General features: G+C 73.3%; 39 protein-coding genes and 1 rRNA gene (2 of these 40 running past the window's edge). 31 read left to right on the forward strand and 9 right to left on the reverse strand.

Annotation, left to right across the window (positions count from 1 at the left end; all coding sequences use genetic code 11):
* A protein-coding gene (locus MMF93_RS18595; RefSeq protein ID WP_242753032.1) for an SAM-dependent methyltransferase crosses the window boundary here: on the reverse strand, window positions 1–963 show its 5' portion. Its footprint begins 48 nt before the window's first position; 963 of the gene's 1,011 nt are visible here — the first part of the coding sequence; its start codon is at window positions 961–963; the stop codon falls past the left edge of the window.
* A gap of 115 nt (window positions 964–1,078) precedes the next feature.
* Between MMF93_RS18595 and MMF93_RS18600 the strand changes: the two genes are divergently transcribed.
* Both MMF93_RS18600 and MMF93_RS18605 read left to right on the forward strand, forming a co-directional pair.
* On the forward strand, window positions 1,079–2,311 hold the full coding sequence (locus MMF93_RS18600) for a sensor histidine kinase (protein ID WP_242753033.1): 1,233 nt from the start codon (window positions 1,079–1,081) through the stop codon (window positions 2,309–2,311).
* Between the two features lie 104 nt (window positions 2,312–2,415).
* Window positions 2,416–3,093: a response regulator gene (locus MMF93_RS18605; RefSeq protein ID WP_242753034.1), complete on the forward strand. Its 678-nt coding sequence runs from the start codon at window positions 2,416–2,418 to the stop codon at window positions 3,091–3,093.
* 36 nt (window positions 3,094–3,129) lie between these two features.
* Here the strand turns inward: MMF93_RS18605 and MMF93_RS18610 are convergent, their stop codons facing one another.
* Complete coding sequence (locus MMF93_RS18610) at window positions 3,130–4,251, reverse strand: DUF5937 family protein (RefSeq protein WP_242753035.1); 1,122 nt, start codon at window positions 4,249–4,251, stop codon at window positions 3,130–3,132.
* Window positions 4,252–4,384: 133 nt separating this feature from the next.
* Here MMF93_RS18610 and MMF93_RS18615 point away from each other — a divergent pair, with 133 nt between their 5' ends.
* From MMF93_RS18615 to MMF93_RS18670, 12 genes are all read left to right on the forward strand, one after another.
* Window positions 4,385–4,633, forward strand: coding sequence for a hypothetical protein (locus MMF93_RS18615; protein ID WP_242753036.1), 249 nt, complete (start codon window positions 4,385–4,387; stop codon window positions 4,631–4,633).
* Between the two features lie 164 nt (window positions 4,634–4,797).
* On the forward strand, window positions 4,798–5,823 hold the full coding sequence (locus tag MMF93_RS18620; protein ID WP_242757649.1) for a Rossmann-like and DUF2520 domain-containing protein: 1,026 nt from the start codon (window positions 4,798–4,800) through the stop codon (window positions 5,821–5,823).
* The gene (gene panC, locus MMF93_RS18625; protein ID WP_242753038.1) at window positions 5,820–6,776 is read left to right on the forward strand and encodes a pantoate--beta-alanine ligase; all 957 of its coding nucleotides are present in this window, start codon (window positions 5,820–5,822) and stop codon (window positions 6,774–6,776) included. Before MMF93_RS18620 ends, panC begins: the two co-directional genes overlap by 4 nt.
* Window positions 6,773–8,593, forward strand: coding sequence for an L-aspartate oxidase (locus tag MMF93_RS18630; protein WP_242753040.1), 1,821 nt, complete (start codon window positions 6,773–6,775; stop codon window positions 8,591–8,593). The genes panC and MMF93_RS18630 overlap by 4 nt, the downstream gene beginning before the upstream one ends.
* The gene (gene nadC / locus MMF93_RS18635; RefSeq protein ID WP_242753041.1) at window positions 8,590–9,666 is read left to right on the forward strand and encodes a carboxylating nicotinate-nucleotide diphosphorylase; all 1,077 of its coding nucleotides are present in this window, start codon (window positions 8,590–8,592) and stop codon (window positions 9,664–9,666) included. Before MMF93_RS18630 ends, nadC begins: the two co-directional genes overlap by 4 nt.
* Window positions 9,666–10,463 (forward strand): type III pantothenate kinase, encoded by a 798-nt coding sequence (locus tag MMF93_RS18640; RefSeq protein ID WP_114022018.1) that lies wholly within the window; start codon window positions 9,666–9,668, stop codon window positions 10,461–10,463. Before nadC ends, MMF93_RS18640 begins: the two co-directional genes overlap by 1 nt.
* Before the next feature lie 133 nt (window positions 10,464–10,596).
* Window positions 10,597–12,555, forward strand: a complete 1,959-nt coding sequence (locus tag MMF93_RS18645; RefSeq protein WP_242753042.1) for a hypothetical protein — start codon at window positions 10,597–10,599, stop codon at window positions 12,553–12,555.
* 148 nt (window positions 12,556–12,703) lie between these two features.
* Window positions 12,704–12,874 carry a hypothetical protein gene (locus tag MMF93_RS18650; RefSeq protein ID WP_242753043.1) on the forward strand — a complete coding sequence of 57 codons (171 nt, stop codon included), beginning with the start codon at window positions 12,704–12,706 and terminating at the stop codon, window positions 12,872–12,874.
* 126 nt (window positions 12,875–13,000) lie between these two features.
* The gene (locus MMF93_RS18655; RefSeq protein WP_242753044.1) at window positions 13,001–13,411 is read left to right on the forward strand and encodes a BlaI/MecI/CopY family transcriptional regulator; all 411 of its coding nucleotides are present in this window, start codon (window positions 13,001–13,003) and stop codon (window positions 13,409–13,411) included.
* Between the two features lie 9 nt (window positions 13,412–13,420).
* The gene (locus MMF93_RS18660) at window positions 13,421–13,945 is read left to right on the forward strand and encodes an amino-acid N-acetyltransferase (protein WP_242753045.1); all 525 of its coding nucleotides are present in this window, start codon (window positions 13,421–13,423) and stop codon (window positions 13,943–13,945) included.
* 161 nt (window positions 13,946–14,106) lie between these two features.
* Window positions 14,107–14,445, forward strand: a complete 339-nt coding sequence (locus tag MMF93_RS18665) for a histone-like nucleoid-structuring protein Lsr2 (protein ID WP_242753046.1) — start codon at window positions 14,107–14,109, stop codon at window positions 14,443–14,445.
* A gap of 676 nt (window positions 14,446–15,121) precedes the next feature.
* Window positions 15,122–17,647 carry an ATP-dependent Clp protease ATP-binding subunit gene (locus MMF93_RS18670; RefSeq protein WP_114022015.1) on the forward strand — a complete coding sequence of 842 codons (2,526 nt, stop codon included), beginning with the start codon at window positions 15,122–15,124 and terminating at the stop codon, window positions 17,645–17,647.
* 78 nt (window positions 17,648–17,725) lie between these two features.
* Here MMF93_RS18670 and MMF93_RS18675 read toward each other — a convergent pair whose 3' ends face one another.
* Window positions 17,726–20,308, reverse strand: a complete 2,583-nt coding sequence (locus MMF93_RS18675; protein WP_242753048.1) for an NACHT domain-containing protein — start codon at window positions 20,306–20,308, stop codon at window positions 17,726–17,728.
* Window positions 20,309–20,744: 436 nt separating this feature from the next.
* Here MMF93_RS18675 and MMF93_RS18680 point away from each other — a divergent pair, with 436 nt between their 5' ends.
* Window positions 20,745–21,467, forward strand: a complete 723-nt coding sequence (locus MMF93_RS18680; RefSeq protein ID WP_242753050.1) for a M23 family metallopeptidase — start codon at window positions 20,745–20,747, stop codon at window positions 21,465–21,467.
* 80 nt (window positions 21,468–21,547) lie between these two features.
* Here the strand turns inward: MMF93_RS18680 and MMF93_RS18685 are convergent, their stop codons facing one another.
* Entirely contained in the window at window positions 21,548–22,117 is a 570-nt protein-coding gene (locus MMF93_RS18685) for a TetR/AcrR family transcriptional regulator (RefSeq protein ID WP_242753052.1), read from the reverse strand.
* A gap of 110 nt (window positions 22,118–22,227) precedes the next feature.
* Between MMF93_RS18685 and MMF93_RS18690 the strand changes: the two genes are divergently transcribed.
* Window positions 22,228–23,979 (forward strand): MDR family MFS transporter, encoded by a 1,752-nt coding sequence (locus MMF93_RS18690; protein WP_242753054.1) that lies wholly within the window; start codon window positions 22,228–22,230, stop codon window positions 23,977–23,979.
* 209 nt (window positions 23,980–24,188) lie between these two features.
* Here the strand turns inward: MMF93_RS18690 and MMF93_RS18695 are convergent, their stop codons facing one another.
* Complete coding sequence (locus MMF93_RS18695) at window positions 24,189–25,160, reverse strand: HhH-GPD family protein (protein WP_242753062.1); 972 nt, start codon at window positions 25,158–25,160, stop codon at window positions 24,189–24,191.
* Window positions 25,161–25,385: 225 nt separating this feature from the next.
* Here MMF93_RS18695 and MMF93_RS18700 point away from each other — a divergent pair, with 225 nt between their 5' ends.
* Window positions 25,386–26,267, forward strand: coding sequence for a hypothetical protein (locus MMF93_RS18700; protein WP_242753064.1), 882 nt, complete (start codon window positions 25,386–25,388; stop codon window positions 26,265–26,267).
* A 136-nt stretch (window positions 26,268–26,403) separates the two neighbouring features.
* On the opposite strand, the gene disA is transcribed toward MMF93_RS18700, so the two are convergent.
* A complete protein-coding gene (gene disA / locus MMF93_RS18705) occupies window positions 26,404–27,525 on the reverse strand; it encodes a DNA integrity scanning diadenylate cyclase DisA (protein ID WP_114019003.1) in 1,122 nt (373 codons plus the stop codon).
* A 358-nt stretch (window positions 27,526–27,883) separates the two neighbouring features.
* Window positions 27,884–29,287 (reverse strand): DNA repair protein RadA, encoded by a 1,404-nt coding sequence (gene radA / locus MMF93_RS18710; RefSeq protein ID WP_242753073.1) that lies wholly within the window; start codon window positions 29,285–29,287, stop codon window positions 27,884–27,886.
* Between the two features lie 290 nt (window positions 29,288–29,577).
* On the opposite strand from radA, the gene MMF93_RS18715 reads away from it, so the two are divergent.
* Window positions 29,578–31,128, forward strand: a complete 1,551-nt coding sequence (locus MMF93_RS18715) for an RNA polymerase sigma factor (RefSeq protein WP_242753075.1) — start codon at window positions 29,578–29,580, stop codon at window positions 31,126–31,128.
* Between the two features lie 97 nt (window positions 31,129–31,225).
* Here MMF93_RS18715 and MMF93_RS18720 read toward each other — a convergent pair whose 3' ends face one another.
* Complete coding sequence (locus MMF93_RS18720) at window positions 31,226–32,158, reverse strand: DUF3109 family protein (RefSeq protein ID WP_242753076.1); 933 nt, start codon at window positions 32,156–32,158, stop codon at window positions 31,226–31,228.
* A gap of 86 nt (window positions 32,159–32,244) precedes the next feature.
* Between MMF93_RS18720 and MMF93_RS18725 the strand changes: the two genes are divergently transcribed.
* The 11 genes from MMF93_RS18725 (at window position 32,245) to proC (ending at window position 43,392) form a co-directional block, all read left to right on the forward strand.
* Window positions 32,245–33,177: a Ppx/GppA family phosphatase gene (locus tag MMF93_RS18725; RefSeq protein WP_242753077.1), complete on the forward strand. Its 933-nt coding sequence runs from the start codon at window positions 32,245–32,247 to the stop codon at window positions 33,175–33,177.
* A 135-nt stretch (window positions 33,178–33,312) separates the two neighbouring features.
* Window positions 33,313–34,212, forward strand: coding sequence for a sugar phosphate isomerase/epimerase family protein (locus MMF93_RS18730; RefSeq protein WP_242753078.1), 900 nt, complete (start codon window positions 33,313–33,315; stop codon window positions 34,210–34,212).
* Window positions 34,209–34,967, forward strand: coding sequence for a TetR/AcrR family transcriptional regulator (locus MMF93_RS18735; protein WP_341483285.1), 759 nt, complete (start codon window positions 34,209–34,211; stop codon window positions 34,965–34,967). The genes MMF93_RS18730 and MMF93_RS18735 overlap by 4 nt, the downstream gene beginning before the upstream one ends.
* Window positions 34,968–35,050: 83 nt before the next feature.
* On the forward strand, window positions 35,051–36,904 hold the full coding sequence (gene ilvD / locus MMF93_RS18740; protein WP_242753079.1) for a dihydroxy-acid dehydratase: 1,854 nt from the start codon (window positions 35,051–35,053) through the stop codon (window positions 36,902–36,904).
* Window positions 36,905–37,024: 120 nt separating this feature from the next.
* Window positions 37,025–37,525 carry a hypothetical protein gene (locus MMF93_RS18745; RefSeq protein WP_242753080.1) on the forward strand — a complete coding sequence of 167 codons (501 nt, stop codon included), beginning with the start codon at window positions 37,025–37,027 and terminating at the stop codon, window positions 37,523–37,525.
* 173 nt (window positions 37,526–37,698) lie between these two features.
* Entirely contained in the window at window positions 37,699–38,097 is a 399-nt protein-coding gene (locus tag MMF93_RS18750; RefSeq protein ID WP_274709480.1) for an ArsR/SmtB family transcription factor, read from the forward strand.
* Entirely contained in the window at window positions 38,094–38,387 is a 294-nt protein-coding gene (locus MMF93_RS18755; RefSeq protein ID WP_242753081.1) for a YwqI/YxiC family protein, read from the forward strand. The genes MMF93_RS18750 and MMF93_RS18755 overlap by 4 nt, the downstream gene beginning before the upstream one ends.
* 119 nt (window positions 38,388–38,506) lie before the next feature.
* On the forward strand, window positions 38,507–40,666 hold the full coding sequence (locus tag MMF93_RS18760) for an MMPL family transporter (protein WP_242753082.1): 2,160 nt from the start codon (window positions 38,507–38,509) through the stop codon (window positions 40,664–40,666).
* Window positions 40,667–40,805: 139 nt separating this feature from the next.
* Window positions 40,806–41,633 (forward strand): ABC transporter ATP-binding protein, encoded by an 828-nt coding sequence (locus MMF93_RS18765; protein ID WP_242753083.1) that lies wholly within the window; start codon window positions 40,806–40,808, stop codon window positions 41,631–41,633.
* 18 nt (window positions 41,634–41,651) lie between these two features.
* Window positions 41,652–42,389: an ABC transporter permease gene (locus tag MMF93_RS18770; protein WP_242753085.1), complete on the forward strand. Its 738-nt coding sequence runs from the start codon at window positions 41,652–41,654 to the stop codon at window positions 42,387–42,389.
* Window positions 42,390–42,588: 199 nt separating this feature from the next.
* A complete protein-coding gene (gene proC / locus MMF93_RS18775; protein ID WP_114021997.1) occupies window positions 42,589–43,392 on the forward strand; it encodes a pyrroline-5-carboxylate reductase in 804 nt (267 codons plus the stop codon).
* Window positions 43,393–43,563: 171 nt separating this feature from the next.
* Here proC and MMF93_RS18780 read toward each other — a convergent pair whose 3' ends face one another.
* Window positions 43,564–44,178, reverse strand: coding sequence for a DedA family protein (locus MMF93_RS18780; protein WP_242753087.1), 615 nt, complete (start codon window positions 44,176–44,178; stop codon window positions 43,564–43,566).
* Window positions 44,179–44,288: 110 nt separating this feature from the next.
* On the opposite strand from MMF93_RS18780, the gene MMF93_RS18785 reads away from it, so the two are divergent.
* Both MMF93_RS18785 and MMF93_RS18790 read left to right on the forward strand, forming a co-directional pair.
* A complete protein-coding gene (locus tag MMF93_RS18785) occupies window positions 44,289–46,043 on the forward strand; it encodes a sensor histidine kinase (RefSeq protein WP_242753100.1) in 1,755 nt (584 codons plus the stop codon).
* Window positions 46,044–46,581: 538 nt separating this feature from the next.
* Window positions 46,582–46,668 (forward strand): 16S ribosomal RNA (locus MMF93_RS18790); it runs 1,442 nt beyond the window's last position.

Consider the following 46,668-nt stretch of genomic DNA (forward strand, 5'->3'; position numbering starts at 1 on the left):
GCCGCCGAGCCCGCCCGCGTCCAGCAGCTCGGCGGCCTCGCAGGACGCGCTCAGCCCGCGCACGTAGGCGGCGGGGTCGGAGCGGGCCAGGGCGAGGTCCGGGCGGCGGCCCGTGATGCCCAGTGCGCCGAGCGCGGCGCGCTGGTCGAGCAGCCTGGTGGTGCCGGGCGCGCTCGCGGCGACCGCGTCGAGGGCCACGTGGGAGGTCACATCGCGGCTGCCGTCCGGTACGGGCAGGCAGCCGCGGCCCTCGCGGTACCCGGCGAGGGTGCCGAACGGGGGGCGGGTCGCGCGGGTGTGCCCGTAGTCGACGGCGACGGCCACGCCGCGGCGCACGCTGCCGGCGGCGCGCGCCCAGGCGGCGTCGCGCGGGTGGCCGATCTCGGCGCGGGCGCCTTCGTCCGCCTGGTCCAGCGGCCACCACCGCTCCAGCCACCGGGCGTCGGCGCCGGTGACGGGCGGCCCGTGCCGTTCGGTGCCGTCGGGGGCGACCAGCACCAGCCGGGCGGTCCCCGTGCGGTCGTTCTCGGCGACGTCGACGGGCACGTTGTCCAGCCACTCGTTGGCGAACAGCAGCCCCGTCACCGTGGCGGGGTCCGGCAGGCGCGTACACCAGCGGACGGCCGAATCGAGGCCCTCGGGGCGCGGCCGGTGTTCGACGGCGGTGAGGCGCAGGCGCGCCGGCACCTCCGCGCCGGCGGCCTTCTGCTCGCGCAGTGCGGCCGCCACCCCCGTGAGGAGTTCCCCGGCGCCGGCGCCGACGTCGACCAGGTCGAGGCGCGGCGGGTGCCCCAGGGCCGCGTCCACCCGCAGCAGGAGGCGCGTCACCGCGTGGGCGAAGAGCCCGGAGGCGTGCACGGAGGTGCGGAAGTGAGCGGCGGGCGCCTGACGGGTGTAGAAACCGCCGGGCCCGTACAGGGCGGTGGCGGTGGCCGAGCGCCAGCCGGGCAACGGGGGGAGCATGGGCCTCACCGTATGCGCGGACCGGGATCCTCCACCTTGGGGAGTAGGAGCGCCGCCCACGGATCGGCCGTCCGGTTGACCCCCGCACGTGCCCGGTCTGCATACGCTGGGTGACGTGCATCGGCTCTACGACTTCATCCGCAGGCACCCCACGTGGGTGGACAGCCTCTGGGCTGTCGCGCTGCTGATGCTGTCGTCGCTGTGGATCGTCGCCGGCGTCTCCGCGCCGCCGGAGGCGGAGGGGCTCGCGACCACGCCCCGGCAGCAGATCGCCATGATCCCCATCGCGCTCGCGCTGAGCGCGGTCGTGGCGCTGCGCCGCAGGGCTCCCGAGAAGATGCTGGTGCTGGCCACCGGTACGGGCGTGGCGCAGGTGGTCGTCGACGTCAGCGTGTTCCCCGGAAACTTCGCGTTCCTGGTCATCGTCTTCACCGTCGCCTCCCGGCACGTCCGGTGGGCCTCCAGGTTCGCGCTGGCGGGCGCGCTGCTGGCCCCCACCATCAACACGCTGCGCTGGCCGAGCACGACGGGCGGCCTGGCGAACGACATCTTCGGCACGCTGTTCATGACACTGGCGTTCGTGATGGCCTGGGTGCTCGGCGACTCGCTGCGCACCCGCCGCGCCTACTACCTCCAGCTGGAGGAGCGCGCCCGGCGGCTGGAGAAGGAGCGGGAGGCGCAGGCCAAGGTGGCCGTCGCCGCCGAGCGGGCCCGGATAGCGCGCGAGCTGCACGACGTGGTGGCGCACAACGTGTCCGTGATGGTCGTCCAGGCCGACGGCGGCGCCTACGTGCTGGACAACGCGCCTGACCAGACCCGCATGGCGCTGGAGACCATCTCGGGCACGGGCCGGCAGGCGCTCGCCGAGATGCGCCGCCTGCTGGGGGTGCTGCGCAGCGAGGACGGCGGCAAGCGGGACGGCGGCGAGTACGTGCCGCAGCCCGGTGTGGAGCAGATCGCCGACCTCGTCGAACAGGTGCGCGGCGCGGGCCTGACCGTCGACTTCCGGGTCGAGGGCGTCCCGCACCCGCTCCCCAGCAGCGTCGAGCTGACCGCGTACCGCATCGTGCAGGAGGCGCTGACCAACACCCGCAAGCACGGCGGCCCCGACGTGGGGGCGACCGTGCGGCTCCGGTACACCGACGAGGAGCTGTCCGTCCTCGCGGAGGACGACGGGCGTGGCGCCCAGCGCGAGCTGTACGAGGAGGGCGGCGTGGACGGTCTGGGCCACGGGCTGATCGGCATGCGCGAGCGGGTCGGCATGGTGGGGGGCGCGCTGGAGGCCGGGCCCCGCGCCGGCGGCGGCTTCCGCATCTGTGCGGCCCTCCCCCTCAAGGGCGCCGGCTGACCCTGACCGGGGCGCCGGGGCCTTCCCTCCGACGTCCCCCCCCGGTCCCTCCGCCCCCGTCACCTCCCCCTGTCCCCGCCCTCCCCGACCGAGAAGGACCCCGCATGACGATCCGCGTGATGCTCGTCGACGACCAGGCGCTGCTGCGCACCGGCTTCCGCATGGTGCTCACCGCGCAGCAGGACATGGAGGTCACCGCCGAGGCGGGCGACGGCGCCGAGGCGCTGGCGATCCTGCGCCAGACGCCGGTGGACGTGGTGCTGATGGACGTGCGGATGCCGAACGTCGACGGGGTCGAGGCCACCCGCCGCATCTGCGAGGGCGGCGAGGGCGGGCCCGGCAGCCCGAAGGTGCTGATCCTGACCACGTTCGACCTGGACGAGTACGCGTTCTCCGCGCTCAAGTCGGGGGCCAGCGGCTTCATGCTCAAGGACGTGCCGCCCGGCGACCTGCTGGAGGCCATCCGCGCGGTGCACAGCGGGGACGCGGTGGTGGCGCCCAGCACCACGCGGCGGCTGATCGACCGGTTCTCCTCGGTGCTGCCCGCCACCGCCACCGAGCCGGTCGCCAAGGAGCTGGAACGCCTGACCGAACGCGAGCGGGAGGTGCTCACCCTCATCGCCCAGGGCCTGTCCAACGGCGAGATCGCCGCCCGGCTGGTGCTCTCCGAAGCGACGGTCAAGACCCACGTGGGCCGCATCCTGGCCAAGCTGGGGCTGCGCGACCGTGTCCAGGCGGTCGTCCTGGCGTACGAGACGGGCCTGGTGAGGGCGGGGAGCTGAATCCTCCGGACGTCGGCGGGGCCGCCAGGCCCCGTGTCACCGCAGCACCGTCTCCAGGAAGTCGCTGCCCAGCCGCCCCACGACCTTCAGATCCAGCTGGTACTGCACATACCGGCCGCGCCGCCTGGCCGTGATCAGACCGGCCTTCTTCAGCACCGCCAGGTGCCGGGAGACCTCCGGGGAACTGAGCGCGTACTGGTCGGCGAGTTCGCTCGTGGAGTAGGGCGCCCGGGCCAGGTTCCGGCACAGCCGCATCCGCATCGGATGCGCCAGGGCCTCCATCCGCAACTTGAACTGGTCCACCGACAGCGGCCCCGGCAACTCGGGCGCCGCGACCGGATAGTGCACGACGGGCCGCCACCCGTGCCGGTGCAGCACCACCAGGTGCGGCCACTGGTGGATGGACGGGACGAACGTCACGCCGGGCCCCACCGCGGGGTCCACGGCCGTGGTGCGCGCGCTGGCGAGCTTGTCGGCGTCGATGACGCCGCCCGCCTCGTCGGTCGACAGCGCGGGGGAGACGGCCGCCAGGGTCGCGGCCAGCCCCTTGCGGCGCAGCAGCTCCGTCTTCTCGCGCGCGTCGGCGGTCAGCTGGAGCCGCACCCGCCTCCAGGTGTCGGCGAAGAAGGCCTGGTCGCAGTCCTCGAACAGGCGGCGTATCCAGGACCGCACGGCGGGCGGGTCGTCCAGCAGCCGCTGGGTGAACCGCTGCTGCTGCGGCCCGCGAGCCGCGGCCAGGTCGAGCGCCCGCTCCCGCAGTGCCGCGTCGGCCAGCGGCGAGCGCACCGCGTCGGTTCCGTAGAGCGCACCGCAGGTGAACTCCAGGGCGGCCATGACGTAACTCTCGTCGTCGAGCCGGTCGAGCAGGTCCAGGTCCTGCGCGAGCGTCCCGCCGGGCTGCGCGGAGGCGTCCCGCAGTCCCGCGAAGCCCAGCAGGATGTCGGAGAAGGTGGTCCGCCACAGGAAGTCGGCCTCGCACAGCCGGTCGGCCAGATCCTGCTTGAGCGAGGCGTTGGTGGCGGTCGCCCAGCCGTGCACCCCGGGGTGGTGTCCGGGCTCGGCCAGGGTGTGCAGCGCCGTGCCCAGTTCGGCCAGCGGCGAAGGGGCGAAGACGACACGCTCCAGGGGCAGCCCCGCGATGTGGATGGTGACGCTCATGCCCTCCATCCTGCCTGCCGGGGACGGCCGTTCCCCGCTCGATTGACGGGCCTCGTCAATCGAACGGGTACCGATTGACGAGGCCCGTCAACTCGCGTGCCGGGCCGGGAAACGGCGGCGCACCGTCGGGTCCATGAGCATCAGTGAGCAGTACGCGATGGACACCTGGCGGCTCCAGTCCCGGGGGCAGGCGCCGCCACCGGCACCGGGCACGCACGAGGCGAAGCTCCTGCGGGCCTGGTGGGTGGCGCGCAGGGAGGCGAGGAGGGAACTCGGCCTGACCCGCGCCGCCGAGCGGGCCGCCGAACGGGAGCGCGAGCAGGGCGCGGCGGCGAGCGGGGCCGCACCCCGACCCCTCCGGCGGCGCGCGCGGAGGGCTTAGCATGGCGAGGTCTCGTCCGGTACCGGCCACTGAGCGGACCGGAACGCATACGGAAGGCCTCTTTCGTGAACGCACACCACCCTCACCACCCGCCCCCCGGCGACGGGCCGCAGGGCGCCGGGGCGCCCTCGCGGCCCGCGGCCGGTGGCGGCCCCGAGCCGTCCGTGCCGGCGCGGGCCGAGGACCGCCCGGCACGGCTGTCGGTCGGCGTCGTCGGCGCGGGACGCGTCGGCCCCGCGCTGGCGGCGGCGCTGCGGCTGGCGGGACACCGCCCGGTCGCGGTCTCCGGCGTCTCGGACGCCTCCAGGCGCCGCGCGGCCGAGCTGCTGCCCGGCGTCCCCGTGGTCGGCCCGGACGAGGTGCTGGCCCGCTCCGAACTCGTCCTGCTGACCGTCCCCGACGACGCGCTGCCCGGCCTGGTCGCGGGCCTGGTCAAGACCGGTGCCGTGCGCCCGGGACAGCTGGTGGTCCACACCTCGGGCCGGTACGGCGTCTCCGTCCTGGAGCCCGCGCTGGCCGCCGGAGCGCTGCCGCTGGCACTGCACCCGGTGATGACCTTCACGGGCACGGCGGTGGACGTGCAGCGGCTGGCGGGCTGCTCGTTCGGGGTGACGGCGCCCGAGGAGCTGCGGCTGGCGGCCCAGGCGCTGGTCATCGAGATGGGCGGGGAGCCCGAGTGGGTCGCGGAGGAGGCCAGGCCGCTCTACCACGCGGCCCTCGCCATCGGCGCCAACCACCTGGTCACCCTCGTCAACCAAGCCATGGAGCTGCTGCGCACCTCCGGGGTGCAGGCCCCCGACCGGATGCTGGGGCCGCTGCTGGGCGCCGCCCTCGACAACGCGCTGCGCTCCGGTGACGCCGCACTGACCGGCCCCGTCGCCCGGGGGGACGCCGGCACGGTCGCCGCCCACGTCGCCGAGTTGCGCCGGCACGCACCGCGGACGGTGGCGAGCTACCTCGCGATGGCGCGGGCCACCGCCGACCGCGCACTCGACCACGGCCTGCTCACGGCGGGGCACGCGGGCGATCTGCTGGACGTCCTCGGCGCCGGCACGCACGAGCGGGGCAGCGGCGCGGGCGGCCCCCACGGCACGGGCGGCCCCCACGGCGCGGGCGACCCCCACGGCGCGGGCGGAACGGGCGGCACCGACGAGGGGGACGACGGGAGCGACGGGGAGGCCCGCGCATGACCGCCCACGTCGTCACCACCGCCGCCGAGCTGCGCGGCCTGCGCGGGGACACCGGCGCGGAGCGCGCCGTCGTCATGACGATGGGCGCCCTGCACGAGGGCCACGCCGCGCTGGTGCGAGCGGCCCGCGAGCGCGTGGGACCCGGCGGGCAGGTCGTCGTCACCGTCTTCGTCAACCCGCTCCAGTTCGGCGCGGGCGAGGACCTGGACCGCTACCCGCGCACCCTGGAGGCCGACGTGCTGATCGCCGGCAAGGAGGGCGCGGACGTGGTCTTCGCGCCGCCCGTCGAGGAGGTCTACCCCGGGGGCGAACCCCAGGTGCGCGTCTCGGCGGGTCCGATGGGCGACGTCCTGGAAGGTGCCTCGCGCCCCGGGCACTTCGACGGCATGCTCACCGTCGTCGCCAAACTGCTCCACCTGACCGCGCCAGAGGCGGCCTTCTTCGGCCAGAAGGACGCCCAGCAGCTGGCCCTGGTCCGCCGCATGGCCGAGGACCTCAACTTCCCCACCGCGATCGTCGCCGTTCCCACCGTCCGCGAGGACGACGGGCTCGCCCTCTCCAGCCGCAACCGCTACCTGGGCGAGCCGGAACGCACCCACGCGCTCGCCCTCTCCCGCGCCCTGCGCGCCGGGGAACAGGCGGCCGTCGCCGGACCGGCAGCCGTGCTGCGCGCCGCCCACGACGTGCTGGCCGGACAGGGCCACCCGGTGGAAGACCGTGACGACCGCGACGGCTCCGACGACCGCGACCGCTCCGACGACCGCGACCGCTCCGACGGCTCGGACGACCCCGACGGACTCGACGTCGACTACGTGGCCCTCGTCGACCCGGCGAGCTTCCGGGAGATCACCGACGCCGCCTGGCAGGGGGAAGCCCTCCTCGCCGTCGCGGCCCGCGCGGGCCGCACCCGGCTGATCGACAACGTCCCCCTGCACCTTGGAGCCCCGCGATGACCCGTACCGGCGGGCAGCCCGCAGCCACCCCCGGCATAGCCGGCGGCTCCCTCCCGGCGCCGCCGGCGGGCTGGAGCCTGGAGGCGGACGTGGTCGTCGTCGGCTCGGGCATCGCAGGACTGACCGCCGCACTGCGCTGCGCGGCACGCGGCGCCCGCACGGTCGTCGTCACCAAGGCGCGGCTCGACGCCGGCTCCACCCGCTGGGCCCAGGGCGGCATCGCGGCAGCGCTCGGCGAGGGCGACACCCCGCAGCAGCACCTCGACGACACCCTCGAAGCGGGGGCGGGGCTGTGCGACGAGGCAGCCGTCCGCACCCTCGTCACCGAGGCCCCCGGAGCGATGCGACGGCTCATCGCGTCCGGCGCCCGGTTCGACACCTCTCCCGCGACCGGGCGGATCGCCCTCACCCGGGAGGGCGGCCACCACCGGGACCGCATCGCCCACGCGGGCGGCGACGCCACCGGAGCGGAGGTCTCCCGCGCCCTGGTCGAGGCCGTACGGCAGCAGTCCATCCGCACCGTCGAGAACGCCCTCGTCCTCGACCTCCTCACGGACGCCGAAGGCCGCGCGGCGGGCGTCACCCTGCACGTCATGGGCGAGGGCCGGCACGACGGGGTCGGCGCCGTCCGCGCGCCCGCCGTCGTCCTGGCCACCGGCGGCATGGGCCAGGTCTTCGCGGCCACCACCAACCCCGCGGTCTCCACGGGCGACGGCGTCGCCCTCGCGCTGCGCGCCGGCGCGGAGGTCTCCGACCTGGAGTTCGTCCAGTTCCACCCCACCGTCCTCTACCTCGGCCCCGACGCGGAGGGCCAGCAGCCCCTGATCTCCGAGGCCGTACGGGGCGAGGGCGCCCACCTCGTCGACGCGGCCGGCGTCCGCTTCATGCAGGGCGCCCACCCCCTCGCCGAGCTGGCCCCCCGCGACATCGTCGCCAAGGGCATCACGCGCCGCGCCGCCGCACAGGGCACCGACCACATGTACCTGGACGCCCGCCACTTCGGCGCCGCCATGTGGGAGACGCGCTTCCCCACCATCCTCGCGGCCTGCCGCGCGCACGGCATCGACCCCGTCACCGATCCGGTGCCCGTCGCCCCCGCCGCCCACTACGCCAGCGGCGGCATCCGCACCGACCTGGCAGGACGCACCACCGTCCCCGGCCTCTACGCCTGCGGCGAAGCCGCCTGCACCGGAGTGCACGGCGCCAACCGCCTCGCCTCCAACAGCCTGTTGGAAGGCCTGGTCTTCGCCGAGCAGATCGCGGAGCGGGTCGGCGAGCAGCTCACCGGGCAGCTCGCCGGACAGCTCGGCGAGCCGGCCGGTGCCGCCCCCGGCCCGGCGTCCCGCGAAGCGGAGCCCCCCGGCGCGGCTCCCTCGGCGGCCCCCTCCGCGGGCGCCTCCCCCCGCCAGGCCGTGCTCCTTCCGCCCACCGCCCGCGCCGAGATCCAGCGCATCATGTCCAGCGGCGCGGGCGTCCTGCGCTCCGCGCGCTCCCTCACGGAGGCCGCCGAGCGGCTCGCCGCCCTCACGCCCTCGCCGGACTCCCCGGACGTCCCGGATGCCAAGCCCGCCGAACCGGGCGTCGACACCTGGGAGACGGCCAACCTCCACCTGGTCGCGCAGGTCCTCGTCGCGGCGGCGCTCCGCCGCCAGGAGACCCGGGGCTGCCACTGGCGGGAGGACCACCCGGACCGCGACGACACCACCTGGCGCCGCCACCTGGTCGTCAGCACGCCCCCCGGCGGACGCTTCACCGTCCGCACCACCGACACGACCGCCTTTCCCCCGGTCATGAGCGAGCACAAGGAGCACAAGTGACCGACGACCTCCCCCTCCTCCAGATCGGCAGGGGCCCGGCGGAACAGCCAGAGGAGGCAGGCGGCTGCGGCGACGCCTGCGGCTGCTCGGCCGGTGCCGCCGACGACCCGGGGCTCGACCCGCTGGAGTGCGGCCTCGACCCCGACCTGGCCCAACTCCTCCTCGACGCGGGCCTCGACCCGGTCCAGATCGAGGACATCGCCCACCTCGCTGTCGAGGAGGACCTCGACCGCGGCGTGGACGTCACCAGCGTGGCGACCATCCCCGACGAGGCCGTCGCCACGGGCGACTTCACCGCACGCGAGGCGGGCACCGTCGCGGGGCTCCGCGTCGCCGAGGCCGTCCTGTCCGTCGTGTGCACCGACGAGTTCGAGGTCGAACGCCACGTCCTGGACGGTGACCGGGTGGAGGCAGGGCAGCGGCTGCTCACCGTCCGCACCCGCACCCGCGACCTGCTCACGGCCGAACGCAGCGCCCTCAACCTGCTGTGCCGCCTCTCGGGCATCGCCACCGCGACCCGCGCGTGGGCGGACGCGCTGGAGGGCACGAAGACGGCGGTCCGCGACACCCGCAAGACGACTCCCGGGCTGCGCGCCCTGGAGAAGTACGCGGTGCGCTGCGGCGGCGGCGTCAACCACCGCATGTCCCTCTCGGACGCGGCGCTCATCAAGGACAACCACGTCATCGCGGCCGGCGGCGTCGCGGAGGCGTTCGCGCGCGTGCGGGCCGAGTTCCCCGACGTGCCGATCGAGGTGGAGGTCGACAGCCTCGACCAGATCCCGCCCGTCCTGGACCAGGGCGCCGACCTGCTGCTGCTGGACAACTTCACGCCCGGCATGACGACCGAGGCCGTCACCCTGGTCGCCGGGCGGGCGCGGCTGGAGTCCTCGGGGCGCCTCACGCTCGACAACGCCGCCGAGTACGCCGCGACCGGCGTCGACTTCCTGGCCGTCGGCGCGCTGACGCACTCGTCCCCGATCCTCGACATCGGCCTCGACCTGCGCGCCGAGAGCGGCGCGGGCGACGCCGACGGCGCTGACGAGGCGGCGGACGCCGGTAAGGAGCGGCCCTGATGCTGCTCACCATCGACGTGGGCAACACCCACACCGTGCTGGGCCTCTTCGACGGCGAGGAGATCGTCGAACACTGGCGCATCTCCACCGAGGCGCGCCGCACCGCCGACGAACTGGCCGTGCTGCTCCAGGGCCTGATGGGCATGCACCCCCTCCTCGGCGACGACCTGAGCGACAACGTCGAGGGCATCGCCATCTGTTCGACCGTGCCCTCCGTGCTGCACGAGCTGCGCGAGGTCACCCGGCGCTACTACGGCGACATCCCGGCCGTGCTCGTCGAACCCGGCGTCAAGACGGGCGTGCCGATCCTCATGGACAACCCGAAGGAGGTCGGCGCCGACCGCATCATCAACGCGCTCGCGGCCGTCGAGCTCTACGGCGGCCCGTGCGTCGTCGTCGACTTCGGCACCGCCACCACCTTCGACGCGGTCTCCGCGCGCGGCGAGTACGTGGGCGGCGTGATCGCGCCCGGCATCGAGATCTCCGTCGACGCGCTCGGGATGCGCGGCGCCCAGCTCCGCAAGATCGAGATCGCCCGGCCGCGGAGCGTCATCGGCAAGAACACCGTCGAGGCCATGCAGTCGGGCATCGTCTACGGCTTCGCCGGGCAGGTCGACGGCGTCGTCCACCGCATGGCGTCCGAACTGGCCGACGACCCCGAGGACGTCACCGTCATCGCGACCGGCGGCCTGGCCCCCATGGTCCTGGGCGAGTCCGCGGTCATCGACGAACACGAGCCCTGGCTCACCCTGATCGGACTCCGTCTGGTCTACGAACGGAACGTCGACCGCGGCTGACCGGCCCGACGCGGCGGCGGGGCGGCACGCGCCGCCCCGGCCGCGGGCGGCACGCGCCTCCCCAGCCGCGGGCGCCACGCCCAGAAATCGGGCGATAAGCACATTTAGGGCATAGGGCGCCTATCGTCTCCCCATGCCCACGCCCTACGGTTCCCGAGGCGGCGTGGCGTTCAGCGCCGACGAGCTGCGCGTGCTCGGCGGCGCCCTCGCCACCGCCCTCAAGTCCACACCCGCGCCCGAGGACGCCCGCGCGTACCTGCGGCTCGCCCAGGCCGTGGACGAAGCCGTCCGCGAGGGCAGCAGGCTGCGCTCCTTCCTGCGGGCCGACCTCGCCCGCTACCGCCGGGCCCTGCCCGGCGCCGCCGCCGGCTACCTCGACCAACTGGAGACAGCCCTCGCCTCGGGCCACCGGCCCAGCCGGGACGACCTGGCCGCCCTCCGCGGGCTGTGCGCCCAGCGGGCGGGGGCCGACGAGTCGGCCCGCCGGAGCCGGCTCCTCCACCGCGCCGAGACGCTCGCCACCGCATACGTCCCGCGGGGCCGCCGACCCGCCGATACGGAGCCGGCCGCCGCCATCGGGCCGGCCGCCGGCACCGGGCCGGCTTCCGGCGCCGGGCCGGCTTCCGGTGCCGGGCCGGCTTCCGGTGGTGAGCCGACCGCTGGCGCGGGGCCGACCGCTGGCGCGGGGCCGTCTGTCGGTGGGGATGCGGCCACCGACGTGCGGCCGGTCGCCGACGTGCGGCCGTCTGTCGGCGCGGGAGCGACCGCCGACGGGGACGTGGTCGTCGGCACGGGGCCGACCGCCGGTGGGGAACCGGCCGCCGACGCGCGGCCGATTGCCGACGCGCGACCGGCCGCCCTCGCACGGCCGACCGCCCACGCGCGGCCGACCGCCCACGCGCGGCCGACTGCCGGCGCGGGGCCGACCGGCGGTGAGGATGCGGTCGTCGGCACGGGACCGACCCCCGGCACCCGGCCGGCTTCCGGGGAGGAGCCGGCCGGCGACGCGCAACCGATTGCCGACATGCGGCCGCCCGCCGGCACGGGACCGACCCCCGGTGGGGATGCGGCCGCCGACGCGCGGCCGTCTGTCGACACGCGGCCGACAGTAGGCGCGTGGCCGACTGCCGGTGGGGGTGCGGCCACTGACGTGCGGCCGTCTGTCGGCGCGGGACCGACCGGCGGTGAGGATGCGGTCGTCGGCACGGGACCGACCCCCGGTGGGGAACCGGCCGCCGACGTGCGGCCGGCCGCTGGCATGGGGCCGACTGCCGGCCCGGGGTCGACCCCCGGTGGGGGCGCGGCCGCCGACGCACGGCCGAGTGCCGACGCGCGACCGACCGCCGACGTGCGGCCGACCGCCGACGTGCGGCCGACCGCCGACGTGCGGCCGACCGCCGGCCCGGGGTCGGCTGCCGGCGGGGGCGCGGCCGTCGGTTCGCGAGCAGCCGTCGGTGGGGAGTCGGGCGACGACGTGGGGCCGGGCGGTGGCACGTGCGCCGAGCGCGGCCCCCAGGTGCCTCCCGCCCGCTCCGCGCCTCTCTCCCTTCCCGCCCCGCACGGGCCCACGCGTCTGCCCCGTCCGTCCACCACACCCGGCCCGTCCACGGCACCCGGCCCCACCCCTACCCCCGGTCCGATCCCTGGCCCCGCCACGGCGTCCCCGGGCACAGCCGCCGCGCCCGGCGGCGCCTCCGCACCCGGCAGCACTCCCGAGGCGGGTGCTGCCGCCGCGCCCGGGCGGGGCTCCGTGGCCCAGGCCGGCCCCGGCTCAGGAGCAAGAGCCGCCGCGCGCTCCGAGGTCGCCTCCGGGTCGGAGGGGAACGGCGAGCGGGAGGGGGAGCCCTCTCCCGGTCCGGCGAAGCCCGGCCCCGCCGAGCGGCCCGGGTCTCCGGAGCCCGCCCCGCCGTCCCGTCCCGTCCCCACGCCCGCCGAGGTCTTCCCGCCCCGCCGTCGGACCCCGTCGCAGGACCCCTCTCCCGAGCGGGAGGGCCAGGACCAGGACCAGGACCAGGACCAGGACGAGGCCGAGTCCCGGCATGCGCGCCCGTCCCACTCGCGCGACGGACGCCCGCGCTCGATTCCGGCCTGACCCCGCCTCGCGCCTCGCGCCTCGCGTCTCGCGCCTCGCGCCCCGCCCTCCGGCCCGGGGGCGGGGCCGCACCGAGCGGGTGGTGCGTCCCGCCGGGTGAGGGCGGCGGCGTACGCTGGGGGTCTGGTTCGTCGAGGAGGCTCACGTCATGGATTACCTTGCCGCGCTCACCCCGCCGCTCGTGATGGCGGTGGCCTTCACCGCGCTCATCGTCGTCATGATCAAGAGCCAGGGTGGGGCGAACAAGGCGAAGGAGGACGGTGTCGTCGACGCCGCCCTCTCCCGTGCCGAGGCGGGCCGGAGCGAGTCCGGCAACTGAACGGCAGCTGAGCGGCTGCTGGGTAGCCGCTGAGCAGCCGCTCAGCGACCGCTCACTCCGACAGCGCCGACTGCCCGCCTTCCGGGTAATTCCAGCGATTCGGACATTTTCCACTATTATTCTTCCGTGCCGAGGCCATTGGGAGAGCTGGAAGACGCCGTGATGACCCGGGTATGGCGCTGGAACCGCCCGGTCACCGTGCGGGAAGTCCTCGAGGATCTCCAGAAGGAACGCACCGTCGCGTACACGACGGTGATGACCGTAATGGACAACCTGCGCCAGAAGGGCTGGCTGAGGCGGGAGCAAGAAGGCCGCGCCTATCGATATGCGGCGGTCTCCACTCGGGCCGCATACTCCGCGGCTCTCATGAACGAAGCGTGGTCGGCCAGTGACAACCCGGCCGCCGCGCTCGTCGACTTCTTCGGGATGATGTCGCCGGAACAGGTCGATGTGCTGCGCGCCGCCTTGCGCGTCGTACATCTGAACGGGGTGCATCTCGATCCCCCCGGCGGTGAGGGCCCGGATGACGACCGATAGCGTCCGTTCATGGCAGAACACGCACCGCTATCCCAGGTCACGATCCGCAGGGCTCGCACGGTCGACGTCCCGGCGGTGCGCAGCCTGATCGACACCTACTCGCGCGATCGCATCCTGCTCGACAAAGCCACCGTGACGCTTTACGAGGACATCCAGGAGTTCTGGGTCGCGGAACGGGATGCCGACGCGGAAGTCGTCGGCTGCGGCGCGTTGCACGTGATGTGGGAAGACCTCGCTGAGGTCAGGACGCTGGCCGTCGACCGTTCCCAGCGGGGAACGGGCGTGGGCCATCTGCTGCTGGAGAAGCTACTGCACACCGCGCGCTGGCTGGGGGTGCGGCGCATTTTCTGTCTGACCTTCGAAGTGGACTTCTTCTCCCGGCACGGCTTCACGGAGATCGGTCAGACGCCTGTGGACGGGGACGTCTACAGCGAGCTGCTGCGCTCCTCTGACGAGGGCGTGGCCGAGTTCCTGGGGCTCGAACGAGTGAAGCCCAACACCCTGGGCAACAGCCGCATGCTGCTGCGTCTGTGAACGGTGGCGCCCGACCGTCCTCCACTATGTCCGAAAGGTCCCGCCAATCCCCGTGCGGTGCCGGGCAAACTCAGCACAGGGTTTGTGTTTCTCCCGCAAAAGCGGTTTGCTTTCCACGTCGGTATCTGTAATCAGTTATCCAGTACGAATGGGAGCAACAGGTGGCACAGAAGGTTCAGGTTCTTCTTGTCGACGACCTCGACGGCGGCGAGGCGGACGAGACGGTGACGTTCGCGCTGGACGGTAAGTCGTACGAGATCGATCTCACCACCGCTAATGCGGACAAGCTCCGTTCCGCTCTGGAGCCCTATCTGAAGAACGGGCGGCGTACCGGTGGCCGTTCCGCGCGCGGAAAGGGCGGCCGCTCAGGATCGGCTTCGGGTGCGGGTCAGGACACGGCGAAGATCCGCGCGTGGGCCAAGGAGCAGGGTTACGAGGTCAATGACCGCGGCCGTGTTCCCGCCAGCATTCGTGAGGCGTACGAGAAGGCCAACGGCTGAGTCATTCCGGTTGATCAGTTGTCCGGCCCGCTCCCGAGGGCCGTTTTCCGGTGCGGGAGGCCCCGCGCGGGCCTCCCGAGGGCCCTGGTGCGCCCCGCGCGGTTCCCGCCGGCGGCCCGAGCCGCAGTGCGGGCGTCCCGTGGCGGACGCCGCCGAGCGGGACGGAGGCCGGGGTGACCCGCTCCGGGACAGTCGCGGCGATCACGCAACGTCGACGGTGCTCACCCAGGGTGTGCGCGCCCTGTAGGTACTGACGCGCATCCGTGTCCCGGTGTTCGCCCTGAGCGGATGTGGGCGACCGTATACGGGCGACGCCGCATGGATTGTCACACCGAGCGGGTAAGAAGGCTTCAGGAGCCTTAAAGCCCAGGTGGCGCAGGGCGGAACGGGGGTGCTGAGGCGCGTGCCTCGTCGTGTGCGGACGCGTCGGGAAGAGGGCGTTCGCCGTCGGCGTAGTGGATCCAGGTGAATACGCCTGGCCTGCGGGAACATCGTCTCGCACCATCGGGTTGGAACTGTTGTCGGCTGTCCGGGGCAGGAGGCGCATGATCGACCGGATCGACCGGCCAGCAGTCGGCAGTTGGAATGAGCGGTCCCCCGTTGCGGGACTAAGCTGCGGAAGGACAGCGAGGGGAGCGTCCCCTCACTGCCTGACCGCTCTGAGGAGCGATTAACGATGTTCGAGAGGTTCACCGACCGCGCGCGGCGGGTTGTCGTCCTGGCTCAGGAAGAAGCCCGGATGCTCAACCACAACTACATCGGCACCGAGCACATCCTTCTGGGCCTGATCCACGAAGGTGAAGGTGTCGCCGCTAAGGCACTGGAGAGCCTCGGGATCTCGCTTGAGGCTGTCCGGCAGCAGGTGGAGGAGATCATCGGCCAGGGCCAGCAGGCGCCCTCCGGCCACATCCCCTTCACTCCCCGTGCCAAGAAGGTGCTGGAGCTGTCGCTCCGCGAAGCCCTTCAGCTCGGCCACAACTACATCGGCACGGAGCACATCCTGCTGGGCCTGATCCGCGAGGGCGAGGGCGTCGCCGCCCAGGTCCTCGTGAAGCTGGGCGCCGACCTGAACCGGGTCCGCCAGCAGGTCATCCAGCTCCTGTCCGGTTACTCCGGTGGCAAGGAAGCCGCCACGGCCGGCGGACCCGCCGAGGGCACGCCGTCCACCTCGCTCGTTCTGGACCAGTTCGGCCGCAATCTGACGCAGGCCGCCCGCGAGTCCAAGCTCGACCCGGTCATCGGGCGCGAGAAGGAGATCGAGCGGGTCATGCAGGTCCTGTCCCGCCGCACCAAGAACAACCCGGTGCTGATCGGCGAGCCCGGCGTCGGCAAGACCGCCGTCGTCGAGGGGCTGGCGCAGGCCATCGTCAAGGGCGAGGTGCCCGAGACCCTCAAGGAGAAGCACCTCTACACCCTGGACCTGGGCGCGCTGGTCGCGGGCTCCCGCTACCGCGGTGACTTCGAGGAGCGCCTGAAGAAGGTGCTCAAGGAGATCCGCACCCGCGGCGACATCATCCTGTTCATCGACGAGCTGCACACCCTGGTCGGTGCGGGCGCCGCCGAGGGCGCCATCGACGCCGCCAGCATCCTCAAGCCGATGCTGGCCCGCGGCGAGCTGCAGACCATCGGTGCCACGACGCTGGACGAGTACCGCAAGTACCTGGAGAAGGACGCGGCCCTGGAGCGCCGCTTCCAGCCCATCCAGGTGGCGGAGCCCTCGCTGCCGCACACCATCGAGATCCTCAAGGGCCTGCGCGACAGGTACGAGGCGCACCACCGCGTCTCCATCACCGACGCGGCCCTGGTCGGCGCGGCCACGCTCGCCGACCGCTACATCTCGGACCGCTACCTGCCGGACAAGGCCATCGACCTGATCGACGAGGCCGGCTCCCGCATGCGTATCCGCCGGATGACGGCCCCGCCGGACCTGCGCGAGTTCGACGAGAAGATCGCGAACGTGCGCCGGGACAAGGAGTCCGCGATCGACTCGCAGGACTTCGAGAAGGCCGCCTCCCTCCGGGACACGGAGAAGCAGCTGCTGGCGGAGAAGGCCAAGCGGGAGAAGGAGTGGAAGGCCGGCGACATGGACGTCGTCGCCGAGGTCGACGAGGACCTGATCGCCGAGGTCCTGGCCGCCTCCACGGGCGTGCCGGTCATGCGGCTCACCGAGGAGGAGTCCAGCAGGCTCCTGCGCATGGAGGACGAGCTGCACAAGCGCGTCATCGGCCAGGAGGACGCCATCAAGGCGCTCTCCCAGGCGATCCGGCGCACCCGTGCGGGTCTGAAGGACCCCAAGCGTCCCGGTGGCTCGTTCATCTTCGCCGGCCCGTCCGGCGTCGGTAAGACGGAGCTGTCCAAGACGCTGGCGGAGTTCCTGTTCGGCGACGAGGACGCGCTGATCTCCCTCGACATGTCGGAGTTCGGCGAGAAGCACACCGTCTCGCGGCTGTTCGGCTCCCCGCCCGGCTACGTCGGGTACGAGGAGGGCGGTCAGCTCACCGAGAAGGTGCGCCGCAAGCCGTTCTCCGTCGTCCTGTTCGACGAGGTCGAGAAGGCCCACCCGGACATCTTCAACTCGCTGTTGCAGATCCTGGAGGACGGTCGCCTGACCGACTCGCAGGGCCGGGTCGTGGACTTCAAGAACACCGTCATCATCATGACGACCAACCTGGGCACCCGGGACATCTCCAAGGGCTTCAACCTCGGCTTCGCCGGCCAGGGTGACGTCCGCGCGGGGTACGACCGGATGAAGGCCAAGGTCAACGACGAGCTCAAGCAGCACTTCCGCCCCGAGTTCCTCAACCGCGTGGACGACACGGTGGTCTTCCACCAGCTCACGCAGGAGGACATCATCCGCATCGTGGACCTGATGATCCAGCAGGTCGACGAGCGGCTGAAGGACCGCGACATGGGCATCGAGCTCAGCCAGGACGCCAAGGAGCTGCTGGCCAAGAAGGGCTACGACCCGGTGATGGGTGCCCGGCCGCTGCGCCGGACCATCCAGCGCGAGGTGGAGGACATCCTCTCGGAGAAGATCCTCTTCGGGGAGCTGCGTCCCGGGCACATCGTGGTCGTCGACACCGAGGGGGAGGGCGAGGCGAAGACCTTCACCTTCCGCGGTGAGGAGAAGTCGGCGCTGCCGGACGCTCCTCCGGTGGAGTCCGCCGCGGGCGGTGGCCCGAACCTGAGCAAGGAGGCGTAAGCCTCCACCGCACCACCGAGCGGGGCCGGCCAGAGATGGCCGGCCCCGCTCGCGTGCGCTCCCCGCTTCCGCTGCGGGCTAGGACATGATGCGGATGCCCTCGGGTACGCCGCTGACGCGCGGCAGCCGCGGGTTGACCCGCAGGGTCGTCAGCTGGGGGAAGGCGGCGAGCCACCCCATGGGGACGCCGAGGTCGTAGGCGAGCCACAGGTGGGTCAGCTGCTCGCGCACGAGCCCCTCCAGCAGCTCGTCGGGCGTGAAGGGCCCGACGATCTGCACGCGGGCCCTGCCGCCGAGTTTCCGCAGCGCGGCCAGCTCGTACCGGTCGGAGACGGGGTAGTACAGGCCCTCGGGGTCGAGGTGCCCGATGATCTCGTCCGCGTACCGGTCGGTGTCGAAGTTGTGCCACCCTCGCGCGAGCTCGGCCCGCAGCTGGAGGGAGGCCCGGTTGCGGAGCTGGGCGAGGTAGTGGACGGCGGCGTCGTCGTTGATCCGGGTGACGGTGACGGCGAGCCGGTGGGCCTCGCGGTCGGTGACGTGGGCGGGGTCGGGGAGCATCTCCAGGACTATGGGGCCCACCCAGCCGAGGCTGCGGGCGGCTTCCACGGTGGTGGGGCGCACCATGTTGCGGGTCTCGCGCCGGATGCGGGCGTGCGTGTCGGGGTCCAGTTCGGTGACGTGTTCGAGGCAGGCCGCCGCCAGCAGGCGGCGCCGGTTGCGCTGCATGCCCTTGCGTCCTGGCGCCAGCAGGCCGCCGAGGAGCCGCGCGCACTCCGCCGGGCGGGCGTGGGCGACGGCCATGCGGATGACCTCTTCCCACTCGGTCTCGTGGGCGTGGTCGAGGAGCAGGTCGAAGGCGCCCTGTTCGACGGCTTCCTTGGCGGCGAGGTAGTCCTGCACGGTGCGGTGGACGAACTCCACCGAGCGGTCGGGCTGCTCGCGGAGCAGCCCGGTGCGCAGCAGCAGGTGGTTGAAGATGTCCTCGGGGCGGCCCTGGCCCGCCGTGGAGGGGATGGCCGGCAGGTTGCGGGAGATCTCCTCGAGCGCTTCGTCCAGGGGCATCTCGGCGCGCCGCTCGACCAGCATCCGGAAGGCGAGTTTGCGCAGCAGCCGCTCGCGGGCGCCGCGCCGCAGTTTGACGGCGTCGGCGTACAGCACCCGGCGTTCGGGGTCGCGCCGCTGGAGCAGCATCTCCATCGCCGCTTCGTACAGCTCCTTGCGGCCGTGCGGCAGGGAGCCCGAGCGGTCGCGGTTGAGGGCGCAGATCAGTCCGCACATCAGCGGGTTGGTGGCCAGTCCGCGCAGTTCGCGGTAGAGGGGGATGGAGGCCAGCAGCCGGTCGCGGTACTCGGCCAGCAGGTGGTGGTCCTTGCCCTCGTCGTCGGCGGCGGCCGCGTGCCAGGCGGTGATGAAGGTGGCGACCTGGTCCCGGCTCATCGGTGCGAGTCTCAGCTCGTCGAAGCCCTCGTCGGCCAGCCAGTTCGCCTCCACGGACGAGGGGCGGGCGGTGACGAGGCAGAAGTTGCCCGAGTAGATCCGCATGAGGCGGCGCAGTTGGTCGCGGAGTGCGGCGCGTTCGGACTCGGGGGCCTCGTCGATGCCGTCGACCAGCAGCAGCCCCCGTTCCTCGGTCAGTACGCGTGCCGCCCAGCCGTCGGGTGCCTCGTCGGCGAGCGGGTGGCGCACGGCGTGCAGGAAGTCGTCGGGGGAGGGGAATCCCTCGCGGGCGAAGCGGCGTACGGGCAGGACGAGCGGTATCCGGCCGCGGAGCGAGGCGAGTTCGGCCGGCAGCGCGTCCCGTGCCGTGGCGACGGCGAGCCACTGCACCAGCGTCGTCTTGCCGGAGCCGGCCACGCCGCGCAGCAGAACTCTTTCGTGTCCGCCCAGCGCCCTGTCGGCGGGGAGTACGGGCTCGCCGCTGTCCTCGCCGTTCATCTCGGCCCGCCGCTCGGGGTTGTCGAACTCGGCGCTGAGGGAGAGGTAGGTGGCGTCCAGCGACCAGCTGTCGGGGGTGTTCGGGTTGGGCAGGTCGATGCCGTGGATGGTGACCCGGTTGTGCTCCTCGGCGACGGAGCGGGCGTACCTGACCTCGAACTCGGCGTCGGCGGCGGACGGCTCGGGGCGGCCGCGTACGGCTTCGACATCGTTGAGGTCGATCAACTGGCGTATCCGGTGTGCGCGTTCAGGCATGTGTTCGGCGAGGACGGGGGAGCGGCGGATCAGGTGGTGCAGCAGGTGGAGGCAGACGGTGACCAGCAGCCGGTCGTGGAACCAGGCGGCGTCCGGGTTCAGCTCCCGGTCGGCGCCCGGCACCGCGGAGCGCAGCCGGCGCGCGTAGTCCTGCGGCCCCAGCCGTACCGCCTGCACGTCCGTGACGTCCAGCTCGCCGATGATCCACAACATGCGCGAGAGCACCGCGGCGACCGGCGTCTCGTCCCTGGCCGGCAGCCGGTGGGCGGGCGCCGTCAGACTCACCAGCTCCTCGGCGAGGGAGAGCAGCGACGCGTAGCTCAGCGGCGGCGCCTCCCCTCGGAAGGAGACGAGCCGCGCCAGCAACTCCCCCTCGGCCTGCGCCTTGTCCGGCGTGGCCTCCACGGGGAGCAGGAACTGGCTGACGAGGGGGTCGGCGACGGCGGAGGCGAGCCGGACGGCAGGGTCCATGTGAGCGGGCTCCCGGGGACGGGGGCGGGGTGGCGGGCGCGTGCGGGCTGGTGGCGGTCGGGTCCCCCACCAGCGTAGGCCGTCCGTGTGGCAGCGGTCACCCTGCGTTCGCGCCAGGGTTGGCCGGTCGTGCGTGCCGTGCGCGCGGCCCTGTGGGCGGGGCCACATCCGAGGGGCCGGGAACGGGCCGCGCCCGTGAGGTGGGGCACAGGCGGCCCGGAGTCTACGAGGCCGCTTAGGAGAGGGCGGCGCGCCGGCGGGCGCGGGGGGCGGGGCGGGGCCCGGCGCCGGAGCGCCGAGTGGCGTGCGTCTCTCGTGCTACTACGGGGGCGTTTAGTAATAACGGTCCTTGATGTCCTTTTTCTGGCGGGTTACCAAGGGGGCGCGTCCGGGTTCGGGCGCACTTCACGAACCCCCTCACGGAGGTAGCACCCGCATGCGGAAGTTCAGGACCACCAATCGCGCCGCTGTCGTCTCGGCGTCCCTCGTCGCCGGGCTCGGCGCGTCGATGGCCCTGGGGGCCGGCACCGCGTCCGCGGCCGGGAAGGCCGAGACCGGCGCCGCCCACACCGACCTCTTCGCGCTCGGCACGGCCAACCAGCTCGCCGAGTCCACCCGCGCCCAGGCCGACGCGCACCGCAAGGCCGCCGAGGCGGCGAAGAAGAGCGAGCAGCGCGCCGCCGAGGCGAAGAAGCACGCCGCCGAGAAGGCCGCCAGGGACGCCGAACGTCTCCAGCTGTCCTGGGTCAAGCCCGTCTCGGGCAAGTACGAGCTGAGCGCCACCTTCGGCAAGGCAGGCGGCCGCTGGGCGCACAACCACTCGGGCCAGGACTTCGCCGTGGACATCGGCACCCCCGTCAAGGCGGTGCACCAGGGCACCGTCGTCAAGGCGGGCCCGAACGGCGCAGGCGACGGCCCCGCGTACGGCAACGCCATCGTCATCCGGCACGAGAACGGCGCGTACTCGCAGTACGCGCACCTCTCCGAGATCGACGTCAAGCCGGGTCAGCAGATCAAGACCGGCCAGGCCATAGCCAAGTCGGGCAACACGGGCAACTCCTCAGGACCGCACCTGCACTTCGAGGTCCGCCAGGGTCCCGACTACGGCACCGCCGTCGACCCCGTCAGCGCGATGCACGCGGTGGGCGTCGACTTCTGAGCCGACCCCGCCCCGACGGACTCTCCACGCCAGGCCCCGGCACTCCCCGTGCCGGGGCCTTCGGCGCGCTCGCGCATGATTCAGGCGCCGTCGCCGTGGTGGGCGGCGGTGACCAGCTCCTCGGCGACCTCCAGGGCCGCCCGGCGCTTGTCCTCGGGGCCCGCGCCCGAGCTGTCCAGGGTGAAGAGCGTCGAGTGCATGGTGAACAGCGCTGAGGTGCAGCGCACCTGGTCGGTGAGGGCCGCGTCCTGGTCCTTGAGGAACCCCAGGAGGGTGAAGATCCGCTTCTTCATCTGCTCGCCGATGGACAGCTCGCGCAGCGTCGCCTGGTTCTCGTGCATGAACCGCACCAGCGGGGTGGCGTTGCCGATGCACGCGCTGTAGCGGCGGAGGATCTGGAGCTTGGCCTCCAGCGTGGTCGGGCGGTGTACCCGCGCCCAGGCGATGACCTCGTCGCACGGGCCGAGCACCAGGTCCTCAAAGAGGCTGGTGACCAGGTCCTCCTTCGTCTTGAAGTGGTAGTAGAGCGCGGCCTTGGTCACGCCGAGCTGCTCGGCGATCTCTCTGAGTGAGGTCTTCTCGTAGCCACGTTCGGCGAACAGCTTCAGGGCGACGTCCTGAATGCGCTGACGGGTGTTTCCCCTGCTCATGCCGACCCCTTCACAACTTACTTGACGCCCGGCTAGTGAGGACCTAGCTTGTCCATCGTACTGAACTAGCCGTGCGGCAAGTAAAGCACGGGCAAACGAGGGGGCGGCGCATGGCTGCGAGTGGGGCGACGAAACGAGCGAAACGGGAGGGTGAGGGCGTCGGAGCGGACGATGGCGCCGGCGGAGGCCGAGAACTGACCGAGCGGGCGGACTCGGCACCGGCCCCTTCGGCGGACCCCGGCGCGGCGCAGACCACCACGGCGGCGCAGCCCTCTGCGGGAGCGCAGACCGCCACGGCGGCGGATGCGGACCCCGGGCCCGCCGGGCCCAAACCGCGCAGCGTCCGGGTCGTCCTCTTCTCGCTGATGATCGCCGTCCTGCTGGCGATGCTGGACAACATGATCGTGGGCACCGCCATGCCCACCATCGTCGGTGAGCTCGGCGGCCTCGAACACCTCTCCTGGGTCGTCACCGCCTACACGCTCACCACCGCCGCCTCGACCCCGCTGTGGGGCAAGCTCGGCGACATGTACGGGCGCAAGGGCGTCTTCCTCACCTCGATCCTCGTCTTCCTCGCCGGCTCGGTCACCTCGGGCGCCGCCCAGACGATGGGCCAGCTCATCGGCTTCCGCGCCCTCCAGGGGCTCGGCGCGGGCGGCCTGATGGTCGGCGCCATGGCGATCATGGGCGACCTGATCCCGCCCCGTGAGCGCGGCAAGTACATGGGCACGATGGCCGGGGTGATGTCGCTGGCCATGATCGGCGGCCCGCTCGTCGGCGGCACGCTCACCGACCACCTCGGCTGGCGCTGGGCCTTCTACATCAACCTGCCGCTGGGCGCCGTCGCGCTCGCGATGGTCACCACCGTGCTGCACCTGCCCAAGAAGCGCAGCAAGGGACGGATCGACTACCTCGGGGCCGCGCTGCTGACCACCGGCATCACCGCCGCGGTCCTGGTCACCAGCTGGGGCGGCACCGAGTACGCCTGGGGCTCGGGCACCATCCTCGGCATCGGGGCGCTCGCGGTGGCCGCGCTGGTCGCCTTCCCGTTCGTGGAGCGCCGGGTCGCCGAGCCGATCCTGCCGCTGGGCGTCTTCCGCAGCGGCAACTTCTCGCTGGTCACCCTCATCGGGTTCCTGCTCGGCTTCGTGATGTTCGGCTCGATGACGTTCCTGCCGCTCTTCCAGCAGAGCGTCCAGGGGGCCTCGGCCACCAACTCCGGGCTGCTGCTGCTCCCCGTGCTGCTCCCGATGATGGTCGTCTCCGTCGTCACGGGCCGCGCCACCACGAAGACGGGGAAGTACCGCGCCTACCCGATCATCGGCGGCGCGCTGATACCGGTCGGCCTCTTCCTCCTCGCCCAGATGGAGTCCGGCACCAGCCGACTGACCTCCGGGCTCTACATGGCGGTGCTCGGCGCCGGCATGGGCTTCCTGATGCAGTTGACCATGCTCATCGCGCAGAACAGCGTGGAGCTCAAGGACATGGGCGTCGCCTCGTCGACGACCACGCTCTTCCGCACCATCGGCGGCTCCTTCGGCGTCGCCCTGATGGGCACGCTCTTCACCCGCCAGGTCGAGGACTCCATGCGGGAGGCCGCGGCCGCGGGCGGTGGTGCCGGCGGTGGGGGAGCGGCGAAGCTCACCGAGGGCGGCGCCCAGCTCGACGCCGCCTCCCTCGCCAAGCTGCCCGACGCGGTCCGCATGGCCTACGAGCACGCCGTCGCGGACGGCACCCACGTGGTCTTCCTGATGTCGGCGGGCATCGCGGCGCTCGCCTTCGTCGCCGCCTGGTTCATCAAGGAGGTGCCCCTCAAGGGCGCCACCGCGCAGGAAGCGCAGCAGCCGCAGGAATCGGCGTAGCGGGACGGAGCGGCGGTCGGCGTCCGCTGTCAGCGGGCCTGCCCGGGTGCCCGTCGTCCGGCGAGGGCGACGGGCACCGGCCGCCGCCGCCGGGCTGCCCGCCCGGCGGCGCACCCCGGCTGATCCAGTCCCGCCACACCAGCGGCGCCGAGCCAGCCCGCCGAACCACTCCGCCGAGCCAGTCCGGCTGAGCTCGTGCTCAGCCGGACTCAGCTCAGCGGCAGGCGGTACCGCTTGCCGTCCAGCGGTTCGACCAGCCCGTCGGAGACGAGCCCGTCCAGCGCCCGTGCGCGCTGGATCGGCTCGTGCCAGACGCGGTCGAGATCGGCCTGCGCCACCGGCTCCTTCGCGGCGCGCAGCACGGCGAGCAGCCGGCCACGCACCTGCCGGTCGGTACCGGCGTACGCCTGGGTGCGCCGGGCGGGACCCTGGTGCTCGGGCGCGCCCGCCAGCTGCCAGGCGCAGCGCGCGGCGATCGGGCAGCGCGCGCACTGGGGGCTGCGTGCGGTGCACACCAGCGCGCCCAGTTCCATGGTCGCCGCGGCCCAGCGGGAGGCCGTCGTGTCGTCCTCGGGCAACAGCGCGCGGGCGAGCTTGCGTTCGGCGGCGGTCGTCGCGTTGGGCGGGTACTGGCGGCCGGTGACGGCGCGCGCGAAGACGCGGCGCACGTTGGTGTCGAGCACCGCGTGCCGTTTGCCGTACGCGAAGGAGACGACGGCGGCGGCCGTGTACTCGCCCACGCCCGGCAGCGCCAGCAACTGCGCGTGCTCGACGGGCACCTCGCCGCCGTGCCGTTCCGCTATGGCCTTGGCGGCCCCGTGCAGCCGCAGGGCGCGCCGCGGATAGCCGAGGCGGCCCCAGGCGCGCACGGCCTCGCCGGGCGCCTCGGCGGCCAGGTCGGCGGGGCGCGGCCAGCGCTTCATCCACTCCTCGTACACCGGCAGTACGCGGTTCACGGGGGTCTGCTGGAGCATGAACTCGCTGACCATGACGCCCCACGCGCCCGCCTCCGGGCGGCGCCAGGGGAGGTCGCGGGCGTGTGTGGCGAACCAGTCGACGACGGGGGCATGAAGGGCGCGCGCCGTCTCGTGCAGGGCGGGGTCGACGGCTTCGGATTCCGCGGCGCGTGCTGCCGGGGCGCCGGCCGAAGCGGCTTGGGAGGTCTCGGTGGTCGCAGTCATGGCACATCCGATCCTGGCACGGCGCTCCTCATCCGAAAAACGCACACGCGGTACGCAAGCCTGTCCGTCACGTACGCCACGTACGCCATGTATCCGCGTCGAACTCCGCAGAGCGGGACAACCTGCTGCAAATCCCCTGGACATCGGGCAGCTCATCACAACAATCGGCGGTCTGAGCGGCGGGTACGGGCCTGTGAGGCGCCTGATGTCTCGTAAGGTTTCCGCGTGGGATCTCTGCGCAATCCGATCGGGCCGCTTCCCTCCTCCATCTACTGGCGACGGAGGGCAGTTGTTCTTGCTGTCCTCGCGCTGCTGGTCCTGATCGTCGTCTGGGCGCTGGTCTCGACGAGCGGCGAAGAGCCGGGTAACGAGGGCAAGAACGGCGACAAGGGCAACGGGCCCGCCGGCACGATCACCCCGGGGCCCACCGACTCGGGACCCGCGATCAGCGACCGGCCGGGCGGCCGGGACGAGGAGGACGGCGGAGCGGACGGCTCGGGCTCCTCCGGCGGCTCGGGTTCCTCGGGCGGTTCTGACGCGGAGGACCAGTCGTCCGCGGGTGGCACCGGCTGGGGCGCGGGCGACGGGGGTTCGGGAGCGGGCGGCGCCGACTCCGCGGGGTCCTCCTCCGGTTCGGGTTCAGGATCGGGTTCGGGATCCGGCGGCTCGGGCGGCGGCGGTGCGGCGGGCGTGCCGGCACCGCCGGAGCTGGCCAACTGCCGCGAGGGTGACGTGAAGCTGAAACTGCGCAGCGTCGAGAAGAAGTACGGCCCGGGCGAGAAGCCGCGGTTCGAGCTGAAGGTCACCAACGAGCGCGGCAGCGCCTGCAAGATCGACCTGGGCCGTACCGCCACCATCGTGACGATCAACAACCCGGACGACGCCAAGTTCTGGGCCTCGGACGACTGCCCGCCCACCAAGAAGCCGCTGCTGCGCAAGGTGCCGGGCGACGGCTCCTCGACGCACACCCTCACCTGGTTCCGCAAGGCCAGCGCGGCCAACTGCGGCACCCCCACCTTCGAGGCGCCGAAGGCCGGAACCTACGAGATCGAGGTGAAGGTCGAGGGCCTCAAGACGGTGCGGACGACCTTCCGGCTGGTCACGTAGGCGGGCGGACCGCGGTGGGCCCGGCGCTCACCCGTAGCCCGGCGCTCATCCGCAGCCGGGCGCTCACCCGCAGCCGGGCGCTCATCCGCAGTGTCCGAGGCCCGGCGCCCACGTACGGCGCGCGAGGCCCGGCGGCTCACACGTAGCGTTCGAGGATCGAGGACTCGGCGAGGCGCGAGAGGCCCTCGCGGACCGAGCGGGCGCGTGCCTCGCCGACGCCGTCCACGGCCTGGAGGTCGTCCACGCTGGCGGCCAGCAGCTTCTGCAGCCCGCCGAAGTGGTCCACGAGCCGGTCGATGACGGTGCCCGGCAGCCGGGGCACCTTCGCCAGCAGCCGGAAGCCGCGCGGCGAGACGGCCGAGTCGAGCGTCTCGGGGGCGCCGCTGTAGCCCAGCGCCCGCGCCACGGTGGCCAGTTCGAGCAGCTCGGTGTGGGTGAGCCGGTCCAGATCGCTGAGCGCGTCGGGAACGGCGCGCACCCGGCGGCCCGCGCCGACCGTCTGCGGCGCGTAGTCGCGCACGACCAGCTCGCGCTCCGGCTCGACGCCCGCGATCAGCTCGTCCAGCTGGAGGGAGAGCAGCCGCCCGTCGGTGCCCAGCTCGACCACGTACTGCTCGATCTCCGTGGCGATGCGGCGGACCATCTCCAGCCGCTGCGCCACCGCCGTCACGTCGCGCACCGTGACGAGGTCCTCGATCTCCAGCGCGGAGAGCGTGCCGGCGACCTCGTCCAGGCGCAGCTTGTAGCGCTCCAGCGTGGCCAGGGCCTGGTTGGCGCGGGAGAGGATCGCCGCCGAGTCCTCCAGCGTGCGGCGCTGCCCGTCGACGTAGAGGGCGATCAGCCGCATCGACTGGCTGACGGAGATGACGGGATACCCCGTCTGGATGGAGACGCGCTGCGCCGTGCGGTGCCGGGTGCCGGTCTCCTCCGTCTCGATCGAGGCGTCGGGCACGAGCTGCACGCCCGCCCGCACGATCTTGGTGGTGTCCTTGTCGAGGATGAGCGCACCGTCCAGCTTGCACAGCTCGCGCAGCCGGGTGGCGGTGAAGTCCACGTCGAGCACGAAGCCGCCGGTGCACAGCTGCTCGACGTTCTTGTCCATGCCCAGGACGATCAGTCCGCCGGTGTTGCCGCGCAGGACGCGCTCCAGGCCGTCGCGCAGCGCCGTCCCCGGCGCGACCGCGCTCAGCGAGGCGCGCATCAGGCCGGACGCCCCCTCGGCCCTGCCCAGGGCCGCGGCCCGGTCGTTGGCTGCCACTGCACTCCTTCGGTCGTGCGGGTGCCTGTCGGCGTTTCCTCGACCTCCGGACCACCGCACCGGGGCGGACACCGTGCCGTTCCCCCCTCGCCGCGACCGCGTCGCGACGGTGCGCACAGCCCCCGTGGTGCTCGTGGTTGGTCGAGACCGGGGCAAAGTCTACCGGCGCACCGGGGAGTACCCCTCGCGGCGTGTGAGGGGGCGGGTCCGACGGCCCGAGGGGAGCCCGAGGTGAGCCCGAGGTGAGCCCGAGGTGAGCCCGGGGGAGGGTGGGCACGGGCGGGTGCCGGGCCCGCGGGGACGGCGCTCGGCGCGGGGCGCCCGGCCCACCGGGGCCGGCTGAGCCGCCGGAGTCGGCTCAGCCGGCGGCGGCCGCGCCCGAGCGTGCCGGGCGGGCCGGCAGCACCCGCAGTGCCTCGCCGATGTCGGCGACCTCCAGCACCCGCATCCCCTCGGGCACCCGCCCCGGGTCGCCTGGCACCAGGGCGTGCGTGAAGCCGAGGCGCGCGGCCTCCGTCAGCCGCCGCTGCACACCCGTCACCCGGCGGACCTCGCCCGCCAGGCCGACCTCGCCGATCGCCACCAGGTTCTTCGGCAGCGGGGTGTCCCCCGCGGCGCTGGCGAGCGCGAGAGCCACCGCGAGGTCCGCCGCGGGTTCCGACAGCCGCACCCCGCCGACCGTCGCGCTGTAGATGTCCCGCTTGCCCAGCGCGTTGATCCGGCCCCGCTGCTCCAGGACGGCCAGCATCATCGACACCCGCGAGTTCTCCAGCCCCGAGGTCGTCCGCCGCGGGGAGGGGATCTGCGTGTCGACGGTGAGCGCCTGGACCTCGGCGACCAGGGGGCGGCGGCCCTCCAGCGTCACCGTCAGACAGGTGCCGGGCACCGGCTCGTCGCGGCGGGTCAAAAACAGGCCCGAGGGGTCGGCCAGCCCTGTGATGCCCTCGTCGTGCAGCTCGAAGCAGCCGACCTCGTCGGTCGCCCCGTACCGGTTCTTCACCCCGCGCACCAGCCGCAGCCGCGCGTGCCGGTCGCCCTCGAAGTGCAGGACGACGTCCACCAGGTGCTCCAGCAGGCGGGGTCCGGCGATGGCGCCGTCCTTGGTGACGTGGCCGACCAGCAGCGTGGACATGCCGCGCTCCTTGGACGCGCGGATCAGCGCGCCCGCCACCTCCCGCACCTGCGCGACACCGCCGGGGGCGCCGTCGATCTCGGGCGAGGCCACCGTCTGCACCGAGTCCAGCACCAGCAGGGAGGGCTTCACCTCGTCGAGGTGGGCCAGCACCGCGGACAGGTCCGTCTCGGCTGTCAGGTACAGGTGGTCGCTGAGGGCGCCGATGCGGTCGGCGCGCAGCCGCACCTGGCCCGCGGACTCCTCGCCCGTGACGTAGAGGGTGCGGTGGTCGTCGTCCGCCGCCTTGGCCGCCACGTCCAGCAGCAGCGTGGACTTGCCGACCCCCGGCTCCCCGGCGAGCAGCACCACGGCGCCGGGCACCAGGCCGCCGCCCAGCACCCTGTCCAGCTCGGGCACCCCCGTGCCGCGCGCCGTCGCCTGCCGGCCGTCGACCTGGCCGATGGGCAGCGCGGGCGCGGAGACCCGGCCCGGTGCGGTGGTGCGGACCGCCGGGCTGCCGCCCGCCTCCTCGACGGTGCCCCAGGCGTGGCACTCGGGGCAGCGCCCCAGCCACTTGGCGGTCTGCCAACCGCATTCGGTGCAGCGGTAGGTGGGACGGTCCTTCGCGGAGGTTTTACGGGTGGCCATGACGGTCACGGTACCGACGACCACCGACAGCGGGTCCTGACCGGCCGCACGCGGGCCGCGGGGTGGTGGGCCTGCGAGGTGGTGGGGCCGCGAGGTGGTGGACCCGCGAGGCGGTGGGGCGGCGCGCGGTCGGCCGGGCCGGGGCCGTGCGCCCCCTGTGCGCCCTTTGTGACGTCGTTGTCGCGAAACCCGAGGCGCCTGTCCTCTTTTGGAGGACAACGTCACCCGAAGGTAGTAATCCTTCGCAGAGGGGTCCAGTAAAGCGCCATCATCCGCCTACCGTCGCCGGGGTGAAGACGAGCAGGCGCGAGCACCCCAGGAACTCCACCGGCGCACCGCCAGCGCACCGGATGGAAAGGACGACGCACCGTCGTGCCGACGGCACTGCCGTGCGGTGCGACGACGCGCATCTGGACGGCTTGTTCACCTACTGTCTGTCCGTTCTGTGCGAGCACGAAGCCGCCCTTCTCGCGCTCGGGGAGACGCTCGTGCTCGCCGACCGCCAGCACGCCAAGGGCCGCGCTCCCGAGGCCGGACACCTGCGCCGTCCCTGGCTCTACGCGCTCGCCAGGTGGGCGTGCTCCCGCCGGCTCGCCGAACAGAAGGCCAAGGGGAGGGCCGGGGCCAAGGCCAAGGGCCGCGAGGGAGCGCCGGCCGGCGGCGGATCCGCCGCCGCGGGTCGGGGGGTGGCCCACGGTGGCGCGTCCGTTCCCGCGTCCCCCGCCGCCACGGGGCGGGAACTGCTCGACGAGGCGGCCAGGGTGCGGCAGCGGAGCGAACTGGCCGCGCTGGCCTGGCCGGAGGCGGCGGGCACGTCCCCCGCGCAGCGGGAGGCGCTGGAGCTGTCCGTCAGGCACGGTCTGCCGCCCGCGCAGATCGCGGCGGTCCTCGCGATGCCGGCCGACGCCGCCGAGGACCTGCTGATGAACGCGGCCTGCGAGGTGGAACGGACCCGTGCCGCGCTGCGCGTCGTCGAGTCCGGCGGCTGCGCCGCCGTGGCCCGGCTCGCCGGGGACGACCGGCTGCTGATGGGGTCCGCGCTCCGCCGCGAACTGGTGCGGCACGTGGACGAGTGCCCGCAGTGCCGGCGCGCCGCCGAGCGCGCCATGGCGGGCGTCTCGTGGCCGGGTACCGCGCCGGCCTCCGCCGCGCTCGCCGTGGTCGCCGCTCCGCGCTCCGCGGTGTACGCGGCGGTGGAGCTGGCCCACTGTGCGCGCGCCCAGCGGGCACCGCGTTTCGACCGCGCCGGTTTCCCCGTGTGCGAGCGGAACGGTGCGGCGCGGCGCGAGCGGCTGCGGGCGCGGGTGCTCACCTCGACGGTCGTCACGGCCGTGGTGGCCGCGCCGGTGTTCGCCGCCTGGGCCGCCTACCGGGGCGGGCAGGACGGCGGCGAGCCCCAGGCGGAGCGTTCCGCCGCCGCTCCCGAGCAGCCGCGGGGGAGCGCCGGTGCTCCCCGGCCGCAGCGCGAGGGCAGCTGGAAGCCCGGGGGCCGCCACGCGGGGGGCGACGGGCATCATCGCCGCGCGTCCGAGACGGGCACGGGAGCGGGAGGGGCGGTGGGCAAGCACCGGCGGACGGGCCCCGGGGGCATCCTGCCCTCGGCCGTCGGTACGACCGCCGGCGGCCGAGGGTCCGCACCTCCGCCAAGGTCCTCGGCGCCCGGGCCCCCGTCGTCCGTGCCGGGCGCACCCGCCCCCGGGGGGATTCCGGGGGCGCCGGCCTCTCCGGCGTCCCCTGTACCGACACCCACCCCGTCGGAGACGACGCCGACACCGACTCCCACGCCGACGGAGACGGTCAGCCCGTCCGCGACGCCCACCGAGGCCGGTTCACCGTCGTGAGGGCGTCGCCGCGCGGTGCGGTCCGGCGCGGCGTGGTGCCCGGCACGGGGTTCCGGCGCGGCGGTGTCAGCGCCAGGGGGTCCTGCTCCGTCGTGTTCTACTCCACCGCGGGCTGCTCCACCGCGGGCTGCTCCACCGCGGGCTGCTCCGCCGCGGGCTGCTCCGTCGTGCGGGCGGTGGAGGCGTGGGCCTCGGTCGCCGGGTGGGGAGCCATCAGGGGGAGCTGGTGGGCCAGCCGCTGTGCGCACAGCTCGGCCAGGTGGTCGTAGGCGGCCTTGCCCATGAGTTCGGTCAACTCGGCGCGGTAGGAGAGGTAGACGGGCCGGCCCGCGCCGTGTGCGGACGGTGCCGCCGTGCACCACCAGTGCAGGTCGTGTCCGCCGCCGCCCCAGCCGCGGCGGTCGTACTCGCCGATCGAGACGTAGAGCACTTCCTCGCCGTCGGGCAGTTCGACCCACTCGTAGGTGCGCCTGATCGGTACCTGCCAGCACACGTCGGGCTTGGTCTCCAGCGGTTCGCGGCCCTCGCGCAGGGCGAGCAGGTGCAGTGCGCATCCCGCGCCGCCCTCGAAGCCGGCGCGGTTGTGGAAGATGCAGGCACCCTTCCAGCGCCGCGTCTGGCGCTCGCCCTCCTCGTTGACCTCCGCCCAGCCCAGCGCGCCGGTGCCGACGTCGTGGTGCTGCCACATCTGGGGTGTGAGCCGCGCCACGTGGGAGGCGACGCGCTCCTCGTCCTCCTCGTCGGAGAAGTGGGCGCCGAGGGTGCAGCAGCCGTCTTCGGCGCGGCCCTCGGTGATGCCCTGGCAGCCGTTGCCGAACAGGCAGTTCCACCGGGAGGTCAGCCAGGTCAGGTCGCAGCGGAAGACCTGTTCGTCGTCGGCCGGGTCGGGGAACTCGACCCAGGCGCGGGTGAAGTCGAGGGCGACCTCCTCGTCCCGGGCCGCGCCCACGGCCGGCTCCTCGGCTGCCGGGTCCTGCGCCCCGCGTGCGCCGTCCTGCTTCTGCTGCTTCGCCGCTTTCGTCATACCCACACCGACCAGCGTACGGGGCGTACGCCCGCCCGCCGGTACGCCGCTCCCCGTCGGCGCCCGCGTACCCAGCCGCTAGCGTGCTGGGTATGAGACTCGGTGTCCTCGATGTGGGGTCGAACACGGTCCACCTGCTCGTGGTGGACGCGCACCCCGGCGCCCGCCCCCTGCCCGCGTACTCGCACAAGGCGGCGCTCAAGCTCGCCGAGCTGCTGGAGGCCGACGGGTCCATCAGCCACGAGGGCGTGGAGAGGATGGCCGTCACCGTCGCCGAGGCGCTGGAGGTCTCCGAGGAGAAGGGCGTCGAGGCACTGCTGCCGTTCGCGACGTCCGCCGTGCGCGAGGCGGCCAACGCCGAGCACGCGCTCGCCCGTGTCGCCGAGGAGACCGGCGTCAAGCTGGAGGTGCTCTCCGGTGCCGACGAGGCCCGGCTGACGTTCCTGGCCGTGCGGCGCTGGTTCGGCTGGTCGGCCGGGCGGCTGCTGGTGCTCGACATCGGCGGCGGGTCGCTGGAGATCGCCTACGGGCTGGACGAGGACCCGGACGCGGCGGTGTCGCTGCCGCTGGGCGCGGGGCGGCTCACGGCGGGCTGGCTGCCGGGGGATCCGCCGGACGCGGCGGACGTGCGGGCGCTGCGCCGCCACGTACGGGCCGAGATCGCGCGCACGGTCGGGGACTTCAACCGGCTCAGCCCGCCCGACCGCGTGGTGGCCACCTCCAAGACGTTCAAGCAGCTCGCGCGGATGGCGGGCGCGCCGCGCAGCGCGGACGGGCCGTACGCGCAGCGCGCGCTCAGCCGCGGCTGCCTCCAGGAGTGGGTGCCCAAGCTGGCCGCGATGCCCGCCGAGGAGCGCGCGGAGCTGCCCGGTGTCTCCGAGGGCCGGGCCCGTCAGCTGCTGGCCGGTGCCCTCGTCGCGGAGGCCGCCATGGACCTCTTCCGCGTCGACGCGCTGGAGATCTGCCCCTGGGCGCTGCGCGAGGGCGTCATCCTGCGCCGCCTCGACCGCCTCCCGGCCGTCTGACGCCCCGGCCGCCCGACTCCCGGCCCGCCCGAGCGGCCGCTGGGCGCTGCCCGTCGCCCCGCGGACCCCGGTGTGTGAGCGGGCTCCCAGCGGCCGACTCCCTCGCGGGGAGCGGCACGCGCTTAGGGTGGCCGGGTGGGCATCGAAAGCGTGCGGGTCTCCCAGGCGAAGGTCGCCCTGTCGACGGCCTCGGTGTACCCGGAGTCGACGGCCGCGGCGTTCGAGATCGCCGGGCGCCTCGGCTACGACGGCGTCGAGGTCATGGTCTGGACCGATCCGGTCAGCCAGGACGTGGACGCGCTGCGCCGCCTCTCGGACTTCCACGGCGTCCCGATCCTGGCCGTGCACGCTCCGTGCCTGCTCATCACCCAGCGTGTGTGGGCCAAGGATCCCTGGGAGAAGCTGGTGCGGGCCAGGGCCGCTGCGGAGACGCTGGGCGCCTCCACCGTCGTCGTCCACCCGCCCTTCCGCTGGCAGCGCAGCTACGCGCGCGAGTTCGAGCGCGGCGTGTGGCGGATGGCGGACGAGACCGACGTGCGGTTCGCCGTCGAGAACATGTACCCCTGGCGCTACCGCGACCGCGAGATGCTCGCCTACGCCCCCGACTGGGACCCCACCCAGAACGACTACCGGCACTTCACCATCGACCTCTCGCACACGGCCACCGCCCGCAACGACACCCTGGCGATGGTGGAGCGGATGGGCGACCGGCTCGGCCACGTCCACATCGCCGACGGCAACGGTTCCGCCAAGGACGAGCACCTGGTTCCCGGGCGCGGCGCGCAGCCGTGTGCCGAGGTACTGGAGCGGCTGGCCGCACGCGGGTTCGACGGTCACGTGGTCGTGGAGGTCAACACGCGCCGCGCCATGTCGGCGGCCGAGCGCGAGGAGGACCTGGCCGAGGCGCTCGCCTACACCCGCCTCCACCTCGCCGCCCCGGGCCCCGCGGGTCCGGGCGCGGGACCGGACGTTGGACGCACCCCGGCGGACCCGGAAGCCGGTCGGTCCGCCGCTCCCCGCCGGGGGGACGCGTGAGTGCCCCCGAGGACCCTGCCGAGCCCACCACGCACGCCTCTCCGGCGCCGCGCGGGCGGGGCCGTCCGGTGCGCCGCGGTGGTGCGGACGGGCCCGGCACGCGCGAGCTGATCCTGGCCTCGGCGCGCGGCGAGTTCGCCGAGCGCGGGTACGACAAGGCGTCCGTGCGGGCCATCGCACGCGGCGCGGGGGTGGACGCGGCGCTGGTGCACCACTACTTCGGCACCAAGGAGCAGGTGTTCGCGGCGGCCGTGGAGGGCGCCCTCGCGCCGGCGCTGGCCGTCCCCGACCTCATCGAGGGGGCGGCGCCCGGGGAGGTGGGCGAGGCGGTCACCCGCACGTTCCTGGGCATGTGGGAGGACCACGGCACCCGGGAGCCCGTGCTGGCCATCGTCCGCTCGGCGGTCAACAACGAGCGGGCCGCCGCCGTCTTCCGCGAGTTGCTGAGCCGCCACCTGGTCGCGCGGGTGGCGGCGGGCCTGGAGGAGGCCGACGCGCGGCTGCGGGTGAACCTGGCGGCGGCGCAGCTGGTGGGGACGGCGATCCTGCGCTACGTCATCCGGCTGGAACCGCTGGCCTCGGAGCCCGTCTCCGCCGTGATCGGCCGGCTGGCGCCCGTCGTCCAGCAGCACCTCACGGGCCCGGCGCCGCACGAGGGCACACGCGAGGGCGCGGGGACGGCTCCGGGCGGGGACGCGGGGGCCGCTTCGCGCGGCGGGTTCGTCCAGGATCCGGACTCCGTGTCCGGATCTTGAGCCGGAGGCGTACCCTCGATTCTTCTACGAGTTGTTTCGGTGGCGCTTCCGGCGCCGCCAGTGCATGCAAGGGAGAGGCAGCCATGCCCGAGCTGAGGTCCCGCACCGTCACCCACGGACGCAACATGGCGGGGGCACGCGCCCTCATGCAGGCGTCCGGCGTAGCGCGTGAGGACTTCGGCAAGCCGATCGTGGCGGTGGCCAACAGCTTCACCGAGTTCGTGCCGGGCCACACCCACCTGCAGCCGGTCGGCCGCATCGTCAGCGAGGCGGTCAAGGCGGCGGGCGGCATCCCGCGCGAGTTCAACTCGATCGCGGTGGACGACGGCATCGCGATGGGCCACGGCGGCATGCTCTACTCGCTGCCGTCCCGCGATCTGATCGCCGACTCGGTCGAGTACATGGTCGAGGCGCACTGCGCGGACGCGCTGATCTGCATCTCCAACTGCGACAAGATCACCCCGGGGATGCTGATGGCCGCGATGCGGCTGAACGTTCCCACGGTCTTCGTCTCCGGCGGCCCGATGGAGGCCGGCGAGGCCACGCTGGTCAACGGGACGGTCCGCAAGCTGGATCTGGTCGACGCGATGTCGGAGGCGGCCAACGACAAGGTCTCCGACGAGGACATCCTGCGCATCGAGCAGAACGCCTGCCCGACCTGCGGCTCCTGCTCGGGCATGTTCACCGCGAACTCGATGAACTGCCTCACCGAGGCCCTCGGCCTGGCCCTGCCCGGCAACGGCTCGACGCTGGCCACCCACACGGCACGCAGGGAGCTGTACGAGACGGCGGGCCGCACGGTCGTGGAGGCCGCCAGGCGCTACTACGACCAGGACGACGCGACGGTCCTGCCGCGCACCATCGGCTCCCGCGCCGCCTTCGAGAACGCCATGGCCCTCGACATCGCCATGGGCGGCTCCACCAACACGATCCTGCACCTGCTGGCGGCCGCAGAGGAGGCCGAGCTGGACTTCACGATGCACGACATCGACCAGCTCTCCCGCAAGCTGCCCTGCCTGGCCAAGGTCGCCCCCAACGTCGCACCCGGCGGCACGTACTACATGGAGGACGTGCACCGCGCCGGCGGTATCCCCGCCATCCTGGGCGAGCTGTACCGGGGCGGGCTGCTGAACGAGGACGTGCACAGCGTGCACGCCGACTCGCTCGCCGAGTGGCTCAAGACGTGGGACATCCGCGGCGGATCGCCGTCGGCCGAGGCGCTGGAGCTCTTCCACGCGGCCCCGGGCTGCGTCCGCTCGGCCGAGGCGTTCTCGCAGTCCGAGCGGTGGGAGTCCCTGGACGTGGACGCGGCCGGCGGCTGCATCCGCGACGTCGGGCACGCCTACTCGGCGGAGGGCGGCCTGGCGGTGCTGTACGGCAACCTCGCCGAGAACGGCTGCGTGGTGAAGACCGCGGGTGTGGACGAGTCGATCCTGACCTTCACCGGGCCCGCCGTCGTGTGCGAGTCGCAGGAGGAGGCCGTCCAGAAGATCCTGGACAAGACGGTCAAGGAGGGCGACGTCGTCGTCATCCGCTACGAGGGCCCCAAGGGCGGCCCCGGCATGCAGGAGATGCTCTACCCGACCTCCTTCCTCAAGGGCCGGGGCCTGGGCAAGGCCTGCGCGCTGATCACCGACGGCCGCTTCTCGGGCGGTACGTCGGGCCTGTCGATCGGCCACATCTCGCCGGAGGCGGCGGGCGGCGGCGCCATCGCGCTGGTTCAGGACGGCGACGCCGTCGTCATCGACATCCCTGGGCGGCAGATGCGGCTGGACGTGGACGAGGAGACGCTGGCCGCGCGGCGCGAGGCGCTGGGCGGCCGGTACGCCCCCGCGGCCCGCGAGCGCAAGGTCTCCACGGCGCTGCGCGCCTACGCGGCCATGGCCACCAGCGCCGACCGCGGCGCGGTGCGGGACGTGACCCTGCTGGAGCGCTGAGGCGTTCGCGCCCCGCCAGGGGCGCGGGGAACTGCGCGACCGGCCACCACGCGCCGTGAGCCCGCGGACCGCGGTCAGGGGCAGGCGCTGACCGGACACCCGTGGCGTCATAATCGAAACGTGCCCCAGCAACCGAAGACACCCGACGAACCGGCCCCCGAGCCAGTGCGCTTCTACGGCACCACCTGGGTCGACCACTCCGGCGGCTACGTGCTGCGCCGGATCGGCCTCGGCCTCGGCGCGGTGCTGGCGGCCGCGGTGGGCGCCTTCGTGCTGCGCTTCGCCTACCAGGGCGTCGTGGTGGCCGACATCGGCAGCTGGGCGAGTGTGCTGCTGGTCGCCGCGTTCGCCGTGTGCAGCGCGATGGCGTTCGCGCGGACGCTGACCTTCTACGGCCGCCGCCCCGACGAGCGGGAGGCGTCGGCCGAGTCGTCGATGCGCAGCATCCGGATCGTCGGCTTCGTCGGCGTGCTGCTCGCCTACGCGCTGCGCACCTGCGTCGAGGCGCCCGGGGAGCGGCTGCACCGGGCCGAGTACGAGGAGGCGCTGGCCCGCCACGCGCGGCAGCGGCAGTCCCGTACGGGCAATCCGGCGGCGAGGAAGAAGAAGCGCAAGCGCTGACCAGAGCGCTGAGGCGTACACGTCAACACGTTTTCTGCGGGAGGGTCCTCAGGGCCCTCCCGCAGTCGTGTCAGGGGGAACCCTGAACTGTCCCGGACAAGGCCCCAGTTGCCTCGACACCTCGTTCCGCCACGTGTCAGATTCTTCTTACACCCCAAGAGGAAGGGGTCGCGGTGAGCGCGATCGAGACCCCGACAGGAGACGAACTGCTGAAGGTCCTGGCAGCGCTCGGCAACCCGCACCGGATGCGGATCGTCGCGGCACTCGCCGAGGGCCGGAACTACGTCAGCAGGCTCGCCCGTGAGATCGGCATGAGCCGTCCGCTGCTGCACATGCACCTCCAGCGGCTGGAGGCGGCCGGTCTGGTGGTCGGGTCGCTGGAGCTGTCGGACAGCGGCAAGGCCATGAAGTTCTTCGAGGTGTCCCCGTTCGCCTACGCGCTGACCCCGCAGGTCGTCGCCGAGGCCGCGCGGACCCTCACGGACCAGGCCGCCAAGACCGCGGGGGAGCAGCACGCAGCCGGCCCCGAGCCGGACGAGCAGGTCTCGGACGAGAAAGAGAGAGCGACGTGAACGAGCACCTCACGACCGCGGACGCGCCGGTCGACGCCGCCGGCGTCTGGGCCGCGGCGCTGGGCACCGGCGGGGTCTTCGTCCTGCTGATCGTCGTGGTCTGGCAGCTCGCCGCCACCTGGCGGGCCCGGATGCTGGCGGCCCGGGAACAGCAGTACAAGCAGCTGGCCCTCAAGTACGCGCAGCTGTTGGAGGACAACGTCGAGCTGCACCGCCGCAGCGTCGAGGAGCTGACGCAGGCGCGGCAGTCGATCGCCTCGATGGAGAAGATGATGCGCGAGATCGAGTAACCGGCCCGCACTCCACCCACGGCGCTCGTACGGCCGGGAGCGGCAACTCCCGGCCGTACACGTGAGCGTGAGCCTCCGCGAACCCCTCGCGTCCCACACCCACCCCCTGGAGGGTACCCATGCCTGTTCTCTCTCCGCCTCCGGGCGTCAGGCGCCCCGGCGTGCCGCGCCGACTCGCCACGGCCCCCGGCGGCCGGCGCGGCAAGTGGCTGGTCCTGGCCGCCTGGCTGCTGCTCGTCCTGGCGCTCGGCCCGCTGGCCGGCAAGCTCACCGAGGTCGAGGACAGCAGCGCCAACGCCTTCCTGCCGGGCGGCGCCGAGTCGGCCCGGGTCAACACCGCGCTGGAGAAGTTCCGGGGCGCGGACGAGATCATCCCCGCGGTCGCCGTCTACGCGCGCGGCGACGCCGCCGTCACGCGGGCCGACGCGGCCAAGGCGCGCGCCGACCGCGCCGCGTTCGCCCCGCTGGTGCCGCGGGGCGAGAAGCTGACCGGGCCCGTTCCCTCGAAGGACGGCAAGGCCCTGATGCTTGTCGTGCCCCTGACGACGGGGGACGACGACATGACCGGCGACCTGGAGAAGATCCGCAGCGTGGCCGCCGCCAACGCGCCCCCAGGACTCGACGTCGCCGTCGGCGGCCCCGCCGGATCGCTGCTCGACAGCGTCGAGGTCTTCGACACCCTCGACTCCACCCTGATGCTGGCCACCGGGGCCGTCGTCACGCTGCTGCTCCTGCTCACCTACCGCAGCCCGCTGCTGTGGCTCTTCCCCGTGCTGTCGGTCGGCTTCGCCGCCGCGCTCACCCAGGCCTCCACCTATCTGCTGGCGAAGTACGCCGCGCTGCCCGTCGACCCGCAGAGCGCGGGCATCCTCATGGTGCTGGTGTTCGGCGTCGGCACCGACTACGCGCTGCTGCTGATCGCCCGCTACCGCGAGGAACTCCACCACCACGCCGACCGGCACGACGCCATGCGGATCGCGCTGCGCCGCTCGGGCCCCGCGATCCTCGCCTCAGCCGGCACCATCGCCGCCGGTCTGGCCTGCCTGGCCCTCGCCGACATCAACTCCTCCCGCTCGCTGGGCCTGGTCGGCGCTGTCGGTGTCGTCTGCGCCCTGCTCGCCATGGTCACGGTGCTGCCCGCGCTGCTGGTGGCGACGGGGCGGTGGGTCTTCTGGCCGTTCGTGCCGCGCCACGGAACGGCGCCGCGCCAGGCGCGCACCGTCTGGTCCCGGATCGGCGCCCTGCTGGCGCGCCGCCCGCGCTGGTCGTGGCTGATGTCGGCCGGTGTGACGGCCGTGCTGGCGCTGAGCGCGACAGGAGCGACCATGGGCCTGACCAACGAGGAGATGTACCAGGACAAGCCCGAGTCGGTGGTGGCCCAGGAGAAGCTGTCGGCGCACTACCCCTCGGGCGCCTCCGACCCGGCCACCGTCGTGGTCCGCACCGACGCGCGCGAGGAGGTGCGGCGCGCGGCGTCCGACGTCGACGGCGTCGAGTCCGTCAGGCTCCAGGACCGCACGAGCGACGGGCGGTTGACCTCGCTGGCCGTCGTCCTGGCGGACGCCCCCGACAGCGACGGCGCCAAGGCCACCGTCGACAGGCTGCGAGACGCCGTCCACGCCGTCGACGGAGCCGACGCGCTGGTGGGCGGCACGACAGCCGAGTCGCTGGACACCCGCAGGGCCGTCGAGAGCGACCTGGAGACCGTCATCCCCGTCGTGCTCGCCGTCGTCCTGCTCATCCTGGTCGCGCTGCTGCGCTCGCTGGTCGCACCGCTGCTCCTGCTGGCGACGGTGGTGCTGTCCTACTTCGGCGCGCTGGGAGCCTCGCACCTGATCTTCCAGTACCTGCTGGGCTTCCCCGCGGTGGACAACGCGCTGCCGCTGATGGGCTTCGTCTTCCTGGTTGCCCTGGGCATCGACTACAACATCTTCCTGATGACCCGCGTGCGCGAGGAGGTCGGACGCCGGGGCCACGCCGCGGGGGTGCTGGCCGGGCTCACCTCCACCGGCGGCGTGATCACCTCGGCGGGGATCGTGCTGGCCGCCACCTTCGCGGTGATCGCCTCCATGCCGCTGGTCTCGATGGCCCAACTGGGCGTCCTCGTCGGCTTCGGCGTCCTGCTGGACACCTTCCTCGTCCGCACGGTGCTGGTGCCCTCGCTGGCCCTGGACCTCGGCCGCCGCATCTGGTGGCCGTCGCGCCCGGGCCGCGGCCGGGGGCAGGGGACACCGGGCCGGGGCGAGCGGGTGGCGCGGGCGGAGCCGGAGAGGGTCTGAGTTCGCGGCGGTGGGCGTCGCCCCGTCGGCTGGTGCCCCGTCCGCCGTCCGCACCACGCGGCGGGGCGGGCGGGGTGCCGCCGTGCCCGTCCCGCCTTCTTGACGCCCGTGCGCCGCCCGGCCCATAATTCAGCATGTGATGAATAAACCGCCGCCGCAACCACCCCCCGACCCCGCGCAACCCACTGGGCCGCAGGGCGCTCCCGCCGACCCCGCCATCCACGCCCGCGGCCTCACCGTCGTCCGCGGCACCCGACGCGTCCTCGACGCCCTCTCCTTCGACGTCACCCCCGGCACCGTCACCGGCCTCCTCGGCCCCTCCGGCAGCGGGAAGTCCACCCTCATCCGCGCGATCGTCGGCACCCAGGCCAAGGTCACCGGCACCCTGGACGTCCTCGGCCGCCCCGCCGGATCGGCCGCGCTGCGCTCCCGCGTCGGCTACGTCACCCAGGCGCCCTCCGTCTACGGCGACCTGAGCGCGCGCCAGAACCTCGACTACTACGCCGCCGTCCTCGGCATCCCCCGCTCCCGCCGAGCCGCCGCCGTCACCCAGGCCCTCACCGACGTCGACCTCACCTCGCACGCCGACGACCTGGCGGGCACCCTCTCCGGCGGCCAGGCCTCCCGCGTCTCGCTGGCCGTCGCCCTGCTCGGCGCCCCCGAGCTCCTGGTGCTCGACGAGCCCACCGTCGGCCTCGACCCGGTGCTCCGCCGCGACCTGTGGGACCTCTTCCACCGCCTCGCCGCCCACGGCACCACCCTGCTGATCTCCTCCCACGTCATGGACGAGGCGGACCGCTGCGCACACCTGCTCCTCGTACGGGACGGGGCGCTGCTGGCCGCCGACACCCCGCAGGCACTCAGGGAACAGACCGGCAGCGACACCGTCGAGGACGCCTTCCTCGCCCTCGTCGACTCGGCCCGCGCCGCCGAGGGCCCCACACCCTCACCACCCGCACCCCACTGACCGACCGCGAGGGACACCATGAACGCCTCCCGCACGCTCGCCACCGCGCGCCGCGTCCTGCGCCAACTCGGCCACGACCCCCGCACGATCGCGCTGCTGCTGCTCGTCCCGATCCTGCTGCTCGTCCTGCTGTACTACGTCTTCGACGCCGACCGCCGCGCCTTCGACAGCATCGGCGCCTCCCTGCTGGGCATCTTCCCGCTCGTGACGATGTTCCTGGTCACCTCCATCGCCACCCTGCGCGAGCGCACCTCCGGCACCCTGGAGCGCCTGCTGTCCATGCCGCTGGGCAAGGGCGAACTGATCCTCGGCTACGCGCTCGCCTTCGGCCTGCTGGCCGTCGTCCAGGCAGCCCTGGCCACCGGCGTCGCCATCTGGTTCCTGGACCTGGACATCGCGGGCTCGCCCTGGCTGCTGCTCCTCGTCGCCCTGCTCGACGCGCTCCTGGGCACCGCCCTCGGGCTGTTCGTCTCGGCCTTCGCCGCCTCCGAGTTCCAGGTCGTCCAGTTCATGCCCGCGATGATCTTTCCGCAGATCCTGCTGTGCGGCCTGTTCGCACCCCGCGGCAGCATGCAGCCCGTCCTGGAGGGCATCTCGAACGTGCTGCCCATGTCCTACGCCGTCGACGGCATGACGGAGGTCCTGCACCACACCGAGGCCACCGGCGACTTCGTCCGCGACCTCGGTATCGTCGCCGGCAGCGCGCTCCTGGTCCTCGCCCTCGGCGCCGCCACCCTCCGCCGCCGCACCGCGTGAGCCGCCCCGGTGCGAGGATGGACGGACCGGCAGCCGCCGCCACGTCCTCGTGACGAGGCACCACCGGTCACGACCGGCGCCGGCACCGGCACCGGCACAGCCGGGCTCGGCCGGCACGACGAGTACGAGCCCGACGATCACGAGCACGAGCACGAGCACGATGAGCATGAGCACGACGAGGCACGAGGTGAACCACTCCATGACCACCCAGAACGTCGCGGTCCTCGGCACCGGCAAGATCGGAGAGGCCCTGCTCTCCGGCATGCTCCGAGGCGGCTGGTCACCCTCCCGCCTCCTGGTCACCACGCGACGCCCCGAGCGCGCGGCCGAACTGCGGGAGCGCTACGGCGTCGAGCCGGTCGGCAACGCCGAGGCGGCCAAGGCGGCCGACACCCTCATCCTCACGCCCAAGCCGCAGGACATGGGCGCGCTCGTGGACGAGCTGGCCCCCCACGTGCCCGCCGACCGGCTGGTCATCAGCGGCGCCGCCGGTATCACCACCCGCTACCTCGAACAGCGGCTGACCGAGGGCACGCCCGTCATCCGCGTCATGGCCAACACCCCGGCCCTCGTCGACGAGGCCATGTCCGTCATCTCCGGCGGCACCCACGCCACCGAGGCCCATCTCGCCCTCGCCGAGGAGATCTTCGGCGGCGTCGGCAAGACCCTCCGCCTCCCCGAGAGCCAGCAGGACGCCGCCACCGCCCTCTCCGGCTCGGGCCCCGCCTACTTCTTCTTCCTCGTCGAGGCCATGACCGACGCCGGCATCCAGCTCGGCCTGCCCCGCGACAAGGCGCACGAGCTGATCGTCCAAGCCGCGGTCGGCGCCGCCACCATGCTCCGCGACAGCGGCGAACACCCCGTCACCCTGCGCGAGAACGTCACCTCGCCAGGCGGCACGACGATCAACGCCATCCGCGAGCTGGAGAACCACCGCGTCCGCGCCGCCTTCATCGACGCCATCGAGGCCGCCCGCGACCGCAGCCGCGAGCTCGGGGGCTGACGGCGGGCCCCCAAGGGGGGTGCCACCTGTACGTTGCCTGCGGACTGCGCGTCCGTTGCGGCTCGTCTCGCACCCCCGCGCCCTTTCGGTGCGTTGCCCGCCCCGCGGAGCGTGCGCAGTCTGCTCCCCCGGTCCCCGGCCGGGAAGCGCCCCAGGGCGCAGAGCGCGCAATCACCGGGCCTGGCCTCCGGCGCGCGTCCGCAGGCCGCGTACCCCCTCGTGCACCAGCGTGATCGTGAAGGCCAGCGCGAGTCCGAGCGCCACCCCGTACAGCGGCGTCTCCTCGAACGCGGCTCCGCCCACGTAGCCCAGGCCCGCCGAATAGCAGGCCCAGCTCACCACGGCCACGGCGTCGTACCGCGTGAACAGCCGGCGTGGGAAACCCGTCGCGCCGGTGGTGAGCGTGGCCGCCGTCCGGCCGCCCGGAATGTAGCGCGCCGCCACCAGCACGAGGCCGCCCCGCTCGGCCAGCATCCGCCCCACCCGCTCGTAGACCCGCCAGGTGCGGCTCCCCTCCGACAGCCGCGCCGTCAGCCGCGCCCCCGAGCGCCGCCCGATCAGGTACGAGACGTGGTCGCCGGCGAACGCGCCGAGCGCCGCCACCACGATCACCCAGAACAGCGCCGGATCGCCCTGCGCCGCCGCGAACACCCCCAGCGTGATCACCAACGTCTCGCTCGGCACCACGGGGAAGAACCCGTCCAGCATCGCGATCCCGAACAGCGCCACGTACACCCACGGCGTACTCACGAACCCCTCGACCGCATGCACTATCGCCTCGTTCATGCTCCGGAACGTACGGAGCACGCCGGGCGCCGAGCAGTCCACGATCGTCCCCGGCCATCCCCCACTTTCGTCAGGTGTGCCCCGCAGCGGCCCCCCGTACCGTGGCGCACGTGAACGCCGCACCCACCCGCACCGGCCTCGGCCGCTTCACCGCCGCACTCCGCCGCCCCCGCAGCCGCGCGCTGCTCGCCGACCTCGCCCTGTGGCTGTTCCTCGCCTACCCGCTCCCCACCCTGAGTGAGGTCCCGGTCTGGCTCCGGGCGACCGCGGCCCCGCTGCTGGCCGCCGCCGCGTTCCTCAGCCGCCGCGCCCCCCTCGCGGCGGCGGCCGTCCCCGCGGGCCTCGGCCTCGCCGTCACCCCCGAGCTGTTCACCAGCACCTTCAGCCCCGCCCTCGTCGTCCTGAGCTTCCTCCTCGGGCGCCGCGCCGAGAACGGACGCCGCTCGCTCGCCGCCGCCGCCACCCTGTGCACCGTCGGCCTCGTCCTCGCCCTGACTCTCCCCGACGCCAGCCTGTGGGACTGGTTCACCCTCGTCAGCACCGTCCTGTTCGCCGCCGTCCTCCCCTGGCTGCTGGGACGCTTCCGCCGCCAGCAGTACGCACTCCAGGCCACAGGATGGGACCTGGCAGCGCGCATGGAGCGCGAACACGAACTCGTCGCCGACCGCGCACGGCTGCGCGAACGCTCCCGCATCGCCGGCGACATGCACGACTCCCTCGGCCACGACCTCAGCCTCATCGCCGTGCGCGCCGCCGCGCTCCAGGTGTCCCCAGGTGTGGACGACGCCGCCCGGGCCTCCGCCGCCGAGCTCCGCCAGGCCGCCGCCGACGCCACCGAACGCCTCCGCCAGATCATCGGCCTGCTCCGCCAGGACACGACGGCTCCCACCGCGGAAACCGTCCCCGACCTGGTCGCCCGCACCGCCGCCTCGGGCGTCGCCATCACCCTCCGCGAGAACGGCGAGAACGGTGAGGACGGCGACGACGGCGACGACGGCGATAAGGGCGCGAACGGCGAGAGCGACGGCGAGGTCGGTCCGGTGCTGCTCCCGCCCCTCGTCGACCGCGCCGTCCACCGCGTCGTCCAGGAAGCCGTCACCAACGCCACCAAGCACGCACCGGGCGCGGCGATCACGGTCCGGCTACGGAAGAAACCGACTGCCGTGTACGTGACGGTCACGAACGGCGCACCCGCGGCGGGCGTGCGCCTCCGTACGGAGGCGCACGCAGGGAAGACGGCGCGCATGGGAACGGGCGCGGGCACCGGAACGGGCATGGGCGCGGGAACGGGCATGGGCGCGGGCACCGGGCTCATCAGCCTCGACGAACGCGTACGTCAGGCCGGAGGCACCTTCCGGGCACAGCCCCTCACGTCGGCAGAGGGCTTCGAGGTGACGGCCCAGCTCCCTCTCGCCCCCGACCACCTCCCGAGCACCCTGGCCCGCCCCGAAACCGACGCCGCGCCCCCCACCACCCGCTCCGGCGCACAACTCGCCAGAGCCCGCCGGCGGGTACGGCGAGGGATGGCGAACGCCCTGTGGATCCCGGCCTCCGCGACGGCCGTACTGGCGGCACTGATGTACGGCTACCAGCTCTACACCTCCCACGAGTCCGTACTCGGCGAGCACACCTACAGCGAGCTGCGCGTCGGCGAACCCCGGTCGTCCGTGCTTCCGCGCCTCCCCTCGTACGAGTTCGACGCGGAGGTCGCGCCACCCGGCGCGCCCCCGAACCCGGCCCACACCGACGAGTGCCGCTTCCAGCGCCGCAGCACCTTCGACAACTCCCTCCTCTACCGCCTCTGCTTCACTGACGGGCGGCTGTCCCACAAGGACCTGATCAGGGCGGAAGAGCGGGACCGTTGACCGAGACGGGGCTCACAGTTGACACAGAGGTCACCCGTCCGTAAGGTTCATCGGGTTGCCGCAAAGCCGTCCTGGTTTCGCGGCGACTCCTCTTCGCCACTCCGGCGGGTACCACTTCGAGAGCACGATCTCCCTGCGCAGGGGTTTCTTCGGCATGCCGAATTTCTTCTGCGGCCGGCTCAATTTGGAGCCGGAGGGAAAAGGCTCTAAAGTAGAGACCAGCCGGAAGGCGCCCCGCCGACAGGGGAATCCGATTCGGAAGTACGGCACGGAAACGGGCCGGGAAACGGATCTGATAGAGTCGGAGACACCGAAAGGGCAAACGTCCGGAGAAACCGGTGAGACGGTTTCGAAGGAAGCGTCCGTTCCTTGAGAACTCAACAGCGTGCCAAAAGTCAACGCCAGATATGTTGATACCCCGACCTGCCGGGTTTCCGGTGGGTTGAGGTTCCTTTGAAACACACAACAGCGAGGACGCTGTGAACGGGTTGGATTATTCCTCCGGCCTGTTCCGCTCTTCCTGTGGATGATTAAAGCATTCACGGAGAGTTTGATCCTGGCTCAGGACGAACGCTGGCGGCGTGCTTAACACATGCAAGTCGAACGATGAACCCGCTTCGGTGGG

The organism is Streptomyces tubbatahanensis (genome assembly GCF_022699385.1).
In the GTDB taxonomy this organism is placed as follows: Bacteria; Actinomycetota; Actinomycetes; order Streptomycetales; family Streptomycetaceae; genus Streptomyces; species Streptomyces diacarni.

What these genes read in the sequence shown, in the direction of transcription:
- proC (WP_114021997.1), top strand. Translation starts at nt 42,589, where the DNA reads ATGACCACCCAGAACGTCGCGGTCCTCGGCACCGGCAAGATCGGAGAG.
- MMF93_RS18695 (WP_242753062.1), bottom strand. Translation starts at nt 25,160, where the DNA reads ATGACTGCGACCACCGAGACCTCCCAAGCCGCTTCGGCCGGCGCCCCG.
- MMF93_RS18640 (WP_114022018.1), top strand. Translation starts at nt 9,666, where the DNA reads ATGCTGCTCACCATCGACGTGGGCAACACCCACACCGTGCTGGGCCTC.
- MMF93_RS18670 (WP_114022015.1), top strand. Translation starts at nt 15,122, where the DNA reads ATGTTCGAGAGGTTCACCGACCGCGCGCGGCGGGTTGTCGTCCTGGCT.
- MMF93_RS18610 (WP_242753035.1), bottom strand. Translation starts at nt 4,251, where the DNA reads ATGAGCGTCACCATCCACATCGCGGGGCTGCCCCTGGAGCGTGTCGTC.
- MMF93_RS18765 (WP_242753083.1), top strand. Translation starts at nt 40,806, where the DNA reads ATGAATAAACCGCCGCCGCAACCACCCCCCGACCCCGCGCAACCCACT.
- MMF93_RS18630 (WP_242753040.1), top strand. Translation starts at nt 6,773, where the DNA reads ATGACCCGTACCGGCGGGCAGCCCGCAGCCACCCCCGGCATAGCCGGC.
- MMF93_RS18780 (WP_242753087.1), bottom strand. Translation starts at nt 44,178, where the DNA reads ATGAACGAGGCGATAGTGCATGCGGTCGAGGGGTTCGTGAGTACGCCG.
- panC (WP_242753038.1), top strand. Translation starts at nt 5,820, where the DNA reads ATGACCGCCCACGTCGTCACCACCGCCGCCGAGCTGCGCGGCCTGCGC.
- ilvD (WP_242753079.1), top strand. Translation starts at nt 35,051, where the DNA reads ATGCCCGAGCTGAGGTCCCGCACCGTCACCCACGGACGCAACATGGCG.
- MMF93_RS18680 (WP_242753050.1), top strand. Translation starts at nt 20,745, where the DNA reads ATGCGGAAGTTCAGGACCACCAATCGCGCCGCTGTCGTCTCGGCGTCC.
- MMF93_RS18725 (WP_242753077.1), top strand. Translation starts at nt 32,245, where the DNA reads ATGAGACTCGGTGTCCTCGATGTGGGGTCGAACACGGTCCACCTGCTC.
- MMF93_RS18615 (WP_242753036.1), top strand. Translation starts at nt 4,385, where the DNA reads ATGAGCATCAGTGAGCAGTACGCGATGGACACCTGGCGGCTCCAGTCC.
- MMF93_RS18760 (WP_242753082.1), top strand. Translation starts at nt 38,507, where the DNA reads ATGCCTGTTCTCTCTCCGCCTCCGGGCGTCAGGCGCCCCGGCGTGCCG.
- radA (WP_242753073.1), bottom strand. Translation starts at nt 29,287, where the DNA reads ATGGCCACCCGTAAAACCTCCGCGAAGGACCGTCCCACCTACCGCTGC.
- MMF93_RS18770 (WP_242753085.1), top strand. Translation starts at nt 41,652, where the DNA reads ATGAACGCCTCCCGCACGCTCGCCACCGCGCGCCGCGTCCTGCGCCAA.
- MMF93_RS18660 (WP_242753045.1), top strand. Translation starts at nt 13,421, where the DNA reads ATGGCAGAACACGCACCGCTATCCCAGGTCACGATCCGCAGGGCTCGC.
- MMF93_RS18605 (WP_242753034.1), top strand. Translation starts at nt 2,416, where the DNA reads ATGACGATCCGCGTGATGCTCGTCGACGACCAGGCGCTGCTGCGCACC.
- MMF93_RS18650 (WP_242753043.1), top strand. Translation starts at nt 12,704, where the DNA reads ATGGATTACCTTGCCGCGCTCACCCCGCCGCTCGTGATGGCGGTGGCC.
- MMF93_RS18675 (WP_242753048.1), bottom strand. Translation starts at nt 20,308, where the DNA reads ATGGACCCTGCCGTCCGGCTCGCCTCCGCCGTCGCCGACCCCCTCGTC.
- MMF93_RS18645 (WP_242753042.1), top strand. Translation starts at nt 10,597, where the DNA reads ATGCCCACGCCCTACGGTTCCCGAGGCGGCGTGGCGTTCAGCGCCGAC.
- MMF93_RS18690 (WP_242753054.1), top strand. Translation starts at nt 22,228, where the DNA reads ATGGCTGCGAGTGGGGCGACGAAACGAGCGAAACGGGAGGGTGAGGGC.
- MMF93_RS18685 (WP_242753052.1), bottom strand. Translation starts at nt 22,117, where the DNA reads ATGAGCAGGGGAAACACCCGTCAGCGCATTCAGGACGTCGCCCTGAAG.